General features: G+C 72.2%; 51 protein-coding genes (1 of these 51 running past the window's edge). 27 read left to right on the forward strand and 24 right to left on the reverse strand.

The genetic code is table 11. The features are described 5' to 3' along the window. Positions 1 to 104 precede the first annotated feature (104 nt). A complete protein-coding gene (locus tag ACJOT3_RS00005) occupies positions 105 to 1088 on the forward strand; it encodes an NAD-dependent epimerase/dehydratase family protein (protein WP_406967344.1) in 984 nt (327 codons plus the stop codon). A 639-nt stretch (positions 1089 to 1727) separates the two neighbouring features. On the opposite strand, the gene ACJOT3_RS00010 is transcribed toward ACJOT3_RS00005, so the two are convergent. Then, entirely contained in the window at positions 1728 to 2099 is a 372-nt protein-coding gene (locus tag ACJOT3_RS00010) for a DUF202 domain-containing protein (RefSeq protein ID WP_406967345.1), read from the reverse strand. Further along, positions 2096 to 2458 (reverse strand): YidH family protein, encoded by a 363-nt coding sequence (locus tag ACJOT3_RS00015; RefSeq protein ID WP_406967346.1) that lies wholly within the window; start codon positions 2456 to 2458, stop codon positions 2096 to 2098. Before ACJOT3_RS00015 ends, ACJOT3_RS00010 begins: the two co-directional genes overlap by 4 nt. A gap of 228 nt (positions 2459 to 2686) precedes the next feature. Between ACJOT3_RS00015 and trxA the strand changes: the two genes are divergently transcribed. The 8 genes from trxA to ACJOT3_RS00055 all read left to right on the forward strand — a co-directional run bounded on the left by trxA (position 2687) and on the right by ACJOT3_RS00055 (position 11053). Further along, positions 2687 to 3061, forward strand: coding sequence for a thioredoxin (gene trxA, locus ACJOT3_RS00020; RefSeq protein WP_406967348.1), 375 nt, complete (start codon positions 2687 to 2689; stop codon positions 3059 to 3061). A gap of 188 nt (positions 3062 to 3249) precedes the next feature. Then, positions 3250 to 5232, forward strand: a complete 1983-nt coding sequence (locus tag ACJOT3_RS00025) for a hypothetical protein (RefSeq protein ID WP_406967350.1) — start codon at positions 3250 to 3252, stop codon at positions 5230 to 5232. Between the two features lie 173 nt (positions 5233 to 5405). After that, positions 5406 to 6278: a phosphate ABC transporter ATP-binding protein PstB gene (gene pstB, locus ACJOT3_RS00030; RefSeq protein ID WP_406967352.1), complete on the forward strand. Its 873-nt coding sequence runs from the start codon at positions 5406 to 5408 to the stop codon at positions 6276 to 6278. Between the two features lie 90 nt (positions 6279 to 6368). Continuing rightward, a complete protein-coding gene (locus ACJOT3_RS00035) occupies positions 6369 to 7154 on the forward strand; it encodes a winged helix-turn-helix transcriptional regulator (RefSeq protein WP_406967354.1) in 786 nt (261 codons plus the stop codon). A 371-nt stretch (positions 7155 to 7525) separates the two neighbouring features. After that, positions 7526 to 8617 carry a phosphate ABC transporter substrate-binding protein PstS gene (gene pstS, locus ACJOT3_RS00040; RefSeq protein WP_406967356.1) on the forward strand — a complete coding sequence of 364 codons (1092 nt, stop codon included), beginning with the start codon at positions 7526 to 7528 and terminating at the stop codon, positions 8615 to 8617. A 164-nt stretch (positions 8618 to 8781) separates the two neighbouring features. Then, positions 8782 to 9789: a phosphate ABC transporter permease subunit PstC gene (gene pstC / locus ACJOT3_RS00045; protein WP_406967358.1), complete on the forward strand. Its 1008-nt coding sequence runs from the start codon at positions 8782 to 8784 to the stop codon at positions 9787 to 9789. Continuing rightward, complete coding sequence (gene pstA / locus ACJOT3_RS00050; RefSeq protein ID WP_406967360.1) at positions 9786 to 10697, forward strand: phosphate ABC transporter permease PstA; 912 nt, start codon at positions 9786 to 9788, stop codon at positions 10695 to 10697. The genes pstC and pstA overlap by 4 nt, the downstream gene beginning before the upstream one ends. A gap of 140 nt (positions 10698 to 10837) precedes the next feature. After that, a complete protein-coding gene (locus ACJOT3_RS00055) occupies positions 10838 to 11053 on the forward strand; it encodes an EF-hand domain-containing protein (RefSeq protein ID WP_406967362.1) in 216 nt (71 codons plus the stop codon). Positions 11054 to 11138: 85 nt separating this feature from the next. Here the strand turns inward: ACJOT3_RS00055 and ACJOT3_RS00060 are convergent, their stop codons facing one another. Further along, on the reverse strand, positions 11139 to 11828 hold the full coding sequence (locus ACJOT3_RS00060) for a spermine/spermidine synthase domain-containing protein (protein ID WP_406967364.1): 690 nt from the start codon (positions 11826 to 11828) through the stop codon (positions 11139 to 11141). 238 nt (positions 11829 to 12066) lie between these two features. Between ACJOT3_RS00060 and ACJOT3_RS00065 the strand changes: the two genes are divergently transcribed. The 3 genes from ACJOT3_RS00065 (at position 12067) to ACJOT3_RS00075 (ending at position 14958) form a co-directional block, all read left to right on the forward strand. After that, positions 12067 to 14280 carry a carbon starvation CstA family protein gene (locus ACJOT3_RS00065; protein WP_406967366.1) on the forward strand — a complete coding sequence of 738 codons (2214 nt, stop codon included), beginning with the start codon at positions 12067 to 12069 and terminating at the stop codon, positions 14278 to 14280. A gap of 6 nt (positions 14281 to 14286) precedes the next feature. Beyond that, the gene (locus tag ACJOT3_RS00070; RefSeq protein WP_406967368.1) at positions 14287 to 14499 is read left to right on the forward strand and encodes a YbdD/YjiX family protein; all 213 of its coding nucleotides are present in this window, start codon (positions 14287 to 14289) and stop codon (positions 14497 to 14499) included. Between the two features lie 69 nt (positions 14500 to 14568). After that, positions 14569 to 14958 (forward strand): DoxX family protein, encoded by a 390-nt coding sequence (locus ACJOT3_RS00075; protein ID WP_406967370.1) that lies wholly within the window; start codon positions 14569 to 14571, stop codon positions 14956 to 14958. 257 nt (positions 14959 to 15215) lie between these two features. Here the strand turns inward: ACJOT3_RS00075 and ACJOT3_RS00080 are convergent, their stop codons facing one another. Both ACJOT3_RS00080 and ACJOT3_RS00085 read right to left on the reverse strand, forming a co-directional pair. Continuing rightward, positions 15216 to 17216, reverse strand: a complete 2001-nt coding sequence (locus tag ACJOT3_RS00080) for a hypothetical protein (protein WP_406967372.1) — start codon at positions 17214 to 17216, stop codon at positions 15216 to 15218. 160 nt (positions 17217 to 17376) lie between these two features. Beyond that, positions 17377 to 17889, reverse strand: a complete 513-nt coding sequence (locus ACJOT3_RS00085; RefSeq protein ID WP_406967374.1) for a hypothetical protein — start codon at positions 17887 to 17889, stop codon at positions 17377 to 17379. 54 nt (positions 17890 to 17943) lie between these two features. Between ACJOT3_RS00085 and ACJOT3_RS00090 the strand changes: the two genes are divergently transcribed. Further along, positions 17944 to 19368: a cellulase family glycosylhydrolase gene (locus ACJOT3_RS00090; RefSeq protein WP_406967376.1), complete on the forward strand. Its 1425-nt coding sequence runs from the start codon at positions 17944 to 17946 to the stop codon at positions 19366 to 19368. A gap of 257 nt (positions 19369 to 19625) precedes the next feature. On the opposite strand, the gene hisG is transcribed toward ACJOT3_RS00090, so the two are convergent. From hisG to ACJOT3_RS00105, 3 genes are all read right to left on the reverse strand, one after another. Then, entirely contained in the window at positions 19626 to 20480 is an 855-nt protein-coding gene (gene hisG / locus ACJOT3_RS00095) for an ATP phosphoribosyltransferase (RefSeq protein ID WP_406967378.1), read from the reverse strand. Between the two features lie 89 nt (positions 20481 to 20569). After that, positions 20570 to 20833 (reverse strand): phosphoribosyl-ATP diphosphatase, encoded by a 264-nt coding sequence (locus ACJOT3_RS00100; RefSeq protein WP_306367642.1) that lies wholly within the window; start codon positions 20831 to 20833, stop codon positions 20570 to 20572. A 254-nt stretch (positions 20834 to 21087) separates the two neighbouring features. Beyond that, positions 21088 to 21867 carry an SDR family NAD(P)-dependent oxidoreductase gene (locus ACJOT3_RS00105; RefSeq protein WP_406967498.1) on the reverse strand — a complete coding sequence of 260 codons (780 nt, stop codon included), beginning with the start codon at positions 21865 to 21867 and terminating at the stop codon, positions 21088 to 21090. A 333-nt stretch (positions 21868 to 22200) separates the two neighbouring features. On the opposite strand from ACJOT3_RS00105, the gene ACJOT3_RS00110 reads away from it, so the two are divergent. After that, on the forward strand, positions 22201 to 22902 hold the full coding sequence (locus ACJOT3_RS00110) for a class I SAM-dependent methyltransferase (RefSeq protein WP_406967381.1): 702 nt from the start codon (positions 22201 to 22203) through the stop codon (positions 22900 to 22902). Positions 22903 to 22937: 35 nt separating this feature from the next. On the opposite strand, the gene ACJOT3_RS00115 is transcribed toward ACJOT3_RS00110, so the two are convergent. The 4 genes from ACJOT3_RS00115 to ACJOT3_RS00130 are packed head-to-tail and all read right to left on the reverse strand — an operon-like array spanning position 22938 to position 30364. Beyond that, the gene (locus ACJOT3_RS00115) at positions 22938 to 24839 is read right to left on the reverse strand and encodes an amino acid adenylation domain-containing protein (protein WP_406967383.1); all 1902 of its coding nucleotides are present in this window, start codon (positions 24837 to 24839) and stop codon (positions 22938 to 22940) included. 57 nt (positions 24840 to 24896) lie between these two features. Then, positions 24897 to 26882 carry a hypothetical protein gene (locus ACJOT3_RS00120; protein ID WP_406967385.1) on the reverse strand — a complete coding sequence of 662 codons (1986 nt, stop codon included), beginning with the start codon at positions 26880 to 26882 and terminating at the stop codon, positions 24897 to 24899. A gap of 38 nt (positions 26883 to 26920) precedes the next feature. Then, positions 26921 to 28933, reverse strand: a complete 2013-nt coding sequence (locus ACJOT3_RS00125) for a hypothetical protein (RefSeq protein ID WP_406967387.1) — start codon at positions 28931 to 28933, stop codon at positions 26921 to 26923. Positions 28934 to 28978: 45 nt separating this feature from the next. Then, a complete protein-coding gene (locus ACJOT3_RS00130) occupies positions 28979 to 30364 on the reverse strand; it encodes a hypothetical protein (protein WP_406967389.1) in 1386 nt (461 codons plus the stop codon). Between the two features lie 357 nt (positions 30365 to 30721). On the opposite strand from ACJOT3_RS00130, the gene ACJOT3_RS00135 reads away from it, so the two are divergent. Further along, the gene (locus ACJOT3_RS00135; RefSeq protein ID WP_406967391.1) at positions 30722 to 31360 is read left to right on the forward strand and encodes a hypothetical protein; all 639 of its coding nucleotides are present in this window, start codon (positions 30722 to 30724) and stop codon (positions 31358 to 31360) included. 1135 nt (positions 31361 to 32495) lie between these two features. Next, positions 32496 to 34862 carry a trehalase-like domain-containing protein gene (locus ACJOT3_RS00140; RefSeq protein ID WP_406967393.1) on the forward strand — a complete coding sequence of 789 codons (2367 nt, stop codon included), beginning with the start codon at positions 32496 to 32498 and terminating at the stop codon, positions 34860 to 34862. A gap of 83 nt (positions 34863 to 34945) precedes the next feature. Here the strand turns inward: ACJOT3_RS00140 and ACJOT3_RS00145 are convergent, their stop codons facing one another. Continuing rightward, positions 34946 to 35731: an SDR family NAD(P)-dependent oxidoreductase gene (locus ACJOT3_RS00145; RefSeq protein ID WP_406967395.1), complete on the reverse strand. Its 786-nt coding sequence runs from the start codon at positions 35729 to 35731 to the stop codon at positions 34946 to 34948. Positions 35732 to 35851: 120 nt separating this feature from the next. On the opposite strand from ACJOT3_RS00145, the gene ACJOT3_RS00150 reads away from it, so the two are divergent. Beyond that, positions 35852 to 36514: a TetR/AcrR family transcriptional regulator gene (locus tag ACJOT3_RS00150; protein ID WP_406967397.1), complete on the forward strand. Its 663-nt coding sequence runs from the start codon at positions 35852 to 35854 to the stop codon at positions 36512 to 36514. A gap of 262 nt (positions 36515 to 36776) precedes the next feature. Here ACJOT3_RS00150 and ACJOT3_RS00155 read toward each other — a convergent pair whose 3' ends face one another. The 3 genes from ACJOT3_RS00155 to ACJOT3_RS00165 form a co-directional block, all read right to left on the reverse strand. Beyond that, on the reverse strand, positions 36777 to 37475 hold the full coding sequence (locus ACJOT3_RS00155) for a hypothetical protein (RefSeq protein WP_406967399.1): 699 nt from the start codon (positions 37473 to 37475) through the stop codon (positions 36777 to 36779). A gap of 282 nt (positions 37476 to 37757) precedes the next feature. Further along, entirely contained in the window at positions 37758 to 39164 is a 1407-nt protein-coding gene (lpdA, locus tag ACJOT3_RS00160; RefSeq protein ID WP_406967401.1) for a dihydrolipoyl dehydrogenase, read from the reverse strand. Between the two features lie 191 nt (positions 39165 to 39355). Continuing rightward, positions 39356 to 40018, reverse strand: coding sequence for a TetR/AcrR family transcriptional regulator (locus ACJOT3_RS00165; RefSeq protein WP_406967403.1), 663 nt, complete (start codon positions 40016 to 40018; stop codon positions 39356 to 39358). A 116-nt stretch (positions 40019 to 40134) separates the two neighbouring features. Here ACJOT3_RS00165 and ACJOT3_RS00170 point away from each other — a divergent pair, with 116 nt between their 5' ends. Beyond that, positions 40135 to 40839: a DUF998 domain-containing protein gene (locus tag ACJOT3_RS00170; protein WP_406967405.1), complete on the forward strand. Its 705-nt coding sequence runs from the start codon at positions 40135 to 40137 to the stop codon at positions 40837 to 40839. 264 nt (positions 40840 to 41103) lie between these two features. Here the strand turns inward: ACJOT3_RS00170 and ACJOT3_RS00175 are convergent, their stop codons facing one another. The 3 genes from ACJOT3_RS00175 to ACJOT3_RS00185 all read right to left on the reverse strand — a co-directional run bounded on the left by ACJOT3_RS00175 (position 41104) and on the right by ACJOT3_RS00185 (position 45454). Next, positions 41104 to 42684, reverse strand: a complete 1581-nt coding sequence (locus tag ACJOT3_RS00175) for a hypothetical protein (protein WP_406967407.1) — start codon at positions 42682 to 42684, stop codon at positions 41104 to 41106. 125 nt (positions 42685 to 42809) lie between these two features. After that, positions 42810 to 43913, reverse strand: a complete 1104-nt coding sequence (locus tag ACJOT3_RS00180) for a winged helix DNA-binding domain-containing protein (protein WP_406967408.1) — start codon at positions 43911 to 43913, stop codon at positions 42810 to 42812. A gap of 272 nt (positions 43914 to 44185) precedes the next feature. Next, a complete protein-coding gene (locus tag ACJOT3_RS00185; protein WP_406967410.1) occupies positions 44186 to 45454 on the reverse strand; it encodes an MFS transporter in 1269 nt (422 codons plus the stop codon). A gap of 319 nt (positions 45455 to 45773) precedes the next feature. Between ACJOT3_RS00185 and ACJOT3_RS00190 the strand changes: the two genes are divergently transcribed. After that, on the forward strand, positions 45774 to 46601 hold the full coding sequence (locus ACJOT3_RS00190; RefSeq protein WP_406967412.1) for an alpha/beta fold hydrolase: 828 nt from the start codon (positions 45774 to 45776) through the stop codon (positions 46599 to 46601). A 569-nt stretch (positions 46602 to 47170) separates the two neighbouring features. On the opposite strand, the gene ACJOT3_RS00195 is transcribed toward ACJOT3_RS00190, so the two are convergent. The 3 genes from ACJOT3_RS00195 to ACJOT3_RS00205 are packed head-to-tail and all read right to left on the reverse strand — an operon-like array spanning position 47171 to position 49766. Continuing rightward, a complete protein-coding gene (locus ACJOT3_RS00195; RefSeq protein ID WP_406967414.1) occupies positions 47171 to 47470 on the reverse strand; it encodes a hypothetical protein in 300 nt (99 codons plus the stop codon). Then, entirely contained in the window at positions 47467 to 49203 is a 1737-nt protein-coding gene (locus tag ACJOT3_RS00200) for a hypothetical protein (protein ID WP_406967416.1), read from the reverse strand. The genes ACJOT3_RS00195 and ACJOT3_RS00200 overlap by 4 nt, the downstream gene beginning before the upstream one ends. An 8-nt stretch (positions 49204 to 49211) precedes the next feature. Beyond that, positions 49212 to 49766 carry an ATP-binding protein gene (locus ACJOT3_RS00205; RefSeq protein ID WP_406967418.1) on the reverse strand — a complete coding sequence of 185 codons (555 nt, stop codon included), beginning with the start codon at positions 49764 to 49766 and terminating at the stop codon, positions 49212 to 49214. Between the two features lie 264 nt (positions 49767 to 50030). On the opposite strand from ACJOT3_RS00205, the gene ACJOT3_RS00210 reads away from it, so the two are divergent. From ACJOT3_RS00210 to ACJOT3_RS00235, 6 genes are all read left to right on the forward strand, one after another. After that, a complete protein-coding gene (locus ACJOT3_RS00210; protein ID WP_406967420.1) occupies positions 50031 to 50921 on the forward strand; it encodes a helix-turn-helix domain-containing protein in 891 nt (296 codons plus the stop codon). Further along, positions 50908 to 51030, forward strand: coding sequence for a DUF397 domain-containing protein (locus ACJOT3_RS00215; RefSeq protein WP_406967422.1), 123 nt, complete (start codon positions 50908 to 50910; stop codon positions 51028 to 51030). Before ACJOT3_RS00210 ends, ACJOT3_RS00215 begins: the two co-directional genes overlap by 14 nt. Before the next feature lie 20 nt (positions 51031 to 51050). Continuing rightward, on the forward strand, positions 51051 to 51224 hold the full coding sequence (locus ACJOT3_RS00220) for a DUF397 domain-containing protein (RefSeq protein ID WP_406967424.1): 174 nt from the start codon (positions 51051 to 51053) through the stop codon (positions 51222 to 51224). A gap of 324 nt (positions 51225 to 51548) precedes the next feature. After that, entirely contained in the window at positions 51549 to 52202 is a 654-nt protein-coding gene (locus ACJOT3_RS00225) for a hypothetical protein (RefSeq protein WP_406967426.1), read from the forward strand. Beyond that, entirely contained in the window at positions 52199 to 52636 is a 438-nt protein-coding gene (locus ACJOT3_RS00230; RefSeq protein WP_406967428.1) for an ATP-binding protein, read from the forward strand. Before ACJOT3_RS00225 ends, ACJOT3_RS00230 begins: the two co-directional genes overlap by 4 nt. A 92-nt stretch (positions 52637 to 52728) precedes the next feature. Next, positions 52729 to 53604: a hypothetical protein gene (locus tag ACJOT3_RS00235; RefSeq protein WP_406967430.1), complete on the forward strand. Its 876-nt coding sequence runs from the start codon at positions 52729 to 52731 to the stop codon at positions 53602 to 53604. Between the two features lie 69 nt (positions 53605 to 53673). Here the strand turns inward: ACJOT3_RS00235 and ACJOT3_RS00240 are convergent, their stop codons facing one another. After that, positions 53674 to 54114: an anthrone oxygenase family protein gene (locus ACJOT3_RS00240; protein WP_406967432.1), complete on the reverse strand. Its 441-nt coding sequence runs from the start codon at positions 54112 to 54114 to the stop codon at positions 53674 to 53676. Between the two features lie 91 nt (positions 54115 to 54205). On the opposite strand from ACJOT3_RS00240, the gene ACJOT3_RS00245 reads away from it, so the two are divergent. After that, positions 54206 to 54784, forward strand: a complete 579-nt coding sequence (locus tag ACJOT3_RS00245; RefSeq protein WP_406967434.1) for a TetR/AcrR family transcriptional regulator — start codon at positions 54206 to 54208, stop codon at positions 54782 to 54784. An 83-nt stretch (positions 54785 to 54867) separates the two neighbouring features. Here ACJOT3_RS00245 and ACJOT3_RS00250 read toward each other — a convergent pair whose 3' ends face one another. Beyond that, positions 54868 to 55848, reverse strand: a complete 981-nt coding sequence (locus tag ACJOT3_RS00250; protein ID WP_406967436.1) for a protein kinase family protein — start codon at positions 55846 to 55848, stop codon at positions 54868 to 54870. 153 nt (positions 55849 to 56001) lie between these two features. On the opposite strand from ACJOT3_RS00250, the gene ACJOT3_RS00255 reads away from it, so the two are divergent. Beyond that, a protein-coding gene (locus ACJOT3_RS00255; RefSeq protein WP_406967438.1) for a hypothetical protein crosses the window boundary here: on the forward strand, positions 56002 to 56513 show its 5' portion. It continues 130 nt past the right edge of the window; the window shows 512 of its 642 coding nt (coding positions 1-512); it begins with the start codon at positions 56002 to 56004; its stop codon lies beyond the right edge, outside the window.

A 56513-nucleotide genomic window follows, 5' to 3' on the forward strand; every position in this document is an offset into this window, starting at 1 on the left:
GGTGCCGGGACCCCACCCCGGCACCGAGACTCCCCCACCGATCCCATTTCGCGCCATCTCCCCAGTGAAGAAACAAGTCAACGCCTGAAAATGGAGGGGAAACCATGAAGGCTGTAGTCACCGGAGGAGCCGGGTTCATCGGCTCGCACCTGTGCGACCAACTCATCGCGCAGGGACACGAGGTGGTCGTCCTGGACGACCTGTCGACCGGCTCCCTGAAGAATCTGGTCCAACTGGAGAACGTGCCCGGATTCCGCTTCGTGCGAGGGGACATCCTGGACCGGGACCTGGTCGACGACCTGGTCTCGAAGGCCGACACGGTCTTCCACCTGGCCGCCGCCGTGGGCGTCTACAACATCGTGGACAACCCGCTGCGGTCGCTGCGGATCAACCTGCAGGGCACGGAGAACGTGGTGGAGTCCGCCGTCCGCCACCGCGTGCCCTACATGGTCGCGTCGACCAGCGAGGTCTACGGCAAGAACGACGCGGACGGCCTGCGCGAGGACGACGACCGGATCTACGGCTCGCCGACCAAGAGCCGCTGGTCCTACGCCGCCGCCAAGGGCCTGGACGAGCTGGTGGCCTACGTGCACGGCGCCGAGTCGGGCGTCCCGTGCGTGATCACCCGCTTCTTCAACGTGGTGGGCCCCCGCCAGACCGGCCGCTACGGCATGGTCGTGCCGCGGTTCGTCGACCAGGCGCTCGCCGGCCGGCCCATCACCGTCTACGGCACCGGGGCGCAGCGCCGCTGCTTCGGCTCGGTGTACGACGTGGTGCCCGGCCTGCTGCGGCTGATGGACACCCCGGCGGCCTTCAACCGGGCGGTCAACCTGGGCGGACACGAGGAGGTGTCCATCAAGGGGCTGGCCGACCGCGTCGTGGAGCTGACCGGCTCCAAGAGCGAGATCGTCTACATCGACTACGACGAGGCCTACGGCGAGGGCTACGAGGACATGCAGCGCCGCTACCCCGACACCTCGCTGGCCAAGAACCTGGTCGGGTACAAGCCGACCCGCGACCTCAACGCCATCATCAACTCGATCGTCGAGTACCGCCGGGCGCAGGACACCGTCCCACAGCCCGTCTAGCACCGATCCGGACGCTCCCCACCCGCCCAGGGACCGGAGCGGACGCCTCCCGCCTCTCGCCCGCCGAGGGCATCCCACTCCATCCCCGCTCATGGAGACCTCCCCCGTCGAGGGGGTTCGCTCTCCCCCCTGCCCCGGGGAGACGGCAGAGACCGCAGAAGGAGCAGTGACCGCCCGCGCCCCGCCGCGGGCACATCCCGCCCCTCCCGCCCGGAACCTCTGTCCACCACGCAGTGTTCACCGCACTGCGCCCACCACACTGTGTTCACCGCCCGGTGCCCACAACCCGGTGCCCACCATGTGTGCACGTGATCGTCCGCCCGCAGGCACGGGCTCCGCTCTTCGTGGCCGGTGCCGAACGCGGTGCGGGCGGGCCGTGACGGCGGCCCCTCCCGCCGGGACCCCGTCCGGTCCACGACCGCGAACGCGGCCGTGGCCGCCGGAGCACGCCGTCGGCCCGCCGGCACGGTCACGAACGAGCGGTGCCGGGCACGGGAACCGGCCGAGCGGAGCCGGGGCACCGTCGGCTGTGGCGGCGCGCGGCGCCGACGGCCCACCGGACACCGCCACGACCCGAGCGGTGCCGACCACGGAAGCGGCCGGGGCACCGATCCGGCCGTGGCCGCCGGGGGCACGCGGTCAGCCCAGGAGTACCGCCGCGATCTGGACGACACCCAGCACCAGGACGGCCGCGCAGAGCAGGACCATGGCCCAGGGCGCGGACACCGCGCCCGGCGGGCCGCCGGTGCCGGGTTCGCTCAGCCCGTTGCGGCTGCGCCGCCAGCGCAGCCACAGGTGCAGGCCGATGGCCGAGGCGACGAACAGGAGGACGATCATCAGCGCCATCCGCAGCACGGGCGGCGCCTGGGGGATCGAGGGCTCCCCTTCGACCAACGAGCCGCGCAGGAACAGCAGGCCCACGACCACCAGCAGGATCAGGGTGCGCTGCCACGCGAGCAGGGTGCGCTCGGGTTGCAGCCCCGGGTCCCCCCGGTCGATCGGGCTCTTCACAGCAGGTGCCCCAGCAGCACTACCAGGCACACCAGTCCCACGGCGAACGTGGTCAGCAGCGGCAGCATGCTCATCTTCAGGGTGCCGCCGTCGCGCATGATGCGCTGGATCCGGTACCAGCGCATCGGGGCGTAGACGGTGATGACGGCGGCCAGGACCGCCAGGGTCAGGCCGACGACCGTGCGCGGCCCGTCGGCCCAGCCCAGGGGGAGCAGGTGCAGGACGGCCACCGCCCCGGCCAGCAGGGCGAGCGCGGTGCGCACCCAGGCCAGGAAGGTGCGCTCGTTGGCCAGGGTGAAGCGGTAGTCGACGGTGTCGACACCGGTACCGGTGTCCCCGTCGGACGTCTCGGCGCCCATCGGACCCCCTCTTCTCTCCCGTCCCGCCACGGTAGCTCCATCTTCACTTTCCGCCCAAACAGGTATTGACCACGTGTTGGATAGGAAACCTCCGGTTCGATACGGGCTCCGGGTGCGCCCTGGAAGCATGTGGAACAAACGAGTGGGCACGATCGCTGTAGTCCACCGAAGAGGAAGGCGGTCGAGCCCCGGCCCGGCCACCCGACACCGACAGATGCAGGAGATTCCGTGGCCACCCTCGAACTCACCAAGGACAACTTCGCGGACACGCTGAAGGACAACGACTTCGTCCTCATCGACTTCTGGGCGGACTGGTGCGGTCCCTGCCGGCAGTTCGCCCCGGTCTTCGAGCAGTCCTCGGCGAAGAACACCGACATCGTGCACGCCAAGGTGGACACCGAGGCCGAGCGCGAGCTCGCCTTCGAGTTCAAGATCCAGTCCATCCCGACGCTGATGATCGTGCGGGACCAGACCGTCATCTACAGCGAGCCGGGCGCCCTGCCGTCCGAGGCCCTGGAGAGCCTGATCACCCAGGCCCGCGAGCTGGACATGGACGAGGTCAAGAAGAAGATCGCCGAGCAGGCCGGCGAGCCGGGCGCCTGACCGGGCTCCCCCGGACAGGGTTCCGGTCGGCGCGAGGACCGGCACAGGAGCCGCCCCGGGGCCGGCCGACACAGGATTCCGGTGCCCCGGCCCGCCACGGGCCGGGGCACCGCCGTGTCCGGGACCGGCCACGGCCGGGAGCGGCCCGGCACCCCGCCGCCCCCGCCGTTTCTGCTGTACTGTCCCCCATGCCCGCACCGCGTCCCCCGCGTCCCCCGCACTCCGGCCGCCCCGACACCGCCCATCTGTGGGTCGACCTGGACAGCGGCCGGCTCACCCGCTGGGTCTTCGCCGGGGTGGTCCTGGGCGTCCTCATCGCGATCGCCGCCGCTTCGGTCTCCGAGGTCGATCCGGCGGCCCCGTGGAACCACCCGTTCCACCTGCTCGCGGCGGCCCCGGCCGTGCTCGGCACGGTCCTGTGCGCGGTCCGGCTGCCGCGGCTGTTCACCCGGCAGGGGATGCGCGCGGACGCGGCGGGCATCGCGTTCGTCCAGCGACCGCTGTGGTGGTTCCGCGGCCGGACCCTGGAGCTCCCCTGGGACGGGATCCGGGCGATCCGCTCCGACGCCCCGGTCACCTCCACGCGGCCGGACGGCGACCCGGACCTCGGACACCAGCGCCTGGCGGTGTACCTGTACCTCCCGCCGAGCACACCGCGGCCCACCTGGCTGGAGCTGGACGAGGCCCTGCCGGAGCCGGGCGACGAACCCCTGATGCCGCGGGTGCACACCTCCTGGGGGACCGCCGAGCGCGACCGGATGCTGCCGTACCTGCGCGGACAGCGCCCCGACCTGCTGGGCGGCACCGCCCCGGCCGCCCCCGGGGCACCGGCGGCGCAGGCCCCACAGTCCCCCCAGACCACCCAGGCCCCACAGGCACCGCAGGTCCCCCCGGTCGTCGACGAGCGGTTGAACGTGCGCGGCGGCCGGATCGTGCAGTGGTTCGCGGCCGCCACCGCGTCGCTCATCCTGCTCGGCTCGACGGCCGCCATCGCGGTCCGCCTCCTGGAACCGGGAGCGGTGGCCGCCGCCGACACCTCCGACCTGGTGTTCTTCGGCCTGCTGGCCGCGGCGGCGCTGGGCCTGGCCGGGTACACCGCCGCGGCGACCCCGCGGTTGTGGACCGTGCAGTACGTCCACCTCCACGAACGCGGCGTCACCCTGGCGCAGGAACGGCTGTGGTGGTCCCCCGAACGGATCGTCACCGTGCCCTGGAAGGCGGTCTCCCGCCTGGACATCCGGCACCGGCGCAGGAGCGGGACCCCCTACCCGGCGATCGGGATGCAGCTGAACCGCAGGCTCTCCGCACGCACGGCCCCGCCGACCTGGGTCGGCCGGTTCGAGGAGACGGAGGTCATCGGCGGCCGCAGGGTGCTCGGCGAACTGCTCGTCCTCGACATGGGGATGTACGGACCCGCCCTCCGCCTGGTGCACATGGTGCGCAACGCGCGCCCCGACCTCTTCGGCGAGCCCGGGATCGAGCCGGCCCCGCCCGCGGAGGCCGAGGCCGTTCCCGCCCCGGCGACCGACCCCGCGGCCGCCACCGGCACCGGCATCGCCACCGCCTCCGCGGCCGCGCCCACCGCGCCCTTCCACGCCGACCTGCGCGGACGCCGCGCCAGGGCGTGGGCCCTGGGCTTCCTGGGCTGCCTCTACCTCTGGGCGGGAGGGGTCTTCGGGGCCATGGACACCGCCCGCATCATCGAACGGCAGGAGTACGCCCTGCTGGTCGCACCGCTGCTGTGGGCCGTCGTCGTCATCGCGGCCACGGCCTGGTCGGTCCGCTGCGCGCCGCGCTGCCTCACCCGCCAGTCCCTCACCGTGGACGACCGGGGGATCCACCTGGTCCAGGAACCAATGCTGTGGTCGCCGGACCGCAGCATGTCCATCCCCTGGGAGCAGATCCTGCACGCGCGCAGCGAGCGCAAGGACCCGGGGCGCTCCCGGTCGGGCCAGGTCCTCAAGCTGTTCCTCACCGGCCCCGGCCTGGTGACGCGGGTACCGTCCTGGTGCGCCCTGTCGGAGTGGGAGGAGAGCGACGTCCCCGCCCACCCGGGGCGACCGCTCACCAGGATCACCGTGCGGCCGACGGCCCGCGCGGCCGAGACCCTGGCCCACGCCGTCCACCAGGCGCAACCCGGCCTGGTGAAGCCGATGCGACGGGTTCGGTGACCGGCGGGCAACGGTCCGCGTCATCACACATCCGACTCCACCGCCCACGTTCATCCAGGCCACGTGGATCGTTCACCGCAACTTCACCCGGACATATTTGCATGGGTTCGACCGCGCTCCGGCGGTTCACCCCTCATGAGCCAGCAAGCACCGTCCGACCCGGAAGTGGCACCATGTCCATCAGCAACACCGCGTCCGCTCGTGGCACCGACTCCGGTCGCGGAGTCGCCCCCGACACCATCCGCTACAACCGCGAGGTTCCCGGGCTGGGCGACCCCGTCTTCGACGTCGCCGGTCTCTCCATCTTCTACGGCTCGAACAAGGCCGTGCGCGACGTCGACCTCAAGGTCGGCCCGCGCCAGATCACCGCGATGATCGGCCCCTCCGGCTGCGGCAAGAGCACGGTGCTGCGCACGCTCAACCGGATGAACGACCTCATCCCCGGCGCCCGTATCGAGGGCAGGGTCGAGTACCACGGCGAGGACCTGTACGCCGCGGACGTCGACCCCATCGAGGTCCGCCGCCGCATCGGGATGGTCTTCCAGAAGCCCAACCCGTTCCCCAAGTCGATCTACGACAACGTCGCCTACGGCCCGCGCATCAACGGCCAGCGCGGCAACATGGACGACCTGGTCGAGGAGACCCTCACCAAGGCCGCGCTGTGGGACGAGGTCAAGGACAAGCTCAAGGAGAGCGCGTTCGCCCTCTCCGGCGGCCAGCAGCAGCGGCTCTGCATCGCGCGGACCATCGCGGTGAACCCCGAGGTCATCCTCATGGACGAGCCGTGCTCGGCGCTGGACCCGATCGCCACGCTCAAGATCGAGGACCTGATGTACGAGCTGGCGGCCGAGTACACGATCGTCATCGTCACCCACAACATGCAGCAGGCCGCGCGCGTCTCCGACCGCACCGCGTTCTTCACCGCGGGTGTGGACGACAAGGGCGAGCGCTACGGCAGCCTGGTGGAGTTCGACGAGACCGCCACGATCTTCAGCAAGCCGGCCGACCAGCGCACCGAGGACTACATCTCCGGCCGCTTCGGCTGATCGGCTGATCGGTCGGCCGGGCATCCGGCCGACCGGAACACCGCGCCGCCCTCTTCGACACGCCCTCCCCGACGAAGTGGAACCACGACCATGACCGCGCTCCCCGCCTCCACGTCCGTCCCCCGCCCCGCGGGGGCCTCGGACGACGCGGTGGAGCGCGCCGAGGGTCCGCTGCGGGTCCTGCTGGTGGAACCGGAGTCGGAGCAGTCGCACCAGCTGGTGCTCTCGCTCAGCGGCCACGACGTCGACATCACGGTGTGCGTCGACGGGGCCGAGGCCCTGCTCCGGGTGGGGCTGCTGCGCCCGGACACGATCGTGACCAGCGCGACCCCGCCCGAGGTGGACCTGGAGACACTGGTGCGGGTGACCCGGCGGGCGACCGACATCCCGATCCTCATCGGTGTGGGCCCCGGCGACTCCCAGCGGGCGCTGCGCGCGCTGGCCGCCGGGGCCACCGCCTGCGTCAACCGCCCCTACCGCATCCCGGAGCTGGCGGCGCTGCTGCGCGGTTCGCTGCCGGGGATGGACGGCGGCGGCTCCCTGGAGCACGTCTCCGGTGGCGGCACGTCGCTGCGTTCGGGCGCCCTGGAGCTGGACGCCCTGGGGCACCGGCTGTTCGTGGACGGCCATCCGGTCGACCTGGCGCTGCGGGAGTTCGGGATCATGGACTTCCTGCTGCGCCACCACGGCCGGGTCGTCAGCCGCGAGGAGCTGTGGACCGAGGTCTGGCACAAGCCGCTGCCCCCGGTGAACAACACCATCGCCGTGCACATCCGCCGCCTGCGCCACAAGCTGGGCGATTCCGAAGCCCGCCCGAGATTCATCCACACGGTGCGCGGGATCGGTTATCGATTGGACACTGCGAACGGCGGCTAGGCATGGTCTGAACTTTCTCCGAGGGTCCCCCGGTACGACCGGGGCGGCCCCTTGTTCATGTTCGCGTCACTTCTCTCGAAGACGCATGCGAAAGTGAATGGCAGAAAAATCCCGAATATCGGAGCGATGACTGCTCACTCCCCGCTCCCATTGGCATACCCGCAGGTCATCACGGTGTGGTACGCCACAGGGGCACACTGGTCACGGAACGGCCACACTCTACCCGTTACCTGAACGTGACCACCATTCACTCTCCATTCACCCGACTTCCACCGAAGGTCTGCCATTTCGATGGCGACACGACTTTCTCCGCGTTTAACGTCGTTTCACGTCAGCCCCGACAGCGGTGATTCAACGAGGAGAACTTCGACATGCGCAACGGGCGTTCCAAGCTCGCCGTCCTGGCGGCCATCCCCCTGCTCGCCACTGCGTGCGGCGGCGGCGGTGACACCGGTGGCGACGCCGCCGGCGACGCTCCCGCCGAGCAGCTCAGCGCTTCGCTGACCGGCGCGGGCGCCAGCTTCCCCGACCCGCTCTTCCAGGACCTGATCTACACGTACAACAGCGACGTGCAGCCCGGCGTCCAGATCAACTACCAGAGCGTCGGCTCCGGTGCCGGCGTCGAGCAGTTCCTTGAGCAGACCGTCGACTTCGGCTCCTCCGAGCAGTACCTGGGCGAAGAGGACCTGGCCGCCGCCGAGGAGGCCCGCGGCTGCGCGGCCGTCCAGTACCCGGTGGTGTTCGGCGCCGTCGTCATCGCGTTCAACAACGAGGCCCTCGACGGCCTGGTCCTGGACGCCGAGACCATCGCCAAGATCTACGACGGGCAGATCAAGACCTTCGACGCCCCCGAGATCGCCGAGCTCAACCCCGACCTGGACCTGCCGAGCGACGAGATCATCCCGGTCCACCGCTCCGACAGCTCCGGCACCACCTACGTGTTCAGCCACTACCTGTCCACCGAGGTGGACTGGTGGGCCGAGAAGTACGGCGAGGGCAAGGAGCTGGACTGGGCCGACGGCCTGGTCGGCGGCCAGCAGAACGACGGCGTCGCCCAGGGCATCACCCAGAACCCCGGCGGCCTCGGCTACGTCAACCAGTCCTTCGCCCAGGAGGCCGGCCTGGCCGTCGCCCACGTCGTGAACGAGGACGGCAACGCGATCGAGCCCACCCTGGAGGCCACCATCGCCGCCTCCGAGGAGGTCGAGGTCCCGGACAACTTCCAGTTCGAGATCGACAACGTCGGCGGCGAGGGCTACCCGATCGCCGGCACCAACTGGATCTTCACCTACACCTGCGGCTACGACCAGGCCAACGCCGACGCCGTCATCGACTTCTGGACCTGGGCGCTGACCGACGAGGGCGCCCGCGAGCTGGCCGGCGAGCTGGGCTACGCGCCGCTGGGCGAGGGCCTGACCGAGCGCGTCATCGCCGAGCTGGAGAAGACCAACTCCGCCAACTAGCGCGGACCCCTCCCCGAGGCGCGAGGCTCCCCCTCACCCTCCCGGAGACCCACCGCGACGGCCGGGCCGACCGGCCCGGCCGTCGCCATTAGACCCTCCTCCGCCCCGTGGTGCCGGGGCGGGAACGCTCTCCACTCCCCACGAAAGCCACAGAGGAGAAGCACATGTCCACCGAGGCCCCCGAGGCCCCGAAGGCCCCCGAGGACTCCCCGCGGAGGACCTTGGCGTCCGGCAGAGGCCGGCGGACCGACCCGATCTTCAAGTGGACCGTCGCCGCCTGCGGGACCATCGTGCTGGTCATCCTGGCGCTCATGGTCATCCGGACCACCACCGAGGCCTGGCCGGTGTTCGCCAAGGAGGGCTTCTTCGGCTTCCTCCTCGGCCAGGACTGGGCATCGGGCAACTCCCGGACCGAGATCACCGGTACCTACGGCGCCTGGCCCTTCATCTACGGCACCCTGATCACCGCGACCATCGCGATCGTCATCGCGCTGCCGCTGGCCATCATGGTCGCCGTCTACCTCACCCACATGGCCCCGCGCCGCATCGCCAAGCCGCTCTCCTACACGGTGGAGCTGCTGGCCGCGGTGCCCAGCGTCATCTTCGGCCTGTGGGGCCTGCACTGGTTCCTGCCGAACGTGATGCGGCCCTTCTTCGACCTGGTCGAGTCCACCCTGGGCTGGTTCTTCCTCTTCGAGGGCCCGGTGCGCGGCGTCGGCTACTTCCCCGCGGGCATCGTGCTGGCCATCATGATCCTGCCGATCATGACCGCCATCATCCGCGAGGTCATCGCCGTCCAGCCGCTGGAGCAGCAGATGGCCGGCTACGCGCTGGGCTCCACCCGGTGGGAGGTCATCACCAAGATCGTGCTGCCCTCCAGCTTCTCCGGCATCGTCGCCGCGACCATGCTGGGCCTGGGCCGCGCCCTGGGCGAGACCATCGCCGTCCTGATGCTGATCGGCGGCTCCCAGTCCTGGGGCGCCAGCCTCTTCGGCACCGGCAGCAGCATGGCCTCGCACATCGCGGCGACCTTCGGCGAGTCCTCGCCGGAGACCCGGACCGGGCTGATGGCGATCGGTGTCGCCCTGTTCCTGGTCACGATGATCATCAACGTCCTGGCCCGCGTCATCGTCTGGCGGCTGGGGCAGTTCACGGGAGACGCCGCCGTATGAGCACCGCGACCACCACACCCCCGACCCCGGCGCAGCACGTCCCGCTGAGCGTGCGGCCGCCCGGCTCCGGCTTCCGGCGGTTCAAGAACCGCTCGGCCACGGTCATCCTGACCGGCGCGATGATCCTGGCGATGATCCCGCTGTTCCTCATCATCTTCGAGGTCACCCGGCGCGGCATCGGCGTGGTGAACCTGGACTTCATCACCGCCACCGAGCCCCCGCCCCGGCGCGAGGGCGGCGGCTACGCGGCCGGCTTCTTCGGCACGCTGTACATCATGGCGCTGGCCGTCGCGATGTCGATCCCGTTCGGCATCGCCACCGCCGTGTACATCGTGGAGTACGGCCCCAACCGGCTGACCGCCGCGATCCGCTTCTTCACCGACGTCATGACCGGCATCCCGTCGATCTTCGTGGGCCTGTTCGTCTACGGCCTGCTGGTGATCGGCTGGGGCGGGCTGGGCTTCGGCACGTTCGTGGGCGCCGTGGCGATCGCGGTGATGATGCTGCCGATCGTCACACGCTCGGCGGAGGAGATGCTGCGGCTGGTGCCGAACGAGCTCCGCAACGCCAGCTACGGCCTGGGCGCCCGCAAGTGGCAGACCATCGTCCACACGGTGCTGCCCGCCGCCGCCCCCGGCCTGACCACCGGCTCGATGCTGGCGATCGCGCGCGGTATCGGCGAGACCGCGCCGCTGCTGCTGACGGCGTTCGGCACCGGCATCATCGTCACCGCGTTCCAGGGCTCCCCCCAGGGCGCCGTGCCGATGCAGCTCTACCGGGGCGCGGCCCAGCCGTTCGAGGCGGGCATCGACCGCGCGTGGGGCGCGGCGCTGTGCCTGTTCATCCTGGTGCTGCTGTTCACGGTGATCGCCCGCTGGATCGGCTCCCGGGCCTCGGTCGGCAAGTGACCCGCCGGAACCCCCGGTGGCCTGACCCGGTGACCTGACGCAGTACCCCGAAGGGCCGCCCCGGCGCGAGAACCGCCCGGCGCGGCCCTTCGCCCTACCTGTAGCCTTTCCGCACCAACGGACCCCGACTGGGAGAGACAATGCCCGAGACCTCCGAGTACGCCGCCACGTTCGCCCTCGTCGACACCGACGGCGACGGCCGCATCTCCGCCTCCGAGCTGGTCGCCCTCATGCGCAACCTGGGCGACGAGTGCACCGACGAGCAGGCCGCCGAGACGGTCAGCGCCATGGACTCCGACGGCGACTCCCGCATCTCCCTGGAGGAGTTCGCCCGCTTCATGTCCTCCCGCAACTGAGGCGCCGTCCCGGGGCGGCGGTGCGGCCGCCGGCCCCGGGACAGGGTCCGCGGCCGGGGCCGCGTTCGAAGTGGCGGGGCCGCGGTCAGGACTCCCGGGCCAGGTAGACGGTGTCGGGGATGCTGTGGGACACCGTCACCTCGATCACCTCCACGTGGGCGAAGCGCTCGCGCAGCAGCGCCTCGAACGACTCCACCGGGTTCGCGCTCCAGAACGCCAGCACCCCGCCCGGGGCCAGCAGCCCCTTGAGCAGCTCCACCCCCGGCGCCTGGTACAGGCGGCCGTTGGCCTCGGTCACGGTCCAGTCCGGGCCGTTGTCGGTGTCCAGGCAGATCGCGTCGTAGCGCTGCGGCCGCCCGGCCGCCTCCCGCGTCCAGGCCACGATGTCGGCGTTGTGCACCCGGCAGCGGGGGTCCCGGTGCACGAACTCCGCGGCCTCGCCCAGTTCGCCGTCGTGCCACGCGATGACCTGGGGCTCCAGCTCGACCACCTCCACCAGGGAGACCCGGGGGTCGTCCAGCGCCTCCCGGGCCGAGAAGCCCACCCCCAGGCCGCCGATGAGGACCCGCGCCCGCGAGCGGCCCCGCGGCAGCGCGGCCAGGCTCGCGCGCACCATCTCGCGCTCGGAGGTCCCGTCCCGGGTGTCCATGAGGAACACCCCGTTGCTGTAGATCTCGTAGTGCGCGCCCACCCGGCGCAGCACCAGGTCACCGCCCGTCTCACCCGTGACCCGGGCGAGCGTCTCGTACTCCTCCGCCACCTGTGGTGTCTCCATCCCGCCATTGTGCCCGTGCGGGCACCCGCCGTGTCCAGGGGGCCGGAAAGCCTTGTGGACAAGGGGTCTGCGGTTTCATCGCTTACCAGAGGGTTTCGAGAAAGTTCCCGAAGTATTGAATCTGTGATACAACCGGTTCCTTTGTGACGCCCGCAACAGGGGTAGGTCCTGCACGATTGTCGCGGTATGGCCCCCGGATTCCTCCCCGGGGGCCCGACAGGTTAGAGAGAAGGATCAGATGTCCTCTGTTCCGGTCAACGGCAAGGCGGGAACCCCGCCGGCGCCGGAGAAGCCGAAATGGACGCCACGGAGCATCGCCATCTGGATCGGCGTCGCTCTGGTGGGAGCAGTCTCGTGGGGCGTTATCGCCATCGGCCGAGGTGAAGAGGTTTCGGCCGCCTGGCTGATCTTCGCCGCGCTCGCGTCCTACGCCATCGCCTACCGGTTCTACGCCCGGTTCATCCAGTACAAGGTGCTGGTGGCCGACCGGACCCGGGCCACCCCCGCCGAGCGCCTCAACAACGGCGCCGACTTCCACCCGACCGACCGCCGGGTGCTCTACGGCCACCACTTCGCCGCCATCGCCGGCGCCGGTCCGCTCGTCGGCCCGGTCCTCGCCGCGCAGATGGGCTTCCTGCCCGGCACCATCTGGATCATCCTGGGTGTGATCTTCGCGGGTGCCGTGCAGGACATGGTCGTGCTGTTCTTCTCCACCCGCCGCAACGGCCGCTCGCTCGGCCAGATGGCGCGCGAGGAGATCGGCCCGGTCGGCGGCATCGCCGCGCTGGTCGCGGTGCTGTCCATCATGGTCATCCTGCTCGCCGTGCTCGCCATGGTCGTCGTGAACGCCCTGGCCGAGTCGCCGTGGGGTGCGTTCTCGCTGATCATGACCATCCCCATCGCCCTGTTCATGGGCGTGTACCTGCGGTTCATCCGGCCCGGCAGGGTCATGGAGACCTCCGCCATCGGCGTCGTCCTGCTGCTGCTGTCCATCGTCGGCGGCGGCTGGGTGGCCGAGCACGCGGTCCTCAGCGAGGTCTTCCTCTTCACCAAGAACGAGCTGACCATCGGCCTGATCGTGTACGGCTTCGTCGCCTCGGTGCTGCCCGTGTGGCTGCTGCTGGCGCCGCGCGACTACCTGTCGACCTTCATGAAGGTCGGCGTGGTCGTCCTGCTCGCGGTGTCCATCCTCATCGCGATGCCGTCGCTGCAGCTGCCGCGGCTCACCGAGTTCGCGTTCAACGGCCAGGGGCCGGTGGTGGCCGGGCCGCTGTTCCCGTTCGTGTTCATCACGATCGCCTGCGGTGCGCTGTCGGGATTCCACGCGCTGATCTCCTCGGGCACCACGCCCAAGCTCATCGAGAAGGAGACCCAGGTCCGCATGATCGGGTACGGCTCGATGCTCACCGAGTCGTTCGTGGCGGTCATGGCCCTGATCACGGCGTGCATCATCGACCCGGGCGTGTACTTCGCGATGAACATGCCGATGAACGCCCTGGGCGGCAGCATCGAGTCCGCCGCGCAGACCGTCAGCGCGCTCGGCTTCACCGTGGACGCGGCGACGCTCCAGCAGGTCGCGCGGGACATCGGCGAGAACGAGATCATCGCCCGGACCGGCGGCGCGCCGACGTTCGCGCTGGGTGCGGCGACGATCTTCTCCAACGTGTTCGGCGGCCAGGCCATGATGGCGTTCTGGTACCACTTCGCCGTCATGTTCGAGGCGCTGTTCATCCTCACCACCGTCGACGCCGGCACCCGCGTCGGCCGGTTCATGCTCCAGGACACCCTGGGCAACGTCTACAAGCCGATGCGCGACACCAGCTGGCGGCCCGGAGCGTGGATCTGCAGCGCGCTGATCGTCGGCGGCTGGGGGTACTTCCTGTGGGCGGGCGTGAACGACCCGCTGGGCGGCATCAACCAGCTGTTCCCGCTGTTCGGCATCGCCAACCAGCTGCTGGCGGCCATCGCCCTGGCGGTGTGCACCACGCTGATCATCAAGTCCGGCCGGGCCAAGTACGCCTGGGTCACCCTGGTGCCGCTGGCCTGGGACGCGGTGGTCACGCTGACGGCGAGCTACCAGAAGGTGTTCTCCGACGACCCGAAGATCGGGTTCTTCGCCCAGCGCAGCCAGTTCTCCGAGGCCCTCGCCAACGGCGAGCCCGGGGTGGGCGCGGTGCAGGGCGAGGAGGCCATGCGCCAGGTCGTCGTGAACACGACGATCCAGGGCACCCTGTCGGTGCTGTTCGCGCTGCTGGTGGTCATCATCCTGGTCGACTCGGTGCGGGTGTGGATCAAGGCGCTGCGCGCCCCGGAGGGCTCGCTGCCCATCACGGAGATCCCGTACGAGAAGAGCAAGACCTGGGCTCCGGACGGGCTCATCCCGAGCAAGGAGGAGCGCGAGTACGCTCGACAGCTGGAGAGCGTGGGCGGCTCCGAGGAGAAGAAGGAGTAGCGGGCGATGACGACGGGCTCGGCACTCGGTCCGAGGCTGCTGCACGGACTGCGCGAAGCGTGGCAGATCGCCCGCGGGATCGCGGGCGAGCGGGCCTACGAGATCTACCTGGAGCACCACAACCGGGAACACCCGGATGAGGAGCCCATGAGCGAGCGCGTCTTCTGGCGCCACCACACGGACAAGGGCGACACGAATCCCGGGTCGCGCTGCTGCTAGGTGGTGAGGGCCCCGGAGTACACTCCGGGGCCCTTCCGCGTTTTATGACCCGCGGGTAACTTAGGGGGTGTGATCAAGAAACTGCGCACCGCCGCCCCGTACGCCCTCGGCAGCCTGTTCCTGGCCTCGGGCGTGCTGCACTTCGCCGCACCCAAGCCCTTCGAGGCGATCATGCCGCGCTCCCTGCCCGCCCCGCGCGCCTGGGTGTACGGCAGCGGCGTCGCCGAGGTCGCCTGCGGCCTGGGCCTGCTGACCCGCCGCCCCTGGGCGGGCCGGGCCTCCGCCGCCCTCCTCCTCGCCGTCTGGCCCGCCAACGTCCAGATGGCCCTGGACTCCGGCACCGGCCGCCTCCCGGGCCCGGCCGACAACCCCGTGGTCGCCTGGGGGCGCGTCCCCCTCCAGATCCCCCTCATCTGGGCCGCCCTCCAGTCCCGCCCCGGGAACACCGAGCACCCCTGAGCCCCGGCCACGCCGACGCCCGCGTTCGCAGGCGGCCAGTCCCAGAAGCATCACCGGCACCCCCGCGCCCCGCTGTACCCAAGAACACCGTGTGCCTCAAAAATCCCAGCGGTAATGGGGCCCCGCCGCACCCAAAAGGACCAGAGGTCGCAGCCGTACCGGCGCTCACACCAACAGGCGGCCAGCCCCAGGAGCGTCACCGGCGCCATCGTGCCAGCGGCACACCCCGCGGGAGGCCGCGGCGATCCAGTCGGCGGTCAGGACTTCCAGGAGGGACCCCACCCGCTGCTGTCGGAAACACCCTCCGGCATCGGCTCCAGCAGACCGGCACCCGGCGGCTCACGGTCCGCCTCGGGACCCTCGGCGATCGACGGCTCCGCCTCGACCTCCCACCGGTCCGCAGGAGGCGGCGGCACCAACGACGCACCCGGCGGCACAACCCCGGAGGCACCCCAGGCCCCCTGCGCCCCCGTAGGACCCCAGTCCCCAGGAACGTCACCGGCACCGGCCGCACCGCCGTGCCCAGGAACACCGTGCGCCCCCGAACCCTCGGCCGCACCGGCACCCACGTCAGCAGACGGCCGACCGCCGGAGGCCCCACCGTGCCCGGCAGCACCAGAGGTCCCGGCGGCACCGGGGGCACCATGTGCCCCCGAAGCCCCGGCCCCACCGGCGCCCACGTCAGCGGGCGGCCGGCCGCCCGAAGCACCACCGGCACCGCTGTGGCCAGGGGCCTCAGGGAAGCCCGCCGCGCCGCCGTAACCCGGGGCACCAGAGGTTCCGGCGGCACCGGGGGCGCCGTGGGCTCCCGGGGTTCCAGGCGCACCGGCACCGGTGTCGGCGGGCGGCCAACCGCCCGGGGCATCACCGGCACCAGGGGCCCCGGTGGCATCGCCGTAGCCGGGGGTGTTGTGGGCGCCCGATTCGGCGGGGCCGCCGTGGCCGTGGGTGCCGGAGGCGCCCTCGTAGGCCGTGGCGGGGTCCGAGGAGCGGACGGCGTTCCAGGAGTCGTCGGTCGGAGCGTTCCAGGGTTCGGGGTGGATCGGGGTCTGCTCCTCCTGCTGCGGGCTCCAGGGGTCAGGCCCGCGGTGGTTCTCCGCGTTCGGCGCCGGCGTCACGTCGGTGGGGTTCCACGCGCCCGACGTCTCCTCCGGCGGCACGTCCACCACCGGGGACGTCTCCTCCTGGCTCTGCACCAGCGGGTGCACGACCGTGCCCGCCGGGTGCACCCGCCCCCACCAGGCGGCGGCCTCCTCGCGCCCCAGTTCCTCCTCGACCCGCAGCCACCCCGGGATGTGCGGGTGGCGGCGGCCGGTCCGCCAGGTGTGCTTGAGGGAGATCGGCTCCAGCACCAGCACCCGCTCGCCCTCGACGAACGGCACCGACCCCGGTGTCGCCTCGTTGCCCACCCACATGCCGTCGCCGCCGACCAGGTCCCACTCGCCCTCGACGATCGACAGGCGGGGGTCGTCGCGCAGGTCGGTGGCGGAGGCGACCCAGTCCGGCATCGGCCGCTGCCCGGGCACACCCCGCCCCTCCGGGCCGATGAGCGCGTCGGCCAGCAGCGTGTGCAGCTGGAAGTTGTCCCCCACCCCGTCGAAGCGCACCCGGAAGCCCCGCCCCGACGCCCGGTCCAGGACGAGCATCCGGTCGGCCTCGGCCATCAGCAGCAGCTCGTACACCTCGCCGAACTCCTCGACGTGGCGGCGCATCCGGGAGGACAGCGCCTGGAGCTCGGCGAGCCCCCGCGGGTCCTCGCGCAGTGCGGCGCGCACCTCGGCGTCGCTCAGCACGGCGCGGACCGCGAGCCCGTACGGCTGCATGGTCGCCCACGAGGCGAGCGAGTACATGTCGGCGTCGCCCAGCACCGGGGTCACCCGCGCCCGGTGCGACTCACCGGTCTCCCGCGGGTGCGGCGGGTCGTCCTCGCCCGTCGTCTCCCAGGCCTCCGCGAACCGCATCGCCTGGGCGCCGACCTCGCGGGCGCGGCGCGTGATCTCGACCCCGGCGGGACCGGCCGGGGTCCCCACCTCGACGAGGGCACCGCACAGCACCGCCAGGTCGGCGACGGCCCCCAGGGCGATCCGCTCCGGCGTGCGGAGACGTCCGGCGATGGCCGCGAGCGCCGCGGCCCGCTCCTCGACGGGTACGTGCCCGGCCAGCTGGAACAGCGTTCCGGCGAGCGGTAGAACGTCGTGGGGCCGCGACGGGGCGGCCTCGACGACGTCGGCGACGGCGCGGCGGAAGTCTTCGATCATTCGGGCATCGTGACACAGTCCTCCGTCAGTGCCGGAGTCCTCCCCCGGAAACGACCACCTTCGGCCACGGGGGATCACCACGGACAAACAGTGTGTGAACTCCATCGAACCGGCGGACGACGAGTTCGGGTGCGACCGAAACCCCGTTCCGGTGGGGTCTTCAGACCGCCACCGTCACCCGCGGCCGGACCGCCAGTCGCGCGAATCCGCAGATCCACCCCAGTGTCGAACCCCACAGCAGGCCGGTGACCAGTCCGCCCGCGAGCATCGCGTACCAGCCGGCGGGCTCCAGCCCCATCTCCCAGGCGGGCACCAGGGCGCGCGGCACTCCGGCGGCCGCGGCCCCGAGGGCGAACGCGCCCCACCCGGCGAGGAAGGCCCGCCCGGCGGAGGCCTCGGGGCGGCGTTCCACGGACCGCGCGGTCGCCCACCAGACGACGGCGGCGAGCACGGCCACCCCGACCAGTTCGGTGGCGAGCGCCGACAGCGGCTGTTCGCCCAGCGGCGTGAACCGCAGCCCGGGCACGGCGAAGGGCGCCCCCAGCGCGCTGGGCAGCAGCAGCCAGGCGCCGTGCGCGCCCAGCCAGGCGAGGAATCCGGTGGTGCCGAACAGCAGGCACGGGAGCAGCGCGACGGCGGACGTGACCGCCGGGATATTGCGAATAAGATTCACGTTTTGCAGGATAGTGACGTGCGTCTCTTTTCCCCACCCCCCGAAGGACGTGACTTGAAACGCCTGGTGGTCCTCGCCGTCCTCCTCCTGCTCCCCGGTCTGCTCGCCGCGGCCACCCGGCACGACCCGGGTCCCACCCGCTACATCACCGACGATCAGGGCCGCGCCCTGTTCCTGCACGGCTTCAACACCTCCGGCTCGGCCAAGTCCGACCCGGACCGCCTCCCCTGGATCACCGAGGACGACGTCCAGACCGAGTACGACCTCATGGGCACCAACTTCGTCCGCTTCCTCATCCAGTGGCAGGCCCTGGAGCCCGAACGCGGCGTCTACGACGAGGCCTACCTCGACGCCGTCGCCGAGCGCGTGGACTGGTACGCCGAACGCGGCCACCACGTCCTCATCGACATGCACCAGGACCTCTACGGCCGCCACACCAGCCCTGAGGAGCACTCCGGCAACGGTGCCCCGCAGTGGGCCACCCACAACGACGGCCTGCCGGTGGAGTCGCAGGACATGTGGGAGCTGGTCTACCTGGAGCCGGGGGTCATGCGCTCCTTCGACCACTTCTGGAACACCACCGGCGACCACCCGGACCTCATGGACGACTACGCCGCCGCCTGGAACCACGTGGCCGCCCGCTTCGCCGACGAACCCGCCGTCCTGGGCTACGACCTCATGAACGAGCCGTTCGGCGGCAGCCTCCAGGGCCCGGACTTCGAGGCCGGCCCGCTGGCCGAGCTGTACCGCCGCTGCCTGGACCGCATCCGCGAGGTCGACCAGGACGCCTGGATCTTCGTCGAGGGCCAGGCCGTGGGGGTCAACTGGGGTTTCCCGTCCGCGCTCCCCCACCTGGAGGACCCGCGCGAGGGCGGGCCCCGCATCGTCTACGCCCCGCACGCCTACCCGCTGCCCATGGACCTCGGCCGGCCCTACGAGGGCGACTCCCGCGCGACGGTGGACACCAGCATCGACCTGTGGTCGGACAGCGTCCGCGTCACCGCCGAACGCCTGGAGGCGCCGATCGTGCTGGGTGAGTTCGGCCTGGACATGTCGGGGCCGGGCGCGGAGGCCTACGTGCGCCGCATGCTGGAGGAGACCGAGGCGATGGCCACCGGCCGCGCCTACTGGTCCAACGACCACGACGGCTGGGGGCCGTGGGCGGACACCGACCTCGCCCCGGGGCCGCTGGTGGAGGTCATGTCCCGCGCCTACCCGCGGGCAGTGGCGGGGCATCCGGTGGAGGTCTCCTACGACGCCGACACGGCGGTCTTCCGCGTTCGGTTCACCGAACGCGGAGGGGTGTCGGGTCCCACCGAGATCCACCTCCCGGAGCACGCCTTCCCCGACCACGAGCTGACCGTGGACGCCCCGGACGGCTGGACCTCCGACTGGGACGAGGAACGCCGCGTGCTGTCCGTCGACATCCCGGACCACGGGGAGGGCACGGAGTACACCATCACCGTCGTCCCGGCCTGAGCCGGGCCGCCCGGACCGGTAGCGGACGACCGAAAACCCGCCCCGACCCGAAGCCAAGCCGTGCAGTCGGACACACGAAGGGGCTCGCGGTTCCCCGCGAGCCCCTCGCCCCTCCGTCGCCCCAGGGCATGTGCGGCCGTCGCCCACCAGCTGAAACGGATACGCCATCCGCGGCGCACACCCGGCGAGCAGCAGGCGCAGCCGCCAGCCATTGGCCCCCTGCCGCGCAACCGGATACGTTATCCGCCGAGTCCGGCCTACAGGCGGCAGGCGTAGATGTCCGTCACCAGGATCGCGCGGGCTCCCAGCTGCCACAGGTCGTCCATGATCCGCTGGGCGTCCCGGCGCGGCACCATCGACCGCACCGCCACCCACCCCTCCCGGTGCAGCGGGGACACCGTCGGGCCCTCCATGCCGGGGGTCAGCGCCACCGCCGCCTCCAGGCGTTCGGCGTGCACGTCGTAGTCCATCATCACGTAGTCGCGGGCGACCAGGACGCCGCGCAGCCGCCGCAGCAGGGTGTCGAACTTGGCGTCGGGCTCGGCGTCCACCGGGCGGATCACCACCGCCTCCGACACCAGGATCGGCTCCCCGAAGGTCTCCAGCCCGGCCTGGCGCAGCGTGGTTCCGGTCGACACCACGTCGGCGACGGCGTCGGCCACCCCCAGCTGGACGGAGCTCTCCACCGCCCCGTCCAGGTGGATGACGCGCGCGTCGATCCCCTCCTTGTCCAGGTAGGAGCGGAGCAGCCCGTCGAACGACGTGGCGACGCGCTTGCCGTCGAGGTCTGCGACCTTCATGTTCGCGCCGTTGGGGGCGGCGAACCGGAACGTGGACCCGCCGAACCCCAGCGGCAGTACCTCGTCCACCGGCGCCCCGGAGTCCAGCAGCATGTCGCGGCCGGTGATCCCGGCCTGGAGGATGCCCTCGCCGACGTACACGGCGATGTCCTTGGGGCGCAGGAAGAAGAACTCGGTCTCGTTGTCGGGATCGACCATCACCAGGTCGCGGCTGCTCTTGCGCTGCCGGTACCCGGCTTCGCGCAGCATCTCGACGGCGGGCTCGGACAGCTGGCCCTTGTTGGGCACGGCGATCCTCAGCATGTCGGGCATGTGTCTGGCTTTCTGTTGGCTCTGCGTAATGGCTCTGCGTGGTTGAAGACGTCGAGCGGCCGTACGCGCCGTGGTCGGGGCGCGCCGACCTACAGATGCTTGTAGACGTCTTCCAGCCGCAGGCCACGGGCCAGCATCAGAACCTGGAGGTGGTAGAGGAGCTGCGAGATCTCTTCGGCGGCCTGCTCATCCGATTCGTATTCGGCGGCCATCCAGACCTCGGCTGCCTCCTCGACGACCTTCTTGCCGATGGCATGGACGCCGGCGTCGAGTTGGGCGACGGTCCCGGACCCCTCGGGTCGGGTGCGCGCCTTCTCGGACAGCTCGGCGAACAGCTCTTCGAAGGTCTTCATGGTGTCTTTCCTCGACCGACAGTGCACTGACAAGCCTAGGCGGTGCGGCCACCATCCGTTGCACTCGGGGGCGGGAGTCTCACCATGCGGTCACGGGAGCACGTGACATGCGGCATTGCGGTCGCCCAGCGCACCCGTCCGCCCGTACCGCCCGCCCGTTGCACCTGTACACCCGTTCGTCGCACCGGCCACTCCGCACACGCACATCCGCACGCACACGCACCCGTCCGCCCGCACGCACGCGCACCGCTACGTCACACCATGCGCCGGGCCAGCAGCCGCACCAGCGAACGCGGCAGCACCTTGAGCAGCCCGTCGGCGGTCTTGTACTGGGCGCCGGGGACCACGTGGGAGCGCCCGGCCGCCCAGGCCCGCAGCGAGTCGCGGACGATGTGCTCCTTGGGCACGAACGCGAACTCGGGCAGCCCCTTCTCCTGCACGCCCCGCGTCATGTCGGTGCGCACGAACCCGGCCACCACCACGGTGACGGACACGTCCCGGCCCCGCACCTCCGCGGACACGCTCTCGCTCCACAGGGTGAGGAACTTCTTGCCCGCCCCGTACACCGACCCGCCGGGGTTGACGGCGGGCTCCCCGGCCAGCGAGGACACGGTGATGACGCCGAGCTTGGCCTTCTCCCCCGCCTCGCGGCGGGCGATCTGCACCGGCAGCACGGCCCGGGTCAGCAGCAGGACGGCCCGAACGTTGAGGTCGAGCATGGCGTCGATCTCGGCGGGGTCCTGTTGGGTGAACACTCCGCCGTCGCCGCGCCCGGCGTTGTTGACGAGCAGGTCGACGGCGGGGGTCCCCCCACCGCCGTCGGCGGTGAGGCGCCCGATGACCTCGTTCACCCCCTCACGCGAACCCAGGTCGGCGGGGAGCACCTCGACGGGGGTGCCGTAGAGGTCGCGGATCTCCTCGGCCAGCGACTCCAGGAGTTCCTTGCGCCGGGCCACCAGCACCAGGCCGTAGCCGCGCTGGGCCAGTCGGCGCGCGTACTCCTCGCCGATGCCGGAGGAGGCGCCGGTCACCAGCGCGGTCCGGGAGTGTTCGGTGTCGCCGCCGGAATCGGTGCCCGCCTCGGCGCCGGAATCGGTACCGGCCCCGGTGTCGGTCCCGGCCCCGGTGTCGGTCCCGGCCCCGGTGTCGGTCCCGGCCCCGGTACCGGTGTCGGCCTCGGTCCCGGCACCGGTGCCGGTCTCGGTCCCCTCGTCCGCTTCGCTCATGGGATCAGCCTAGCCACCAGGGTCCGAGCACCACCGCCGCCGGGGTTCCCGTGCGAGCCGTGGGATGGTCCACACCGGCAATTCACGACGCGGAATCACCGGCGTCTCCCATCGGGGGCCGCCAGGGGTTAGCGTTCGGTTATGTCCGAGACAAAGAGCACCGCCGGACCCCTCGCCGCCCTCGACGAGCGCCTGCGTGACACCAGGCTGTTCTTCACCCAGGCGCTGCGGACGTTCCATGCCACCGGTTCCATCGTGCCCAGCAGCCCCGCGCTGGCCGGCGCGATGGCCGAACACGTCCGTGTCCGTCCGGTCCCCGACGAGCCGCTGCGGATCATGGAGGTGGGCGCGGGAACCGGGGCGATCACCCGCGGTATCGCCGCCGCCATGCGCCCGGGGGACACCGTCGACCTGGTGGAGGCCAACGCCGAGTTCGCCGCCCACCTCGAACACCTGCTGGAGACCGACCCCGCGCTGTCACCGATCGCCCCGCAGGCGAAGGTGCACGCCAAGCTGGTCGGCGACATGGGCACCGACCGCACCTACGACGTGATCCTGTCGGGGCTGCCGTTCGCGAACTTCACCGCCGACTCCGTCCGGGAGATCCTGGAGTACTACTTCGAGGTGCTGCGCCCGGGCGGCCACCTGTCCTTCTACGGCTACCTGTACACCAAGGAGGTGAAGGCGGTCATCGCCCGCCGCGAGGACTACCTGCGCCAGGCCCGCACCAGCTGGGTAGTGCAGGACTGGATCGACCGGTACGGCGTCCGGTCCGACAAGGTGATCGCCAACATCCCGCCCGCGTTCGTGCACCACCTGCGCAAACCCGAGAAGACCTCGTGACCGCCGGGGCCCGCCCCCGGGCGGGCCCCCACCTTCTACCCTCTTTCTTCGATCCGCGCGATCGCCTCGCGCAACCGGGCGACCAGTTCCCGGTCCTGGGCGACGCCGCGCCTGCCGAGTGCCACCGGTGACACGTGCGCGGTGCGGTCGGAGCCGAACAGCGCGCGCAACCGCGGCAGCGCTCCCCGAGCCGGAGGACCGATCTCCCCGAGCAGCCGCACGGCGGCCAGGCCGGTGCCGGTGAGCACTCGTTCGCCCAGGTAGGGGTGCTCGGTGTCGAGCAGCGCGGCGAGCACCGGACCCGCGTCGCCGGTGATCCGCCACAGGGCGCGCAGCGCCTGCGCATCGTGTGCTCCCCGTACGGCCGTGTACTCCCGCAGGTCCGCCTCGTGGCGGGTGGCGGCGGGCCCGGCCTCGGCGAGCAGCGCCCATTCCCGGTCCTGCCACCGAACGCCGAAGGGGCCGAGCAGGTCCAGCGCCGTCTCCGCGTCGCCGGTGAGCCGCAGATACGCGTGGGCCCGCCCGTGCCCGGCCGCGGATTCCCGCACCCGGCCGGCGTGCCGCGCCGCGGCGGGGCCGATCGCCGCCAGCGTCGCCACCAGGCCGGGGTCGCGGTCGGCGCCGCCGAGCAGATCGGCGACCTTGTCGGCCAGCGGGGCCGCACGGGCGCCCCACACCGCCAGGGCGGGAGCGGTCCACCGGGCCTCCCAGGGGTCCTGCCCCATCCGCTCGTGCAGGTGCGGCAGCAGCTCGTCGGCGCGGGGCGTGAACGCTTCCGAAATCTCCTCGAACGTGGGGTCCCAGCCCCACGGGTTCCGCGAAGGGATCGGGTCGAACCCGAACAGCGGCAGTTCGGCGCGGTCCAGGAACAGCGCGAGCGCGCGGGGGTCGCCGAGCCGGGCCAGGACGAGCAGCGCCTGCGCGGCATCCTCGCCGGGTTCCGCCGCGATATCGGCCAACCGGTCCGCCCACGGGCGGGCCCGCCCCCCGACGGCGGACAGCAGCCGCACCGCCCACCGCCGGACCTCCGGATCAGGGTCGTCCAGCAGCGGTGCGACCCGCCCGGGCCACGTCCCGGCCGCCGAACGGAACTCCCCGACCAGGTCCGCCACCGCCCGTACAGCGGCCGCACGCACCCGAGCGTCCACGTGCCCGAGCAGGTCCCGGGTGACCCGTTCCCGCCCATCGCGGTCCAGCACCCGGTGGATCCAGACCTGGGCGTACCGGAAACGCCGAGGATCCCGGCCGTCGGCGCCCAGCCCGGCGGCCCGGAACCACCGGGGGCTCGGTTCCCGGACCAGGTGGCCCATGGCCTCCCTGGCGATCGGCACCGGATCCTCGCAAGCCCCGAGCCCGGCCGGCACCCGCTCGTCGCGGTCCCCGTTCTCGAACCGGTCGCGCACCCACCCCGGAACCGGCCCGCCGCGCCCGATGAGCCGGACGACGGCGGCCAGGAACCGGAGCCGGACCTCGGGGTCGGGCTCGGCCTCCCCGTATTCGCTCAGGGCCTCCACCACCGCGGTGGCCTCGCCCCGTCCGCAGGCCAGCGCGTCGACGACCGCGGAGCGCACCGCGGGGCGGGGGTCGGCCAACAGGGTCTTCAGGTCGGCGACCGGCACGGGCAGGTCCCAGGCGGAGCACACGTCCCCGACCAGCCCCAGGGTGTCCAGCCGGACCTGCGGGGGCCGCCCGGTGTCGACGGCCGCCCGCACCAGGAACGGCAGCGCCGCGGGCACCGCCGAGGGGATCCGATGCCCGTACCCCCGGTCGGCCAGGCTCATGGACAGGTCCTCGATGGCGCCGACGGCCTCCCCGAGGTCCCCGGTGAGCGCCGCCGCGAGATCGTCGCGCACCCCGGCGCCGCCCTCCCCGTAGCAGCCCTCCAGATCGGCCCACGGAACCTCGTCCAGTCCGCGCAACCGCACGTCATCACCCATGCCACCACCGAACCGCTCCCTCTGTTCCCTCGGCAAGCGGTTTTCGGCGGCCCGGCCTCATCCTGTTTCGATCCGCGCGATCGCCCGGTCGAGCAACGCCAGCAGCTTCCGGTCCCGGACCACATCGCGCCATCCGGAACTGCGGTCGCCCGGCCTCCGGGGGGCGGCCCGCAACTCCCGCAACCGCGGCAGCGCGGGTGCGGCCGCCGCGCCCATCTCCTCCACCGCCCGCACCGCCGCCGGGCCGGCCCAGGAGTACACCCAGCCGCCCAGCGGCGCGTGGTCGCCGTCGAGCAGGGCCCGCAGAGCCGTGTCGGCGTCCCCCGTCATCCGCCAGTACGCCAGCGCAGCTCTGGGGTTCCTCTTCTCCGACTCCGCGCGCACCGCGTCGACATGGCGTGCGGCCGCCGGGCCGAGTTCGGCGAGCAGGGTCCAGTAGGGGGTCCACAGCCGGGGGCCGGCCTCCTCCAACAGCGCCAGAGCGCCTTCCGCATCCCCGGTGAACCGCCAGAACGCCAGCGCCGCAGAACCGTTGTTCTCCGGCCCCGCGAACCGCCGGACCAGTACCGTGTGCCGTGCCGCCGCCCGGCCGATCTCGGCGAGCACCTCCAGCTCCCGCGACGGGTGATCCGACTCCTCCAGGCGGGCGGCCACCCCGTCCGCGAACGGAGCCGCCGCCGGGCCCCATTGCTCCAGCGTCGCCAGGGCGGAGAGCCCACCCTTCTTCGGTCCGCGCAACAGCCCGCCCAACGCGGGGGCGAGCGCTTCGGCCTCATCGGCGAGCAGGCCCAGCACATCGGGCATCGCCGGGGAGAAGAACCATCCGGCGCCGTGACTCTGCCCGGCGGTGAGCCCGAAGCACGGTTCGTCGGCCCGTTCCAGCAGCAGCGGCACCGCCCGTGGATCCCGCAGCCGGGCCAGCCCGAACAGTGCGGCCGCCCGCTCAAAGGCGTCCTGTCCCCCGGCGGCGCACTCGGCCAGTGCGTCCGCCCACGGCACGGCGGCCTCCCCCGCCACCGAGACGATCTGCACCGCCCGTGTCCGGTCCACCGCCCACGGCTCCGCGAGCAGCGGACCGAGCGTGTCGGCCCAGGTCTCCTCGGCGCCCCGGAACTCGCCGACCAGCCCGGCGGCGATCTCCACCGCACCTGACCGCGCCCCCGCATGCCGGGACCCCAGCAACCGGCGGGCCAGATCCGCGCACTCGTCGGGCCTCTCGGCCAGTGCCTTCGCCACTCGGTGGACGATGTCCCCGTTCAACGCACGCTCGTCGGTGACATGGTCTCCATAAGTCGAACGCAGCCACGACGGCCTCGGGCCGCCCTCCTCGACCGCGGCCACGGCGAGGCCGACGGGGTCGTCCGGCAGCAGCAGCGGGTTCCGGAAGCCGATGACCATCCGCGTGTCCAGGTCCCCGTGGTCGCGCAGCTCCAGCAGCCACCGCACGTCCCCCTCGGCGGCCGCGACCCACGCCGCCCCGTCCGGATGCCGGCCCACCAGTTCGGCGATGGCGTTCAGCAACTCGAGCCGGACCACCTCATCGGGTTCGGCCTCCCAGCGGCGCCGGAGGACACGGATCATCCCGTCCGCCTCGTCCACCGCCCAGGACACCACCCACGCGGCCGCGCGGCTCACCAGCGGTTCACCGTCACCCAGCAGCGCGACGACCTCCGGCAGCGCGGCCTCCCAGGCGGGCCGCCAGCCGGGATCCACAAAGCGCGGTTCCGCCTCGTGCCCGCTCTCCCCCAGGCAGGCCACCAATTCCAGGGCGTCGTACCTCACCGACACGGGACGGGTTCCATCGGCCGCCAGTCGCACCAGGAACGGCAACAGCGGAGGCGCCGCCGAGCAGATCTGGCCGCCCTGGTGGTACACGTTCACGTTCAGATCGTCGACGGCCGACCGTGCCTGCTCCTCGTCGCCGGTGAACGCCGTGGCCAGCAGCTCGGGCACACTCTCGGCGCTGCCGTAGACGTCTTCGAGGTCACCCCACGGCACCTCGTCCACGCCGTCCGACCCGGAGATGTGTCGGTCCTCGGTCACGTTCGCTCTTCTCTGTTCCAGTGAAGGTGGAAGGGGATTCAGCCCTCGATGCGGGCGATGGCCCCGTCCAGCAGATCCAGCAGTTCCCGGTCCTGGACGACGTCCCGCCATCCGGAATCATGACGCCCCTGCGACCGCGGTCGCCGCGGATCGGCCCGCAGCGCCCGCAGCCTCGGCAGCGCGGGTGCGGCGGCGGCGCCCATCTCCCCCAGTACCCGCACCGCCTCCCGACCCTGCCAGAGGGCCGTGAGCGCCGTCATCGGGGCGGCCTCCCCGTCGAGGAGCAGCCGCAGGACCGTGTCGGTGTCACCGGTGAGCCGCCACAGCGCCAGGGCGGCCCGCGGATCCGCGCCGTCCTCTCCCGCCGCCCGGCGCACGGTGTCCAGGTGGCGCGCGGCCGCCGGACCGAGTTCGGCGAGCAGGGCCCACACCGGTCCCCGCTGCCGGCGGTGGAACCCGCCGATGAGGTCCAGTGCCCCTTCCGCGTCACCGGTGAGCCGCCAGAACGCCGGCGCCGCGGCGCCCCCGCGCCCCGGTTCGGCGTTGCGGCGGACCGTTTCCGCGTGCCGCGCGGCGGCCGGGCCGATGGCGGCGAGAACGTTCAGCGCCGCCCGGGCCCGCCGCCCGGTGTCCAGGTGGGCGGCCACCTTATCGGTGAGCGGGGCCGCGGCCGGCCCCCACGACTCCAGGGGGAGCAGCACGCCCAGGGCGTCGTCGCCGTCCCTGAGCAACCGTTCCCGCAGCCAGGGCATGAGCGTGTCCGCCTCGTGGACGAGCGGTTCCAGGACGTCGGGCAGCCCGGGAGCACACGACCACCCGCGGTGCCCTCGTGATCTGGAAAGACCGAAACACGGTTCCCCCGCCCGTTCCACCAACAGCGGTACCGCCCGGGGGTCGCGCAGCCGGGCCAGCGCGAGCAGGGCCGATGCCCGTTCGGCCCGGTCCTCGCTCAGGGCCGACCGTTCGGCCAGCGCATCCGCCCACGGCACGGCCGCCTCCCCGGCCACCGCGAGGATCTGCGCCGCGATCGTCCGGGCCTCCGTGACGGACTCCCCCAGCAGTTCACCCGCGGTGTCCGCCCACACGGTCTCGGCCCCCCGGAATTCCGCGACCAGCCCGGTCACAGCGTCCACCGCGCCGAGCCGCGCCCCCGGGTACGGCGACCCCAGCAGTCGGCGGGCCAGGCCGGTGCGGGCGTCGGGCCGGGCGGCGAGCGCGCGGGAGACCCGGAGCAGCGCGAGCCGCCGGAACCGCTCCTCGGTGTCGCGCCGCCAGAAGTAAGCCCGGAACGCCGCCCGCTGCCACGGCGGGCGGCCATCCCGTTCGACCGCCTCGGCGAAGAGGCCGACCGGGTCGTCCGGCAGCAGGAGCGGGTCGGTCAGCGCGATGATCGCGCGTTCGTCGACGTCGCCGTGGTCGCGCAGGTCCAGCAGCCACCGCACGTCCCCGGCGGCGGCCGGGATCCGCGCCGCACCGTCCGGGTGGCGGGCTGTGAGCCGGGCCGTGAACCGGGCCGCACTCTCCAGCAGCACCAGTCGTACCTGTTCGTCCGGTTCCCGTTCCCAGCGGCTGCGCAGGAAGGACGGGATTCCGTGCCTGTCCGCAGGGGTCCAGGCCAGTGCCGAGGCCGCCTCGGAGCGCAGCTCCGGCTCCGGGTCCGCGAGCAGCGCCACAAGCCCCGGAACCGCCGCGGCCAGGGCGTCCTCCCAGCCCGGAGCCACGAATCCGCGTTCCGCCTCACATCCGCAGCGGGCGAGCTCCACCACCAGGAACACGGCCGCCCGGCGCACCGCCGCCGGACGTGTCGGGTCGGCGGCCAGTCGCAGCAGGAACGGCAGCAGCGGCACCGACACCGGGAGCACTGCGCCGCCCTGGTGGTGCACGGCGCCGAGCATCGCCGTGACCGCCTCCCGTGCCGGAACCTCCTCGGCGGTGAACGCGACCTTCAACCGTTCACGCAGGTCACCCGCACTGCCGTAGAAGTGCTGAAAGGTGTCCCACGGCACTTCGTCCACGCCGTCCAGCCCGGGGATGTGTCGGTCCTCGGTCACGTTCGTTCTTCTTCTCTGTGGAAGGCGGGCATGCAGGCAGGGGATTCAGCCCCCGATGCGGGCGATGGCCCCGTCCAGCAGGCCCAGCAGTTCCCGGTCCTCCAGGACGGCCCGCCAGCCGGGTCCCGCCTCCCGGTAAGGACGCTCGGGCGCGTCCCGCAGTTCACGCAAAAGCGGCGTTGCGGGCGCGGCGGCACCGCCCATCTCCCCCAGCACCCGTACCGCCTCCCGGCCGGACCGCTCGCCGACCGACTCTCGCAGCGGCGCACCCTCCGCCTCGGCCAGGACCCGCAGCACGGTGGCCGTGTCCCCGGTCATCCGCCAGTACGCCAGCGCGGCGACCGGCTCCGCCCGCTCCACCGGTGTGCGCAGCCGGTCGACGTGGGCGCGGGCGGCCGGCCCCAGCTCGGCGAGCAGGGTCCAGTAGGGCACCCAGGCCCGGGGTCCGACGCCTTCCGCCAACTCCAGGGCCGCTGCCGCGTCGCCGGTCATCCGCCAGTAGGCCAGGGCCGCCGCACCGTCGTCCCGTGCCCCCGCGAACCCCCTGACCTGCTCCGCGTGCTCCGCCGCCCCGCGCCCCACAGCCGCGAGGACGGCCAGTTCCCGCGCCGGGCGGGAGGAGCAACGCAGCCGTTCGGCCACCGCGTCGGCGAGCGGCGCCGCGGCGGATCCCCAGGCCTCCAAGGCGAACATGACCCCGAGGGCGTCGTCGCCGCCCTTCTCCAGGAGTTCTCGCAGCAAGGGTGTCAGGGCGTCCGCCTCATGAACGAGGGCCTCCAACAGGTCGGGCAGCCCCGGCGAGGACCACCCCGTGTCGCCCTGCGGGGCGTAGGGCAACCCGAGGGCCGTCCACCCCCTCCCCTCCTGCAACAGGGGAACCACCCGGGGGTCGCGCAGCAGTGCCAGACCGAGCAGTGCGGCGCCCCGCTCCGCGGACCCCGTTGGCGCAAGCCCCGTCGGTGTGGCCCTCAACTCCGTGGCTCGTGACGCCGTGGTTCTTGACGCCGTGGCGCCTGCATCCGCGACCGCACGCTGGGTATACGCGGACGCGCGCTGGGCCAGAACGTCCGCCCAAGGTGCGGCCGCCTCCCCCGCCACCGCGAGCAGCGGAACGGCGCGCTCCCGCACCGGCTCCCACGGATCGGCGGCCAGCCTGCCGACGGTGTCGACGCATGTGCCTTCCGTGCCCCGGAGCCCGTCGACCAGCGTTGCCACCACCTCGACCGCTCCCAGCCGAACCCCGTCCCGCGCGGACCCGGCGAGCCGGGCGGCGAGGTCGGCGCACCGGTCGCGGTCGCCGTCCAGGGCCACCGCCACCTGGACCAGGGCTCCCGGCACCGCCCAGGCGTCGGCGATGTGGTCGGCGGAGAGAACCCGTACCCACGGCGGCCGGGGGTCGTCGCCGTCGACCGACGCGGCGGCCAGGTCCACGAGGTCGCCGGGGCCGCCAGGGGTGCCAGAGCCGTCAGGGGCGTCAAAGGTGTCAGGTCCGCCAGGGGCATCAGGAGCACCGGAGGCACCAGGAGCACTGGGGACACCGGGGGCACCAGGAGCACCGGGGGCACCAGGAGCACCAGGGGCTTCGGGGCCGCCAGGAGCTTCAGGGATGCCAGAGTCGCCAAGGATGCCAGGGATGCCAGAGTCGCTAGGGGTGCCGGGGGTGCCGGGGGTGCCAGAGTCAATAGGGGCGTTGGGGCTGCCAGGGGCGTCCGGGATGCCAGAGGTGCCAGAGGACTGTAGAAGTGCGGGTGCCCGCAGGGCGAGGGTCAGGCGTTCGTCGGCGCCGCCGTGGTCGCGCAGATCCAGCAGCCAGCGCACGCGGGGGTCCCCGGCCTCGACCCACGCCCGTCCGTCGGGGTGGCGGTCGACAAGGCCGGCGGCGGCCTGGAGCAGCCGGAGCCGGAGCACCGAATCCGTTTCAGCTTGAAGCCGGATGATCGAATCCGGTTCGACTCGGAATCGGACACCCAGATCAGCTTCGACACCCCCATGATGGATAGCCGAATCCGTTTCAGCATGAACATGGATCACCGAATCCGGATCGGCTTCCTCGGAGCGGAGGGCAGAATCCGCTTCAGCCCGGCATCGGATAGCCGTATCCGGTTCGGCTCGGCGGCGGATGGGCGAATCCGGTTCGCCCTGGTGGCGGATAGCCGTATCCGGTTCGACCTCCCATCTGCGACGCAGGGCATCGAGCGCGGCAGGGGCATCGTCGAGGGCCCGGGCGAGCACGGCCGCGACCTCGGAGCACACACGCGGGTCGGGGTCGTTCAGCAGAACGGCGAGCTCCGGCAGAACGGCCGACCGTTCGGCGGAACCCGCCGGGTCGCCGGATCGGTACAGGCTCTCCACCGCCATCAGGGCGTCACAGCGGACTTCCATCGGACGGCCCTCGTCGGCGGCCATCCGAACCAGCGACGGCAGTAGGCCGCTCGGGACTGCCCCGCCCCCGCTGATGTGCTCGTCCAAGGCGGCGAGGGCCGCCAAGGCCTCCTCCTCAGCGGCGACGACCGCGGCCGCCAACAGCCCCGCCGGGTCACCGGCCTGGGCGTGCGCAGGCCTCAGGTCGCGCCCGGGCTCCGCGTCGGAGTCGCATTCGTCGGTCATGACCCCACCGAAGCCCGTCGGCCCCACCCCGGTCAACCCCGGCCCGTTCGCCCCCGCACGCGACCGCCCGCTCCCCGTTCACCGGACCGGCGACACCGGCAAGCCGCCCAGGACCGACCCGTCCCCACCGATGCGCTCGCCCAGAACGGCAAAGGCCACGATCGTCCACTGCACCGCCGAATCACCGGACCGGCGACACCGGCAAGCCGCCCGGGATCAACCCGCCCTCACCGATGCACTCGCCCAGAACGGCAAGGGCCGCGACCATCGGCAGCACCGCCGAGTCACCGGGGCGGCAACAACGGCGGGCCACCCGGGACCACCCCCAGTCGCACCGCAGCGGCTTCCCACCACCCCGACCGGCTCCCCGCTTCCGGCTTGCGACCCCACTGTTCCGGAAATGTGATCGCGGTCCACCCGGTCGACCGCGCCCGTCGGGCCGCACACGCGGACCGACGGCAGCCAGGCACGACCATTCGACGTTCTCGCAGGTCAACGCCACCGCAAAATCCCCGGCGGCCGGTGGCGCATCGCACATCGCCCAATCCACCAAGAAGAGGGAGAATCCCGCCCATGTCGGCTTTGCGTCTTTTCTACACATTCGCCGCATCCGGTGGCCGCCTTCCATCCCGGACACACCCTCGCCATCCACGCGAAACATCCCTAGAGTGACCTGCATCACGCTCCCCACGGGTCTCAGGGGCAACAGACCGCAGGTAGTCTCGCGTTGACTTCCGGAGGACCGGATCTTGACGCTGCGCGCGATCCCTTTCATCCACATCCGCGTTAAAAGTTCCTGAGATCTGTTTCAAGTCCCCTGAAGCCCCACCCGTGCCACAAGCCCCGGGTTCTACGTTTTCCACACCAGACCCGTGTGAACCCGATGTATGCGCACGGAGTCCTAAAGATCACCCATTTTTCCCAGGTCGTTGCGTGGACCAGCGGAGGAGGCACAGTGACGCTCACCCAGGCGGTGGACGCGGTCCCGGGCATGCCGGAAGAGCCCACCGGAGTGACCCCCGACCCCCTTTCCGTCGATGTCCGCCGACGTGTGTCGGCACTGGCCCGCACCTCCCGGCTGCTGGTGGCCTGCGACTACGACGGCGCCCTGGCCCCCCTGGACGCCGACGGCCACCCCGACCGTCGCCCCCTGCCCGAAGCGGTCCGCGCCCTGCGTGAGTTGGCGGAGCTTCCCGGGACGGTGTGCGCGGTCATCTCCGCCCGCCCCCTGCGCGACCTGGCCGCGCTGTCCCGGCTGCCCGGCGAGGTGCGGCTGGTCGGGGCGCACGGCACCGAGTTCGACACCGACCTGGCAGCCGACCCCTCCGCGCACGGCAAGGCCGAGGCCCTGGAGGTGCTGCGCGGGCAGGTCGAGGCCACCGCGGTGCTGTACATGGGCGGCGGCGACGGCGAGGAACCCGTCTTCCTCCACCTGGCCGGCGCCGACGCCGGGATCCGGGTGGGGGACGTGGCCGAACCCTCGGTGGCCGCCCACCGGGTCGCCGACACCCCGGCCGCCGCCCAACTGTTGGCCCTGCTGGCCGCCGAGCGCCGCTCCTGGGTGTTCGGGGAACGCCCGACCCCGATCGAGCGGATGTCGCTGCTGTCCAACCAGGCCTCGGTCGCCTTGGTGGGCCCGGACGCGCGGCTGCTGTGGCTGTGTCACCCCGAGCCGGACTCCCCGGCGCTGTTCGCCGAGCTGTTGGGCGGGCGCTCCGCCGGTGTCTTCGCCATCGCCCCCGCCCACAAGGGCCTGCCGCTGGGGCAGCGCTATGAGCGCGACACCATGACGGTGCGCACCCGCTTCTCCCGGCTGGAGGTCATCGACTACCTGGCCGCCGACACCGGCCCGGGCCGCACCGACCTGGTGCGGGTGATCACCGGGACCACCCCGGCGGTGGTGGAGTTCGCCCCCCGCCCCGACTTCGGCCGCTCCCCGGTGCGGATCACCGCCAAGGACGACGGGCTGATCGTGGAGGGGGCCGAGTTCCCCATCGCGTTGCACGCCCCGGGGGTGTCCTGGCGCATCGACCACGACGGCGTCGACGACATCGCCTACGCCACCGTGCAGCCCACCTCCGAACACCCCGTGGTGCTGGAGCTGCGCTGCGGCACCGACTCCCTGGCCCCGGCCGACCGGCCCGAGGCCGAACGCCGCCGCCGGACGGAGCAGGGGTGGGCCTCGTGGGTGGGGACACTCGATCTGCCCGAGACGGAGCGGCGCCTGGTGGCGCGTTCGGCGCTCACCTTGCGCGGGCTGTGCACCCCCACCGGGGGTGTGATGGCCGCCGCGACCACCTCCCTGCCCGAGGAGATCGGCGGTATCCGCAACTGGGACTACCGGTACTGCTGGCTGCGCGATGGGGCCCTGACCGTGCAGGCCCTGGTCGACCTCGGCTCCACCGCCGAGGCCGACGCGTTCTTGGACTGGGTCCACCGGGTGGTGGCCACCCTGCCCGGCCCGGAGCTGCTCAAGCCGCTGTACTCGCTACGCGGCACCGACCTGGGACCGGAGGAGGTCATCGAGTCCCTGTCGGGCTATGCCGGGTCCCGCCCGGTGCGGGTGGGCAACCTGGCCGACCACCAGGTGCAGCTGGACGTGTTCGGCCCGGTGGTCGAGCTCATCACCCACCTCGCCGCCGCCCGCGGGGTCCTGGCCGACCGGGACTGGGACCTGGTCCAGGAGATGGCCCAGGCCGTGGCCCGGCGCTGGCACGAGCCCGACCACGGCATCTGGGAGGAACGCGACGAGCCCCGCCACCGCGTCTACTCCAAGGTGATGGGCTGGGTCACCCTGGACCGGGCCCTGACCCTGGCCGCCGCCTACCACCGCACCCCCGACCCCACCTGGGAACCCCTCCGCGCGCAGATCGCCGCCGAGGTCATCGACAAGGGGTGGAACGAGGCCGCCCAGGCGTTCACCACCGCCTACGACGGCACCGACCTGGACGCCGCCTCGCTGCACATCGGCCTGTCGGGGCTGATCGATCCGGCCGATGCGCGGTTCCAGGCGACGGTGACCGCGATCGAGGCCGAGCTGCGCAGCGGCCCGACGGTGTACCGCTACCACCGCGATGACGGGCTGCCGGGCGGGGAGGGCGGCTTCCATTTGTGCACGACCTGGCTGATCGAGGCCTATCTGGCCACGGGGCGGCGGGCCGAGGCCGAGGAGCTGTTCGCGCACCTGGTGGACTGTGCGGGGCCGACGGGGTTGTTGCCGGAGGAGTTCGATCCGGTGAGTGAGCGGGCGTTGGGCAATCATCCGCAGGCGTACTCGCATCTGGGTCTGATCCGCTGCGCCCGACTCCTCGACCAGGGCTGACCGAGCACGAACACACGGACCGAACGAACACGGGGCCGTGCCGCGGAACGTCCGCGGCACGGCCCCTTTTCACGCCCCCGGGGTCAGAAGTGGGTACCCCCGTCGATGCGGACCTCGGTCCCGGTGATGAACGCGCCGTCGTCGGAGGCCAGCATCGCCACCACCGACGCCACCGTCTCCGGCCCGGCGAAACCCTGCCCGAGGGCGGGGCCGAGCTTGGCGAACAGCGCCATGTCGGCGTCCTCCGGCAGGCCGGGCCCACGGCTCTGGCCGCTGGCGCCGCTGCCGTCGGTCATCCCGCTGGAGATCGAGCCGGGCTGCACGGCGGTGAAGCGGATCCCGTCCTTGGCGAACTCGGACGCCAGCGCGTGGGTCATCGACTGGATCCCGCCCTTGCTGGCCGCGTACGCGGCCATGTAGGGGTGCGCGAACGCCGCCGAGGTGGAGCTGAAGTTCACCACGGCGGGGCCCCGGCCCCGCTTCAGTTCGGGCAGGGCCTCACGGATCACCAGGAACGTGCCGACCAGGTTGATGCGCAGGACCCGCTCGAAGTCCGCCAGGGCGGTCTGTTCGGTGTGCGACGAACGCAGGATCCCGGCGGCGTTGACGAGCGCGTCGAGACCGCCGAGGGCCTCGACGGCGATGCCGGCGCCGGCGCGCACCGACTCCTCGTCGGAGATGTCCATGAACACCGTGGTCAGCCGCCCGGCCAGGTCCCCGGCCTTGTCGATGGTGTCCTTGAGTCCGGCCTCGCTGACGTCGGCGGCGGCGACGCTGCCGCCCTCGGCCAGCATGCGCAGCACGGTGGCCTGACCGATGCCCGATCCGCCGCCGGTGACCAGGACCCGTCGTCCCTCGTAACGGTTCACGTCCCCTACCTCCTCCGCCGCGTCCGGCCGGGCGCGGCGCTCATGCACGAAATGTCTACATGGCACAACATGCCATATGGACTTTTTATGCCGCCACCTGGGGACCTAAGATCGAGCGCGATGGTCACCGCAGAAACCGAGGGGCCCCGCTCCTCCCTCACCGCCCGCCGCAAGGCCGCGACACAGGTGGAGATCGCCCGGGCCGCCGCCCGGCTCTTCGCCGAGCGCGGCGTCGACAACACCACCGCCGAGGACATCGCCGATGCCGCCGGGGTGGCGCTGCGCACGTTCTACCGGTACTTCCGCACCAAGCAGGACGCCGTCGCGCCGCTGCTCAGCACCGGTGCGCAGCGCTGGCGGGACGCGCTGGCCGCCCTGGAGGAACCCGGCGACGGCGGACCGGCCCCGGGGCTGCCCGAGGCCGTGGAGCGGTCCGTCGTGGACGCGCTGACGCCCGAGGGGCCGGAGGAGGAGCGCGCCCTGGAGTGGACGCGCGCCCTGCTGCGCGCCGCCCGGGAGGACGCCACCCTGCGGGCCGTCTGGTACCGGGTCAACCAGGATTCGGAGGAACGCCTGGTGCCGCTGCTGGCGGCGGCCACCGGCCGCCCGGACGAGGACCTGGCGGTGCGCCTGGCGGCGGCAGCCGTCACCGACGCCATCCGCCTGTCCATGGAGACCTGGTCCGCCGGGGACGCCCCGCCCGGCGGCGAGGACGGCCCCGCCGCCCTGGCCGCCCGCTGCCTGCACGCCCTCGCCGGAGGCCTCCCCGACCTCCTCCGCTGACCCGCCCCGCCCTGGGGAACGCCGAACTCTCCGCCCACCCGCACCGGTGCAATGTCACATTGCGCCAAAGGTCACTCCCCTGCGGCCACACCGGACCACCGGACACACATGTCACCCCGGGAACGGCGGAGGCCGTCGGCGGTGTGCCGACGGCCTCAACGTCCGTGTTCCTGGCTCCGTACTCCGGGCGTCCCCGCAGGTTCCGGGGCCCCAGCGGGCTCCGTTCGTCCCGGCGGGCTCCGGTGCCCCCGAGGGGCCGGGGTCAGCCGCGCACCCGCTCCGCGGCCAGCATCACCACGCGCTCCAGGTCCTCGCGCGGCACCTCCTCGCCGTAGGCGATCGCGGTCACGTACAGCTCGCCCGGCAGCGACAGGTACAGGTGGCGGGTGCTGCCGTCCACCGTGCCCACGTACTCCAGGTCGCCGCCCAGGGAGTCGGCCTCGTCCGTGTGGTAGGTGTCGACGTCCACGTCGATGTCCACCTCCCAGTTCATCTCCTCCTCGGCGCCCGGCACCGCCACCACGTCGGGGCTCAGGCTCGGGTCGACGTTGAGGGTGAACACCAGCGTGAACGTGGCCGTGCCCGGGGTCCCGGTGCCGTCGCTGAACGAGCAGGTCAGCTGCTCGGCGTCGGCGAACCCCTCGACCTCGCCGCGGTCCTCCGCCAGCACGGTCCCCGGGGCGAGGTCCCCGACGACCTCGGCGGCGCCGGCCTCCGCGCACGACGCGGGCAGCACGTACTGCGCGGTCTCCTCTTCCCCCTCCTCGTCCTCCGGGCTCGGGCTGGCACTCGCCTCCGGACTCGGGGACGCCTCCTCCCCGTCCCCGGAGAAGAGGGTGAAGTCCGTGTCGAACTCGTCGAACTCGACGACGTCACAGCCGACCAGGACGAATCCGCCGATCACGGCGGCGACGGCGGCCGTGCCCAGGCACGACAGGGGGGAGGACGGGATCAGTCGCATGGGTGGCTCTCGATGTTCGGAAGGGCGCCGGACGAAAGGGGACGGTTCCGGCGGGGGACACAGGGAAACTTAGCAAGTCTGCCGACGCTCCGCCGCCGGACCCGGCCACACCGCCTCCGCCCGGCCCTCCGCTCCGCCCTCCGCGGAGCGGTCCGCCCCGGGATCCCGGGAACACGGCGAAGGGCGCCGCGGCCGGTCCACCGACCCGCGACGCCCTCCGCTCCGCCTGCTGTCCGCCGTCCACTGCCCACCACCCGCACGGGGGCGGGCCCCGGCGGCCGGCTAGAAGTTGATCATGTGCCCGGACAGCCCGTGCACGGCCTCCTTGACGGCCTCGCTCAGCGTCGGGTGGGCGTGGATGTTGCGCGACACCTCGTGGACGGTCAGGTCCCACTGCTGGGCCAGGGTCAGCTCCGGCAGCAGCTCCGTGACGTCGGGGCCGATCATGTGGGCGCCCAGGATCTCCCCGTACTTGGCGTCGGAGAGGACCTTGACGAACCCGCGGCTGTCGCCGATGCCGTGCGCCTTGCCGTTGGCCATGAACGGGAACTTGGCGACCTGCACGTCGAACCCGGCCTCGCGGGCCTCGTTCTCGGTGTAGCCGAAGCTCGCGATCTGCGGCTGGCAGTAGGTGGCGCGCGGGATGAACTTGTAGTCGATCTCCTGGGTCTCGGCCCCGGCGATGGTCTCCACCGCGACGATGCCCATGGCCTCGGCGGTGTGCGCCAGCATCAGCTTGGCGGTGACGTCGCCGATCGCGAAGATGTTCGGCACGTTGGTGCGGCCCCGGCCGTCGATGGCGATGGCGCCCCGGTCGGTGAGCTCCACACCGGTCTTCTCCAGGCCGTAGCCCTCGACGTTGGGCGCGAACCCGATGGCCTGGAGCAGCTTGTCGGCCTCCAGGACCTGCTGCTTCCCCTCCGTCGTGGTGACGGTGACCTTGACGTTGCCGCCGGTGTCCTCGACGCTCTCCACCCGGGTGGAGGTGAGGACCTTGACGCCGAGCTTCTTGTAGGCGCGGGAGAGCTCCTTGGAGACCTCTTCGTCCTCCAGGGGGACGATGCGGTCGAGGAACTCGACGATGGTGACGTCCACGCCGTAGTTGGCCAGGACGTAGGCGAACTCGACGCCGATGGCGCCCGCGCCGGCGATGATGATGCTGCCGGGCAGCTCCGATTCGAGGATCTGCTCCTCGTAGGTGACGACCCGCTCGGACAGCTGCGTGCCGGGCAGCAGCTTGGTGGAGGAGCCGGCGGCGATCACCGCGTGGTCGAAGGTGACGGTCTCGCTGGAGCCGTCGTTGCCCGCGACCTCGATGGTGTGGTCGTCGACGAAGGTGCCGCGGCCGTCGATCTCGGCGATCTTGTTCTTCTTCATGAGGAAGTGGACGCCCTTGACGCGGCCGTCCGCGACCTCGCGGCTGCGGCTGAACGCCTTGCCGTAGTCGAACTCGACCTTGCCGTCGACCTTGATGCCGAAGAAGTCGGCCTCGTTGGTGAAGAGGTGGGCCAGCTCGGCGTTGCGCAGCAGGGCCTTGGAGGGGATGCAGCCCACGTTGAGGCAGACGCCGCCCCAGTACTTCTCCTCGATGACGGCGGTTTTGAGGCCGAGCTGGGCGGCCCGGATCGCGGCGACGTAGCCGCCCGGGCCCGCGCCGAGAACGACCAGATCGAAGTGTCGCTGCCCCATGACGGGATCTCCTTGAGTGTGCTCGTGACTCACCCAGCGCGGTCGGCCTGCCGGGGTGTCGGATTGCCGAACGCCAGCCTAGTCGGGTCCGTGCTCCCTGTGGGCGACCACGGTCACCGCGCCGTTCGATCAGCAGAACCAGGGCCGTTCACCTGCGTATTCCCCGGCCGGGGAGCCCGGGAACGAGTGCGTCAGGAGGGGTGCGGGGCGTAGGCGCGCAGGAAGGCGTTCACGCCGTCGACAGCCCGGCGGTCGATGTCCCCGGCGTCGCCGGGGCGGCCCAGGGGGTCGAAGAGGGCGGAGTCCATGGTGAATCCGAGGACGAGGAACGCGAAGTGTTCGGCGGCCCGGGACGGATCCGTGGCCTGCACCCAGCCGAGCCGGTGGAAGCGTTCCAGGCTTTGGGCGATGGAGGACATGACCAGTCCGGGTGCGGCGAAGTAGTACTGCGAGGCCAAGTCCGGGAAGCGGCTCGCCTCGGTGATGAGCAGGCGGCGCAAGGGAATGATGCGCCCGTCGGCGATGGTGGCGGCCAACCGTCGGCCGACCGTGAGCAGGGCGTCGCGGGCGGCCTCGGGGGTGTCCGCGTGCTCAAGCTCGTCGGTGGCCCGGCGGGCGAACCCCGTGGCGGTGTCGATGGACGTGGCCAGCAGGCTGCGGAAGAGCGATTCCTTGTCGGCGAAGACGTTGTAGACGGTGCGCTTGGCGACCCCGGCGCGCGCGGCAATGCCCTCGATGCTGGTGTTCGCATAGCCGTCGGCGTAGAAGAGGTCGGCCGCGGCGGCCAGGATCGCCTCCCGGGAGCGGGTGATACGCGGATCGGGGCGCGGGGTCCTGGTGTCCGGGGCGTCCATGGGGCCACCCTATCCCTCTCTATTGCACTCTTGCACCACTGAGTGCAATAGTGCACCGAAGGGTGCATCAGATCAGCGGAGTCCTCGTGCACCCGTCTGGCGGAGGGTGATACGACATGACCGCGGAATCCACCGGGGCGGACGGCGGCTTCGACCGTGCCGCCGCCGTGACCCGCTCCCTGCTCGGCTACGGCGTGCTCGTCGGGCCCTTTTACCTGGTCGTCGGGGTGGTGCACGCGCTGCTGCGCGACGGCTTCGACTTCGCCCGGCACCCGCTGAGCCTGCTCACCCTGGGCGGCACCGGGTGGATCCAGATCGCCAACCTGGTGCTGTCCGGGCTGATGGTCTGTGTCGCGGCGCTGGGGGTGCACCGGGCGTTGAAGGGGGCGCGGGGCGCCCGCGCCACGGTCGCCCTGCTCACCGTCTACGGCCTGTGCGTGCTGCTCAGCGGGGTGTTCGTGCCCGATCCGATGGCCGGTTTCCCCGTCGGGGCGGCCGTGCCGGAGACACCCGGCGCGAGCGGGATCGCGCACCTGGCCCTGGGCGCGGTGGGGTTCCTCGCGCTGGCGGGGGCGGCGGTGGCCGGGTCGGTGTGGGCGCGCGCCGCCGGTCGGCGGCGGGAGGCCGTGTGGTCGATCGTCGCCGCCGTCCTGATCGTGGGCGGGTTCTTCTCCGGCGCGGCCCTGGCCACGGTCCCCGGCGGGGTGGCCGGGCTGTGGCTGGCGGTGCTCACGGGGTGGACGTGGCTGGCGCTGTTCTCGGTGACCGTCTACCGGACGGTCCCCCACCCCGACGCCCACCGCCGGGAGTCGGCGACCTGACCCCGCCGCCGTCGGCGTCGCGCGACGCGACCCGCCGGGGTCGGGCCGAGGCAGAGACGATGTGGGGGCGGGTGTTCCCGGGGTTCGCGGGACGACAGCGGACACGGCGTCCCGTGTCCACGTGCCGAGAACCACCGTCTCCGAGGTGTCGGGGCGCGTGATCCGCCGACGGAAGCGGGTGTTCCCGGGGTTCACGGGAACAACCTCTTCCAAGCGCCGGGGAGGGGTCATCCGCCGACACCACCGACCCGTCGGCGGCGGGGTTCAGGAGCCGGACACGGTCCCGGGCGGGGGAGGCCACTTCCAGCGCGGCGCCCACGCCCAGCTGTCCGACACCCCCGGCGGCAGCGGCGGCATCAGGTGCGCGCCCGGCGGGCGGCCGTCGTCGGGCGGGATGTACCCACGGGGTTCGGGCGCCTGTTCGGCGGGGCTCCACGGCTCCGGTGTCTGCCCGGCGATCGGCCACGGGTCGGACGCCTGCCCGGCGAGCGGCCACGGTTCGGGGTCGGAGACGGAGTCCGGCGCGTGTGCGGGCTCCGGCTCCGGCGCAGGGGCGGGTGCGGGCTCGTCCGCCCACCCCACCGCTTCCCCCGGGTACGCCTCCGCCCACGGCCCGTCCGCCGGCGCCTCCTGCGGGGCTCCGCCCAGCACGTCGTCCGACTCCGAGTCCAGCGCCGGGAACGTCGACGACAGCGGCCCCGCGTCGACCTCCTCGAAGTGCGCCGCCACCCCGAAGTGCCGGGGCGGCCGGTGGGCGCCGGTGTCCCCGTGTTCGATGGCGGGCGCCAGCGGGTGGCGCACCGACCCGGCCGGGTGCATGCGCGACCACCACCCGGTCGCCTCGTCCGGGTGCAGTTCCTCGGCGATCGTCAGGCTGCCCGGGATGTGCGCGTGGCGCCGCCCCGCCCGCCACGAGTGGGCGAGCGTCTGCGGTTCGAGCACCAGCACCCGTTCGCCGTCGACCACGGGGATGTCGGCCGGGCACGCCTCGTTGCCGACCCAGGTCCCGTCCCCGCCGACCAGGTCCCATTCGCCGCGCACCACGTCCGCCAGCGGGTCGGCGGTGCCGTCCAGGCAGGCGGCGGTCCACCGCGGGTCCGGGCGGGAGCCGGGCAGCCGCCGCCCCTCCTTGCCGATGAGCGCGTCGGCCAGCAGCGTGTGCAGCTGGAAGTTGTCGCCGATGCCGTCGAACCGGATCCGGAACCCCCGCCAGGAGGCGCGGTCCAGCACCAGCACCGAGTCGGCCTCGGCCATCCGCAGGAGTTCGCCGACCTCGGTGAACTCGGGCAGCCGGGTGGAGAGGGCGTGCACGATCTGGCTCAGCCCCTCCAGGGCGCCGGAGTCGGCGCGCACGGCCGCCCGCACCTGGGCGTCGCCGAGCATGGCCTTGGCGGCGAGCCCGTACCGCAGGCAGGTCCACCAGCCGACGGTGGCCAGGGGCGCGTTCTCGCCCAGGACCTCCTCGACCCGCTGTTCCTCGGCCTCACCCACCTCGCTGGGGTGCGGCGGGGCGCCGCCGCCGGTCTTGTCCCAGGCGTGCATGAACGCGACCGCGGCCTGCCCGTAACTACCGAGCTGGCGCAGCACCTCCAGCCCCACCTGTCCGGCGGGCGCACCGGCCTCCACCAGTGCGCCGGCCAGGACCGCGAGGTCGGCGGCGACGTTGGCCGCGGACTCGCAGTCGGACAGCACGGGGGCCAGCGCCTCCATGGCGACGGCCAGCTCCTCCTGCGGAACCTGCGAGGAGAGCCGGAAGACGTCGTGCACGGCCGCGGGAAACCCGGGCGCTTGTTCAGCGGCGGCATCGAGCACACGTTGGAACGCGGCACGGAACTCTTCAGTCACCCGAGAATCCTTCCATATCACCCCGTATTGTCCGTGGTCCGGATGCATACGTCCACATCAGGGCACCCTTCAACGAAGCGGGCGCGTGATGCCGGCCGGGAAACCGGTGCGGATTCCGCGGTATATCAGGGTTCTACGAACCGGATTCCGTTCCCCTCGGTTTCCAAGAAAGCCAGGGTGCGCTCTCCCTCGGCGGCGACGGCGTCGCGGTCCGCGGGGGTGATCGGCTCGAACAGGGCGACCTCCAGGTGGGGTGCCGCACCCTTGGGGCGGACCACCTTCCAGGAGGCGCGCACGAACCCGTCCACCAGGACCGTTCCCGGCGGCATGCCGTTGCGGGAGGCCAGCCGGGGCCGGTAGTCGTGCGGCAGTACCCGGCTGCGGTCGGCGTGGCCGCGCAGGATGTTGTCGAAGTCGTAGAGGAACCGGACCGGGGCGTCGACGTCCTCGCCGGGCCGGGGCGCGTCGGGGAGGTCGAACAGGGCGGTGCCGTCCTCGGCCCGCAGCTCGACGAGGCGGTCGCGCAGGCCGTCGAGGACCGGCTTGAGCCGGGTGAGCGACGACCACGCCTGGACGTCCTTGACACTGGCCGGCCCGAACGCCGCCAGGTAGCGCAGCACCAGGCCCTCGGGGTCGGGGTCGGCGTCCATGGCCAGCCCGGTCCAGGTGTCGGCGGGCGCCAACGCGGGCGCCCCGGCTGCGCCCCACACCCCGCGCGGGGGGATCTGGACGAAGGGGAGCCGGTCCTTGACCGCGTGGGCGAGGTGCTCGCCGTCCACCTGCGGCCACTGCTCGGCCAGGCGTTCGGCCAGGTCGCGCGGGGTCATCGGGCGGGCGAGGAGGAGGTCGTACCCGGCGCGGGCGATGGCGTCGAGGTCCATGCCGCGGGTGGCCTGGCCGTGGCGGCTGCCGGAGAACCCGCGGTCGATGGCGGGTTGCACGGTGGGGCGCAGAAAACGGCAGTCCTGCGGGGTGACGAGGTGGATGGTGCCGCGCATGAGGGTGATCCGGACGAGTTCGCCGTCGGTGAGCATGCTGCCGACCTTGTGCGGGTCCAGGCCCTCGATGCGGTTCTCCAGGCCGAGGTACCAGGTGTGGGTGGTCTGGGCCTGGAGGCCGACCAGGCGGGTGACCACGTCGGCGACGGGGAGGTCGGTGCGGGAGAGGAGGAGTTGCCGGTCGAGTGTGGCCCGGTTCAGCGCGCGGGTGCTGAGGACGGTCCCGGCCATGGATGGCTCCCTCGACGGACTCGGCGGCGTTCCCCGCACTGTACCGCCCGCCCCCGACATTCCCGGGGCCGCGCCCCGCCGGGACGGCCGCCCGCGCCGGTCGTCCACAGGCCGGGAGGTGGGGGTGGCGGGGTGCGGGTGCGGGGGTGGACCATGGATTCGGGGGGATTGCGTTCCGCTGTTGCCGGGGCACGCTCCCCCCGAATCCACGCTAGCCCGTCGGCCCCGCCCTCACCGCGTTATCCACAGGCTGCGGGCGGCCGCTCCCCGGCTCAGTCGCGGAGGCCGTCGGGTACCGGTGCCCTTGTCGACCGGGCGGCGGCCAGGGTGTGGGCCCCGCCCACCGCGAGGGCGGCGAGCACCAGCGCCACCGCCGTCAGCACCGGGCCGCGCGCGCCGGTCGCGGTGTAGGCGATCCCGCCCAGCACCGGCCCGGCGACGGCGCCCAGGTTGAGGGCCGCCGTCGCGAACGAGCCGCCCATGGTGGGCGCCCCCGCCGCGTTCGCCATGATGCGGGCGATGAGGGTGCCGCCCACCGCGAACGACAGCGTTCCCAGGAGCGGGGTCAGGGCGACCACCGCGACGGGGTGCGCCGCGGCGACGGCGAGGACACCCCAGCCGAGGGGCAGCGAACAGCCGCCCCAGGCGAGCAGCGGCCGCCAGTGCCGGTCCGCGAAGCGCCCCGACACCCGAACCCCGGCGAAGGCCCCGGCGCCGAAAAGCGCCAGCACCGCCGGCACCACCGACGGCGGCAGTCCGGCCGTGTCCGTCACCAGCGGCGCGAGGTAGGTGAACACGCAGAACGTCGCACCGTTGACGAACACGGCGAGCAGCAGCGCGACCTGGAGCCGGAGGCGGCCGAGCACCGCGAACTCGGCGGTCAGCCGTGGGGCGACGGCGCGGGGCCGGTCGTCCGGGTCGGTGCCCGGCTCGGTGCCTGGAACGGGCTCGTCGCCGCCTCCCGGGGCCGGGTCCGTGTGCGGTCCGGTGTCGGCGATCCGGCCCGGGGTGGCGGCGGCCACCGCGATGAGCGCGGGCACCGAGACCGCGGCCACCGCCCACAGCGCGGCGCGCCAGCCGAACCCGGCCCCAAGGACCGCGCCCAGCGGAACCCCCGCGACCAGCGCCAGGGTGGTGCCGCCGAGCACCACCGCCAGCCCGCGGGCCCGCAGACCGGTGGGCACCACGGCGGCGACCACGGCCAGCGCGACCGCCAGGAACCCGGCGTTGGCCAGCGCCGCGACCACCCGGGTGGCGAGCAGGACTGCGAAGTCGTCGGTGAGGGCGCCCACGACGTGGGCGGCGGTGAACAGGCCGAGGAACCCGGTCAGGGTCCACCGCGGCGGCCACCGTCGGCCCAGCGCGGCCATCGCGGGGGCGCCGACCACCATGCCGACGGCGAAGGACGAGGTCAGCAGCCCCGCCTGGGGAATGGAAACGCCGAGGTCGGCGGAGATGGCGGGCAGCAGCCCGGCGAGCATGAACTCCGAGGTGCCCTGCGCGAAGACCGCGAGGGCGAGCATGTACAGCAGAAAGGGCACGGGTGTCTCCCGAGTGCGTCGTGTGAAGGGACGGCGGGCGCACGGCACCGCCGGAGTTCACGAGCGCAGGGGAAACGGACCCCGCGACGGGGGCCTGGATCTCGACCGACGGCTGAGCGCGTCGGCGGCGTCACGTGCCTACCGGCGGACCGGCGGCACGTCTCTGGACGCTTCGGGAGAGGACATGGCAGCGAATCTATCCGACGCCCCGGTGCCGGTGTCCACCCGTTTTCAGGAGGCCGCGCCCCGGCCCGAAATCCCTGAAATCCACCCTGTGGACAACCCGTTTCCGCCCCCTCCCTTCCGGCACCCTGAAGTCATGGAACTGACGGAGATATTCGAATGGCACGGACACCGGATCGCCTGGGGGAGCGGGGGTGCGGGGCCGCCGCTGGTGCTGTGCCACGGCACGCCGTGGTCCTCGCGGCTGTGGGCGCCGTTCGCCGACGCGCTGTCCCGCGACTTCACCGTGTACGTGTGGGACATGCCGGGGTACGGCGCCTCCGGCAAGGATCCGGGGAACCCGGTCGACCTGGGGGTGCAGGGCGAGGCGTTCACGGCGCTCCTGGACCACTGGGGGCTGGACCGGCCGCGCGTCATCGCCCACGACTACGGCGGCGCCGTCTCGCTGCGGGCGGCGCTGCTGCACGGCGCCGTGTACCTGGCGCTGTGCCTGGTGGACGTGGTGGCGCTGCGGCCGTGGGGGTCGTCGTTCTTCCGGTTGGTCAAGGAGAACGCGACGGTGTTCGCCCAGCTGCCGGACGCGGTGCACGAGGGTGCGCTGCGGGCCTACATCGCGGGGGCGTCCCACCGGGGGCTGCGGCCCGAGGACCTCGACATGCTGGTCGGGCCCTGGCTGGGCGAGGAGGGCAAGGCGGCGTTCTACCGGCAGATCGCCCAGGCGGACGAGCGGTTCACGGAGGAGGTGGAGCCGCTCCTGGCGGAGCTGCCGTTCCCAGTGCACATCGTGTGGGGCACGCAGGACACCTGGATCCCGGTGGACCGCGCGCACCGGCTGCAGGCGGCGATCCCGGGCAGCACACTGTCCCTCATCCCGGAGGCGGGGCACCTGATCCAGCTGGACGCACCGGTCGCCCTGGCCGACGAACTCCGCCGCTGGTCGACCACCCGACCACCCACGCCGTAAGCCGGGAACGCCACGGTCTCGCAGCGCCTCCGGCAGGGCGCGGCCACCCGCACCGCGCGGCCCGCGGCGGCGGACACACCGGAGCGACGCGCAGCGCGTGGACGTCGGCGGCCGAAAGAGGTGGCGAGCAGCAAGAGGAAAAAGGTGCTCTCCCAGAACAGCGCCCGATAGCGGCGGGCTACGCCGGAGGCCTGTCGGCGGGCACGCAGAACCGACGTACGGCACACAGAAACCGGCGAGCCGAAGGAGGTGGCAAGTAGCGGCGGGATACGTCGAGGGCCTAGCGGCGGTGGGCACGCCGGGGTGACGTACGGCGCGCGGAAGTCGGCGGCCGAAGGAGGTAGCGAGCAACAACGGGAGAGGAGGTGCTCTCCCAGGTCAGTGCGCGGTAACGGTCAGGATGCGCCGGAGGTCTGTCAGTGACGGGCACGCCGGAGCGACGCGCGGCGCGTGGACGTCGGCGGCCGAAAGAGGTGGCGAGCAGCAACAGGGAGGAGGCGTTCTCCCAGGTCAGTAAGCGGCAGCAACAGGGATGCGCCGCGGGCGGGGCCCGGCCGGGGCCGGTGGGTTCAGCGACGTGCGGGATGGAGGTGGTCGATGGCGGAACGAGGTGCGGGCTCGGTGTGAAGGGTGCGCAGGGTGTCCACGAGGCGAAGGATCGCCTCGGTGTCCTCCGCGGTGCCCTCGGCCAGGTCGTAGACCATCTCCAGGGAGGCGATGACCTCCCCGAGGGTGGGCTGCGCGATCGGCCACTCCCAGCCGGTCGTTCGTGTGCCGGTCTCCCGGTGCACGGAGCCCCGGGCCGTGGTGTCGCGCCTCTCCTGAAGCATGAGCAGTGCCTCGTGCACCGATGCGGGCTCGGTCCTCACGATGCCGAACCTCCGATCACGCGCTCTTCGACCCCGACGGCGCCCCACACCTGCGGCGGCGTCTCCTCCCAGGGGATCACCACCGCCCGGGGCCCGCTACGCGGGCCGCGCAGCCGAGCCGTGACGACGGCACGGTCCGGGTCGCCGCCGAGGCCGGCACGCCGCAGTGCCGCCCTGGACGCGACCCTGGAACCGGCACGCGCAGGAACACCGTCGGGGCGGTCGCCGGTGCGCGCGGCCGCAGCCGAGGGTGCCACGACGCCCTCGGGCCCTGTGCCTGCCTGCCCGGAGACAGTGCCGGAGCCGGTGCCTTCACCCGCGAACGTGGGTGCGGGCACGGAATTGGCGGGCGCGAGGGCAGGCACGGAGGCGGCGTCCCGGGCGGCGTCGCCAGCGGCGGGGCCGGGTGCCTTCTCGCGAGCGAAGCCGGTGAGCGCGGGGACGGCGTTCCGGAAGCCATCGTGGCCAGCGACGGAACCAGGTGCATCCTCGCGGCCGAAGCCGGTGAGCGCCGAGGCGGCGTCCCGGGAACCGACGTGGTCAGCGGCGGGGCCGGGTGCACCCTCGCGGTCGGAACCCGCGTGCGCGGATGTGGTCCCGGCGTCGGCGAGCTTGGGAACTGCACCAGGGGCGGCGCCCTGGGCTGTGCTGCGGCCAACGGCGAACGTGGGTGCGGGCGCGAGGTCGGCGTCCCAGGCGTCGCCACCGCCAGCGGTGTGCGCGGGTGCGGCCTCAGAGGCGAAGCCGGTGCGTGCAAGCGCGGGGACGGCATTCCGGGCGTTGCTGCCGGTGGCGTGCGCGGACGTGTTCAGCGGGACAGGGTCCGTGTGTGCGGGGGCGGTGTGTTCTCCGGCAAGGACGGTGTGCCCTCCGGTGGAGGTGGGAACGGGCTCGGGGGTGGCGCTGCGGCCGATGGCGGGCGTAGCCGCGCTCGCGAGGGTGTGGCTCGCCTGCTCGGGGGCGGCCTCGGCGACGGCATGCGCACCCACGGACATGGGTGCGGTCGCGAGGGCGGCGGGCCGGGCGTCGCCATGACCTGCGGCATGCGCGAGAGCGGGCACGCGGGCAGCCTCTTGGGCGGCGGCGCGGCCAGCTGCGTGCGCGAGGGCGGCCTCCTGGGCGGCGCGGCCAACGGCGGCCATGGACGTGGCCTGGTGGTTGAAGTCGGCATGCACTGGGCTAGTGCCGCGGTCGGCGGCGGGCGTGGGGGTGGAGCCGCGGTGTGCGAGGGCGGTGCGCTCGCCGCTGGGGGCGGGAATGGTGTCGGGAGATGCGTTCGGGGAACGGCGGCCGGCGGCGGATGCGGGCTTTGCGGCGCCCGAAAAGGCAGCGGGTTCGGGCGGTGGGGGGAGGGTTTTCAGGCCGCGGCGCTGGTCGGCGGTGGGCATGGCACCGGTGCCGCCGGGGGTGGTCGGGCCCGCGTCGTCATGGGCGGCGGGGTCCGCCGGGGTACGCGGCGAGGCCGGACGGCGGTGGGCACCGACGTTCCGGGGGGTGTCGCGGGGTGTCGGTGGCCGTCCCGCTTCGAGGCCGTGTTCGGCCTCGCGCATGCGGTCCATCAGCCCCTGCGGCGTGGGTGCACTCTGCCAGCGGACCGTGGCGGTCCCCTGGTAGAACGCCACGTACGCGCGCAGGGCCGGGGCCCACATCACCGTCCACGTTCGACCCGCCTCGGCGTTGAGCCGCCGGGCCACCTCGTACTGTTCGCCGTCGTCGGCGCGGTTCCAGGACATGGCCGGGCTCACCCGCGATCCAGCTCGAACCACACCGTGGTCCGCCCGCCCTCGGACAGGGTTCCCCACCTGTCCGCCTGCAAGGCGACCAGCCTCAGCCCGAACCCGCCCTCCCGGTCCAGGTCCTGTTCGCGCACATGCGGGGTCTGCGCGGCGTCGCCGCGCGGACCCTGGTCGGTCACCCTGACCTGTACCCGCCCCCGCAGCCGATGCAGTGTCACGGCGACCCTCCCCCCGGGAAGCCCGCTGCGCGTGTGCCGAACGGCGTTGGTGAACAACTCGCTGACCAGCCCCTGGAGGATGTCGGTCTGCGCCTCGGGCAGCAGCGCGAGCGCGGAGAGCTGACGGCGCAGCACCGCCGTCTGCTCGGCGACGCCCGGAACAGTGATCGAGTGCCCCAGCTCCCCGCTCTCGACGTCCACGAGGATCGCGACCCGGTCGCGCGGGTCGACGGTCCGGCGCGGCAGCGGCACCTTGTTCGGCGGCAGGGAACAGGGAGGCCGCGGCACCACTTCCTCGATGTCGTCACTGGAGGCCGTGTGCCGCTCTCGACGGGGTTCCATGCGGGTCACCGATCCCATCTTGTGTTCTTCCGCCTTCCGCATCGTTGTCCGACGACGCCAAGAACCACCCAAAAGAACCGAGAAGGGTACAAAGACCCTTTCGGTTACCGTGCGCCTTCGTGACAACACCATGGGGTAGCCGTTCGAGGAATGGCCAGCGAATCAACCACAGGGACAACATTTCGGTGAATCGGTTGCGGACGGTTGAGAGAGCGTTGCATCGTGGTTATCTCCGGTTTCCCCCCTCGCTTGAACAGGTGACGAATGACGGATCGCCGCAAGCCCGAATGGGCCAGGGTGGGCAAGGAACTCAAGGCCCTCCGTCGCAAGGCCAAGCTGACCCAGGCGGAGCTCGCGCCTTACGCCAGCGTGGTTGCCGCGCACGTGTCCGCTTGGGAGAACGGCAAGCGCGGCATGAGCAAGGACCAGGTGGCCCTCCTCGATCAGGCTCTGCAAGCCAACGGCCAACTGGTCCGCACGTGGGAGAGAAGCCAGGAGACCGAAACCATCCCACCCTGGTACAAAAAGGTCCCGAAGCTGGAGCAGAAATCAACCGAGCTTCGTGAGTATCAGTCCCAGATCTTTCCCGGCCTGATCCAGACCCCTGAGTACGCCCGCACCACGATCCGTGACTCCCTACCGTGGGCCAGCGCCACCGTGGTGGAAGAGATGGTACTGGCGAGGCAAAAGAGGCAAGAGATACTTATGAGGGACCACCCTCCGCTAGTGTCTATCGTGGTAGAGGCGTTCGTCCTAGACCTCATCATGGGGGACGAAACTACCCAAATCGCCCAGTTGGACTGGGTCCTCCAGCTTGTCGAGGAAGGCAGGATCCGCTTCCAGGTCACACCTCCGCGATCCCACTATCACCCCGGGACCGCAGGCCCGTTCCGGATCTACACCTTCCCCGACAACCCGCCGCTGGCCTCCGCCGAGTATGCGAGCGGCGAGGTGCTCATCGACGATCAAGAGACCGTGCAGAAGTGCATGACCATCTTTGGGCTCCTGCAAGCCGAGGCACTGTCCATGGGCGCCAGCGTTGAATTTGTCAGGAAGGTCAGGGAAAGCATTGAAGAGCAGGCAAGTGCGCGGACAGCTGCCGTGGCACAAGAGCAGCTACAGCTCAGGCCAAGGGAGCTGCGTGGAGGTAGCTGAGGGGCAGAGCGTCCTCGTCCGGGACACCCAGAACCGCCCCCTCGGACACATCGACTACTCCGCCGAAGCGTGGGCATCCTTCCTCCAGGGCGTGAAGACTCGCGCCTGAGCCCGAGCGAGAGGATCGCCGTGGAGAAGTGGCACAAGAGCAGCTACAGCTCTGGTGAAGGCAGTTGCGTCGAGGTCGCCGAAGGGCCTCTCGTCCTTGTCCGTGACACCCAGAACCGCCCCCTGGGCCACCTCGACTACAACCCCGACGCCTGGACCGCGTTCCTCCGCAGCGTGAAGACTCGGGCCTCCTAGGTTTCAACCCCGCTTAACGGCCGACCGGTACCCGCCGGTCGGCCGTTTTTTCTTGCCCGACCCCCAGAAATCACATTCCGGGCATAAACCAACCAATACTCATGAACTTCGGACACTCCGCACCACTCCACCCACCTGCGGGAACACAGTTCCGAACATGCCCCCGAAAAATCTCCCCGATCAGGCGACATCCGCCCCCGATTCGGCTATAGCCTGCTCCTGAAAACAACGCCACATGTCCTCATACGGCAGTGGCCTCGCGACGCCTGTATAGCGCCCGAGGCCGTGGCCGGCAACTTCACCTTCAACCCAAGGAATGCCAGCGTGAGCCAGTCTAGTGCTGCGCTTCTCGGCCGTGCCCTGCGCATGGTGGGAGCGCTGTTCTCCCTTCCCCGTGGCCGCCACACGCGGCCCACCCTCTTCGGGTTCCGCCGCAGGTCCAGGCGCGTCCGCCGCTACGCCGAGAACCCGCCCCCGGCCCGGCGCAGCACCCTTCACCTGCCGCATTCTCGGCCCCGCCCCCACCCCGGGCCCCGCCTCGCGCCGCCGACCTCGGTCTTCGACGCCTCCGACGTCCCCCTGGTCCGGCCCTACTACACCGACCACGAACGCCGCCGCGCCGACCACGCCGCCGACCGCGCCCAGGCCGAGGCCCTCGCCCGCCTCTCCCGCTGGTCCGGGGCGGAGAACCGCGCACCCCACTCCCCGACCGCATCCGCGCCCGTGCCTGCGCCCGGCACCGTCGGGCTGCCCAAACGCGAGCCCAAGCGCCCCCCGACCTCCCGCGTTCCGGCCCCGCGGCTGCGCCCGGACCCCCACCCGCCCGGCGACCTCCTCGCCCCGGCTCCTCCCGCTCCCCCGGCACCCAGCCTGCGCGAGGTCGCCGCCGACATGGGCGACCTGCGGGCGGCGGTGCGCACCTGGGTCGCCCAGCGCGAGGCGCAGGAGGCCCGCCGCGGCCTGGAGATGGGGGTATGACCACGCGCCTGTGGCCGCACCGCCTCTACCGCGGTTCCCTGTCCGACCTCGGCCGTATGCGCCGTGACCTGTGCGAAGACCTCCCGAACCTCGACGCGGAACTGCTGGACACCCTGCTCCTCTGCGGAAGCGAGATCTTCGCCAACTGCGTCAAGTACTCGGCCTCGGGCCATGACGGCGGCCACATCATCCGCACCCTGCGCCGCCAGGGCGGGTTCCTGCGCCTGGGGTTCACCGACGACGGCCTCGGCGGCACGACCCCGACCGTCCCCCGATCCCGCACCGCGGACGAGTGGGCCGACGCCGAGGGCGGCCGCGGCCTGCTGCTGGTCGAGGAGTTGTCCACAGCCTGGGGATATCGCCCGGTCTGCCCGTGGGGCGACCTCGGCCACCACACCTGGGCGGCGTTCCCCCTCCCGGCCGCCGCCCGCTGAAGCCGGTGGCCGCGGAGCCGGACGGCTTCCCCGCGTTCGGCCCCGCGGTCACCTCCCCTCCCTCACCCAGCCACGAACGACAAAGGAGCCCGATGCCCAGCCGATCCCACGAGATCCCACTGCGGATCGTGCAGAACAGGCCCGAAATGGTGCCGGTCCTGCTGCGCGAAGCCCTGGGATACCCGGTCCCCCACCACACCGAAGCGGTCCTGACCTCTTCGGTGCTGACCAACTGCGACCCCAAGGAGTGGAACGCCGACGGGGCGGTCCTGCTCCGCGACGGCGACCGGCCCGTCCTGGCCGTGGTGGTGGAGCGCCAGAACCGCCGCGACGACGGCAAGCGCTTCAGCTGGCCCGCCTACCTGGCCACCCTCTACGGCCGACTGGAGTGCCCGGCCGTGCTGGTGGTGCTGTGCCCGGACGAGCCGACCGCCCGGTGGTGCGCGCGACCGATCGAGCTCGGCCACCCGGGGTTCACGCTGCGCCCGCTGGTCATCGGCCCGAAGCAGACCCCCATCGTGGTCGACCCGGCCCAGGCCCGCGCGCTGCCCGAACTCGCGGTGCTGTCGGCGCACGCGCACGGAGACCATGACGCCCGGGTGTTGAAGGCACTGGTGGAAGCCCTGGATTCCGCCGGTGGGAAGAACCGTCCGTTCTACTATGACTATGTGCTGGCCGGCCTCAACGAGGCGGCTCGTAAGGAGCTGGAGGGCTTGATGTCCGTGGAAACCTACGAATGGCAGAGCGACTTCGCCCGCAAGTACGTCGGCATCGGCCGCGAAGAAGGCCGCGAGGAAGGACGTGAGGAGGCTGCCGCCAACAGCGTTCTCCGCATCCTCAACAAGCGGGGACTGACCGTCTCCGACGACGTCCGCGCACGGATCGAGTCCTGCGACGACCTCGACACCCTGTACTCCTGGGTGGACAAGGCCATCGACGTCACCCGCGCCGAAGACCTCTTCGACTGATCCGACCGCCCCGGACCCACCGAGCGCCCCTCGCCGAGCGGGGGGCGCTCCGTCGTGCCGCTCCCGGGGTCAGGCGGCGACCAGCAGGGCGAAGGCGGCGATGATGACGGCGACGCGGATGTAGTGGAGCCGGTCCCAGCGGTTCATCTGCTGCTTCCAGTCGGCGGGCCGATCGTCCGGGGTCCACGTCCTGCCCCGGTTGTTGATCGGCACGAGCAGCAGGACCGACATGATCACGCTGACGAGCAGCAGCGCGCCGGCGGTGATGACGAGGCCGGTGCCGTCGTGGCCCCATGCGGCGATGGCCCAGAGCGCGACGAGGACGAGCGAGGTGATGTACCAGACCGGCATCACGGCGCCGAGCATCCGGCCGCCGTGGGAGCGGCCGAGTTGGCCGCTGTCCTCGGGGAGTGCGTCGAGGATCCGGTTGATGACGAAGGCGACGGAGAACTCCACGCCCACCATCACGCCGACGATCACGGTGGTGAGCACCTCCAGTGCGTCGAGCATGGCGACCCCTCCAAAAATCTAGCAACGCTAACCGATAAAGCAACGCTAGTACTGCCATCGCTTGATTGTCTAGCGGTGCTAGGATCAGATCATGTCGGTACAGGAACGCAAGCGGCGCGAGCGGGCCGAGCGCGAACGCCTCATCGTGGCGACGGCCCGCGACATCGCCGAGCGGCAGGGCTGGGACGCGGTCACCACCCGCCGGCTCGCCGAGCGCATCGAATACAGCCAGCCCGTCCTCTACAGCCACTTCCGCGGCAAGCGCGAGATCATCGGCGCCGTCGCCCTCCAGGGCGCCGCCGAGATGGCCGTGGCGCTGCGGGCCGCGACCTCCGCCGCGGACGGGCCGCGCGCCCGGGTCACCGCCCTGGCCCGCACCTACCTCGCCTTCGCCGCGGACAACTCGGCGGTCTACGACGCCATGTTCGAGCTCGACGGCGGCCTGGCCTTCGCGGACGCGGACACCCCGCAACCGCTCAAGGACGCCTTCGCCGCCCTGTTGGAGACCCTTGGCGAGGTCGCCGGGGACGGCGTCCACCCGGGGCTGTTCACCGAGGTGTTCTGGGCGGCCCTGCACGGGCTGGCCACCCTGACCCGGGCGGGGCGGCTGCCGCCGGGAGACGCCGAGTCGAGGGTGGAACTGCTGGTGGACCGGCTCGCCGTGCTCTGACACGCCACCCCGGCACCCGCGTGTCCGGCGCCCGCTCCCCCTGACACCCGCGAACCCGGCGGCCGCGCACCCGCCCGCCGGGCTCAGCCCGTGAGCCAGCCCACCAGTGCGCCGATGGCGATGACGGGCACCGCCAGGATCAGGACGTACGTCTCCAGGCGGTGTTCCAGCGGCCGCTCACGCCTCCCCCACCTGACGAAGGTGGTCCTCGACGCCCTCCAGTGTTCCGCGAACGCGGCGCGGCTCACCTCCCGCGGGTCCAGCCGCGGGTCGGCGTCGGCGCCGGTGAGCCGGTCCAGGAGCGCGGCGGCGGTCGGGCGCCGGTCGCGGTCGGGGTGCAGGGCGGCGCGGACGGGTTCCACCAGGTCCTCGGGCAGGCCGTCCAGCACGGGTTCGCCCTGTTCGACCTTGGTGACCGACCCCTCGCCGCCCTCCCCCGGGTAGGGGTTCCTGCTCGTGTGGAGCAGGGTGACGAGCACACCCCAGGCGAACACGTCGTCGGCCGGGTGGAGCACCTCGTCCGGGCCGACCTGTTCCGGCAGCCGGGGGTCATGCGTCCAGCGGACCGCCCGCACCGGGCCGGGTCCCACCCCGGTGTCGGCGACGACCGGGCCGCGTGCGCCCAGGAACACGGTGAGGGGGCCCAGGTCGCCGTGGGCCAGTCCCGCGGCGTGGATGTCGGCGAGCGCCTCGATCAGTCCCAGCGCCACCAGCCGGGTCCGGAGCGGTTCCGAGGCGGGGGTCCCGGGGAGGCGATTGCCGGGGTCGGAGAACTGGATGGGGGGAGCGTCCAGGTACGGGTGGGCGTACCAGGGGGATGCGGCGTCCAGGTCCATGTCGGCGATCGGCAGTACGCGCGGGGAGGAAATGCGCCGTGCCGCCGGCAGGTTCTCCCGGAGCGACCTGAGGTACCAGGGCGGAAGGGAGGTGTCGAACCGCTGGACCGTGAACCAGCGGCGGGAGCGGTCGGTCGCGCCGAAGCTCGTCCCGTGGACACTGAAGTACCTGCCCTGGATGGTGTAGGGGCCGATCTTCCACGGGTCCTTGAAAACGTTCACGGTCATCAGGGGCTCGGGCCTGTGCGTCTTTGCGCTGATGGGGGATGTATTCACTTTTGCCCCTTATGAGGATTCTCCGCGTCCCCTCACCCTAGCCAGCCGCCCCTTCACTGCCGATACCCCAAATCTCGAAAACCCCGGCGGATTAGGGTCGAAGGCATGCGCGGCATCCGGGTGATCCTCATCGGCGGCACGTCCCACACCGGCAAGTCCACCGCGGCGCGAACGCTCGCCGCGCGGCTCGGCTTCTCCCACGCCACCACCGACCGCCTGGCCCGGCACCCCGGACGCCCGTGGCGGACACCGGATCGCGAGGTCCCGCCCCACGTCTCCGAGCACTACGGCACCCTGCCCCTGGACGAGCTGATCGGCTCCGTCCTCGCCCACTACGAACGCCTGTGGCCGCGCATCGAGGAGATCGTCGCCGAACACGCCGCCGGTGACGGCCCCGGCCTGGTGCTGGAGGGGTCGGCGCTGTGGCCGACCCGGGTCGCGGGCCTGGCCGCCCCGCGCACGGGCGCCGTGTGGTTCACCGCCGCCGACGACCTGCTGCGCGAGCGCATGTACACCGACTCCGGCCACCCCGGCGCCACCCCGCGGGAGCGGCACCTCATCGAGGTTTTCCTCGCCCGCGCCCTGCGCTTCCAGGAGCTCATGCGAGCCGAGGTCGA

The sequence above is a fragment of the Nocardiopsis protaetiae genome (assembly GCF_045446735.1).
GTDB lineage: Bacteria > Actinomycetota > Actinomycetes > Streptosporangiales > Streptosporangiaceae > Nocardiopsis > Nocardiopsis protaetiae.

Excerpts from the sequence above, each read along its gene's own strand:
- ACJOT3_RS00190 (WP_406967412.1), top strand. The coding sequence starts at position 45,774 with ATGGAACTGACGGAGATATTCGAATGGCACGGACACCGGATCGCCTGG.
- ACJOT3_RS00035 (WP_406967354.1), top strand. The coding sequence starts at position 6,369 with ATGACCGCGCTCCCCGCCTCCACGTCCGTCCCCCGCCCCGCGGGGGCC.
- ACJOT3_RS00165 (WP_406967403.1), bottom strand. The coding sequence starts at position 40,018 with ATGGACGCCCCGGACACCAGGACCCCGCGCCCCGATCCGCGTATCACC.
- ACJOT3_RS00025 (WP_406967350.1), top strand. The coding sequence starts at position 3,250 with ATGCCCGCACCGCGTCCCCCGCGTCCCCCGCACTCCGGCCGCCCCGAC.
- ACJOT3_RS00155 (WP_406967399.1), bottom strand. The coding sequence starts at position 37,475 with ATGCGACTGATCCCGTCCTCCCCCCTGTCGTGCCTGGGCACGGCCGCC.
- pstS (WP_406967356.1), top strand. The coding sequence starts at position 7,526 with ATGCGCAACGGGCGTTCCAAGCTCGCCGTCCTGGCGGCCATCCCCCTG.
- ACJOT3_RS00080 (WP_406967372.1), bottom strand. The coding sequence starts at position 17,216 with ATGATCGAAGACTTCCGCCGCGCCGTCGCCGACGTCGTCGAGGCCGCC.
- ACJOT3_RS00170 (WP_406967405.1), top strand. The coding sequence starts at position 40,135 with ATGACCGCGGAATCCACCGGGGCGGACGGCGGCTTCGACCGTGCCGCC.
- pstB (WP_406967352.1), top strand. The coding sequence starts at position 5,406 with ATGTCCATCAGCAACACCGCGTCCGCTCGTGGCACCGACTCCGGTCGC.
- ACJOT3_RS00205 (WP_406967418.1), bottom strand. The coding sequence starts at position 49,766 with ATGGAACCCCGTCGAGAGCGGCACACGGCCTCCAGTGACGACATCGAG.
- ACJOT3_RS00065 (WP_406967366.1), top strand. The coding sequence starts at position 12,067 with ATGTCCTCTGTTCCGGTCAACGGCAAGGCGGGAACCCCGCCGGCGCCG.
- ACJOT3_RS00100 (WP_306367642.1), bottom strand. The coding sequence starts at position 20,833 with ATGAAGACCTTCGAAGAGCTGTTCGCCGAGCTGTCCGAGAAGGCGCGC.
- ACJOT3_RS00110 (WP_406967381.1), top strand. The coding sequence starts at position 22,201 with ATGTCCGAGACAAAGAGCACCGCCGGACCCCTCGCCGCCCTCGACGAG.
- ACJOT3_RS00150 (WP_406967397.1), top strand. The coding sequence starts at position 35,852 with ATGGTCACCGCAGAAACCGAGGGGCCCCGCTCCTCCCTCACCGCCCGC.
- ACJOT3_RS00245 (WP_406967434.1), top strand. The coding sequence starts at position 54,206 with ATGTCGGTACAGGAACGCAAGCGGCGCGAGCGGGCCGAGCGCGAACGC.
- ACJOT3_RS00115 (WP_406967383.1), bottom strand. The coding sequence starts at position 24,839 with ATGGGTGATGACGTGCGGTTGCGCGGACTGGACGAGGTTCCGTGGGCC.
- ACJOT3_RS00235 (WP_406967430.1), top strand. The coding sequence starts at position 52,729 with ATGCCCAGCCGATCCCACGAGATCCCACTGCGGATCGTGCAGAACAGG.
- ACJOT3_RS00070 (WP_406967368.1), top strand. The coding sequence starts at position 14,287 with ATGACGACGGGCTCGGCACTCGGTCCGAGGCTGCTGCACGGACTGCGC.
- ACJOT3_RS00060 (WP_406967364.1), bottom strand. The coding sequence starts at position 11,828 with ATGGAGACACCACAGGTGGCGGAGGAGTACGAGACGCTCGCCCGGGTC.
- ACJOT3_RS00055 (WP_406967362.1), top strand. The coding sequence starts at position 10,838 with ATGCCCGAGACCTCCGAGTACGCCGCCACGTTCGCCCTCGTCGACACC.
- pstC (WP_406967358.1), top strand. The coding sequence starts at position 8,782 with ATGTCCACCGAGGCCCCCGAGGCCCCGAAGGCCCCCGAGGACTCCCCG.
- ACJOT3_RS00210 (WP_406967420.1), top strand. The coding sequence starts at position 50,031 with ATGACGGATCGCCGCAAGCCCGAATGGGCCAGGGTGGGCAAGGAACTC.
- hisG (WP_406967378.1), bottom strand. The coding sequence starts at position 20,480 with ATGCCCGACATGCTGAGGATCGCCGTGCCCAACAAGGGCCAGCTGTCC.
- ACJOT3_RS00240 (WP_406967432.1), bottom strand. The coding sequence starts at position 54,114 with ATGCTCGACGCACTGGAGGTGCTCACCACCGTGATCGTCGGCGTGATG.
- ACJOT3_RS00015 (WP_406967346.1), bottom strand. The coding sequence starts at position 2,458 with ATGGGCGCCGAGACGTCCGACGGGGACACCGGTACCGGTGTCGACACC.
- ACJOT3_RS00250 (WP_406967436.1), bottom strand. The coding sequence starts at position 55,848 with ATGACCGTGAACGTTTTCAAGGACCCGTGGAAGATCGGCCCCTACACC.
- ACJOT3_RS00180 (WP_406967408.1), bottom strand. The coding sequence starts at position 43,913 with ATGGCCGGGACCGTCCTCAGCACCCGCGCGCTGAACCGGGCCACACTC.
- ACJOT3_RS00230 (WP_406967428.1), top strand. The coding sequence starts at position 52,199 with ATGACCACGCGCCTGTGGCCGCACCGCCTCTACCGCGGTTCCCTGTCC.
- ACJOT3_RS00200 (WP_406967416.1), bottom strand. The coding sequence starts at position 49,203 with ATGTCCTGGAACCGCGCCGACGACGGCGAACAGTACGAGGTGGCCCGG.
- lpdA (WP_406967401.1), bottom strand. The coding sequence starts at position 39,164 with ATGGGGCAGCGACACTTCGATCTGGTCGTTCTCGGCGCGGGCCCGGGC.
- ACJOT3_RS00005 (WP_406967344.1), top strand. The coding sequence starts at position 105 with ATGAAGGCTGTAGTCACCGGAGGAGCCGGGTTCATCGGCTCGCACCTG.
- pstA (WP_406967360.1), top strand. The coding sequence starts at position 9,786 with ATGAGCACCGCGACCACCACACCCCCGACCCCGGCGCAGCACGTCCCG.